Source organism: Micromonospora sp. NPDC049645 (genome assembly GCF_040675155.1).
Lineage (GTDB): Bacteria > Actinomycetota > Actinomycetes > Mycobacteriales > Micromonosporaceae > Micromonospora.
This window is the reverse complement of record NZ_JBFAOI010000005.1, coordinates 286839-343793: the sequence shown is the minus strand read 5'-3', so window position 1 is coordinate 343793 and position 56955 is coordinate 286839. Positions and strand designations below refer to the sequence as shown.

Genomic DNA, 56955 nt, shown 5'->3' with positions numbered 1-56955 from the left:
CGGAGTTGGCCGACCAGGTGGACCGGGGCTGCCCGATGGTGCTCGGCGGTCCGCTGCCGCACGTGATGGCCGCCAAGGCGGTCGCGCTCGCCGAGGCCCGCCGGCCCGACTTCGCCGACTACGCCCAGCGGATCGTGGACAACGCGCAGGCGCTCGCCGAGGGGCTGCTGCGCCGCGGCGCGACGCTGGTCACCGGCGGCACCGACAACCACCTGGTGCTGATCGACGTGTCCGGCTACGGGCTCACCGGCCGGCAGGCCGAGCAGGCCCTCCTGGACTCCGGCATCGTCACCAACCGCAACTCGGTCCCGCAGGACCCGAACGGCGCCTGGTACACGTCCGGCATCCGGATCGGCACCCCGGCGCTGACCACCCGGGGCCTGGGCACCGCCGAGATGGACCAGACCGCGGAGCTGATCCACACCGTGCTGGCCCAGACCACCGCCGGCGCCAACGCCGACGGCACCCCGTCGAAGGCGAAGTACACCCTCGACGCCGACCTGGCCGACAAGGTCGCCCGCCAGGCCACCGACCTGCTGGCCACGCACCCGCTCTACCCGGCGGTCGACCTGAGCTGACTCAGCGACCCGCGTCGATCATGGAGTGGTGGTGCCCGAGTCCGGGTGAGTGGCGGCTTTTGTCCACCACCACAACTCCATGATCGACGCGGGCCGGGGTGGCGGCCCCGGGGGTCAGGACATGGGGCGCTTCAGGTGGTAGCGGTGGACCTCGGTGCTGCCCTGGACGTTGTTGACGTCCTCGGCGGCGGAGACCAGCTCCCACCCCTCGCGGCCGGCCCGGTTGAGGTGCGCGATGGCCGTGTCGCCGTAGGCGGTGATGTCCTTACGTGACCCGTCCGGCGCGTACCAGACGAACGAGACGTGAAAATTGCGGCCCTGTCCCTGATAGCGGCGGACGAGCAGGGCGTACTCCCAGGCAACCATGCGGCCTATTATGACCGTCCAACCAGGACGGCGGCAGGCGGGTCGTCGCGCATTGCCATCCGATGAACGCGGTGTGTCAACCCGTCCGGCCCGTCAACCGGTCGGTGATCAGCGCCGCGAGGCGATCCAACCCGACGTCGATCTGCTCCGGCGTCACCGCGCTGACCGACAACCGCAAGGCGCGGACCGGCGCGGTGTCGTCGTAGAAGTGCGCCATCGGCGTCCACAGCACCCCGTAGTCGCGCGCCGAACGGTCCAGCAACGCGTCGTCGACCGGGAACGGCACGGTCACCACCACGAAGAACCCACCGGCCGGCACCGTCCAGCGCACCGCCGCCGGCCGGTCCGGCCGATCGGGGAAGCGCCGGGTCAGGCCGGTCACCAGGTGGCGCATGTTCCGGGCGTACGCGGCGCGCTCCCGGCCGTTCGCGGCCACCAGGCTGCATCCGTGCTCCAGCAGCCGGCCGCCGATCACCGCCTGCGCGATCGGGGACGTGTTCACCGTGACCATGCTCTTGATCATGGCGAGGTGGTCGGCGAACGGGCCGATCTGACCGTCCGCGCCGGCCACCCGCTGGTCGGCGACCACGTACCCGACCCGCGCGCCGGGGAGCACGGTCTTGGCGAACGAGCCGAGGTAGATCACCCGCCGTTCGGTGTCCAGTGCCTTGAGGGTGGGCGGACGCGGCCCGTCGTCCAGGTGGAACAGGCCGTACGGGTTGTCCTCCAGCAGCAGCAGATCCTCCTCGGCGGCCACCTCCAACAGCCGTCGCCGGTGGGCGGTGTCGATGCTGACCCCGGAGGGGTTCGCGAAGTCCGGCATCAGGTAGCAGCCGCGCGGTCGCAGCCCCGCCGCCCGCGCCCGGCGTACCTGGAGCGTCAGGTCGGCCAGATCGACTCCGGACGACCCACCGGCGACCGGCCACACCGGCAGGTCCACCAGCCGGGCCGCCCCGGTCAGCCCGACGTAGGTCGGGGCCACCGCGAGCAGCACGTCCGTCGGCCCGGCCCGCAACGCCCGCAGCACCAGGAACATCGCCTCCTGGCAGCCGACCGTCACCACCACGGCCTCCGGGTCGACGGTGATCTGCTCGTCGACCGCGAGGTTGCGGGCGATCAGGTGATGCACGATGCCCTTGGTGCGGCCGTACTGCAGCAGCAGCCGCCGGGCCTGCTCGGGTGGGTGCCCCAGGTCGTCGACGAGGTGCCGGTGGAAGGTGTCCAGGTGCCGGTGCACCGCCGCGAGGTCGAAGAACTCCTCGTACGGCCGGCCGGCCGCGAGAGACACCGCCGCCGGGTAGCGCTCGGACACCTCGTTGAGGAAGTTCATCGAGGTCAGCGCCGGATCGCCCAGCGCGGGATGCAGGTCGGCGACGGTCAGGTCGACCGGTTCGGCGGCGGTCACCACTCAACCCACCCCGAGGGTGCGCAGCCGACCGGCCGCCCCGGTGTCCGCGCAGCCGGCCAGGGTGAGCGCGTCGGTCAGTTCGGCGGCGAGCAGCGCCAACGCGTCCCGGGCGGCCGACTCGCCACCGACGGCCAGCGCCCAGAGCAGCGGCCGGCCGACCAGCACCCCGGCCGCGCCCAACGCCAGCGCCCGCAGCACGTCGGTGCCGCCCCGGATGCCGCTGTCCAGCAGCACCTGGCAACCGTCCCCGACCGCGTCGACGACCTCCGGCAACATGGTGACGCTCGCCGGCGATCCGTCCAACTGCCGCCCGCCGTGGTTGGAGACGACCACCGCGTCCGCGCCGACCCGGACCGCCTCGACCGCGTCACGCGGGTCCAGTAGCCCCTTGACCACCAGCGGCAGGTCGACCTGCTCGCGCAGCCACGCCAGGTCCGCCCAGCGCAGCGCCGGCGCGAACGACGCGGCGGTGTGCGCGGCGATCGCGGACACCCCGGGGGCACCGGAGTGCGCCAGCGCGTCGCGACCCTCGGAGAGGTTCGCGGCGACCACCTCGGCCGGCAGCCGGAACGCGTTGCGCAGGTCCCGGGGACGTCGACCGAGCACCGGAACGTCCACGGTGACCACCAACGCCCGGCAGCCGGCCGCGACGACCCGGTCCAGCAGGTCGCGGACGAGACCCCGGTCACGCAGCCAGTACAGCTGGAACCAGACGTCCGCTCCCGCGCCGGTCACCTGCTCGATGGGCGTGCTGCCCAGCGTGCTCGCCAGGTACGGGATACCGGCCGCGCCGGCCGCCGCCGCCAGGCCCCGTTCCCCGTCCGGGTGCACCAGCCGCTGGTACGCCATCGGCGCCACGCCGACCGGCATGGCGTACGAACGGCCGAGCAGCCGGGTGCCGAGGTCGACGGTGTCCACCCCGCGCAGCACCCGGGGCAGCACCGCGACCCGGTCCAACGCGTGCCGGTTCGCGGCGAGGGTCACCTCGGACGCGCTGCCACCGGCCAGGTAGTCCCACACGTCCGGCGGCAGCACGGCCCGGGCCCGCTCGGCGTAGTCGGCGAGCGACACGGCCGGCGGGCCGGTCAGCACCCGCTCACCCATCGCCCACCGCCGGGCCGGTCGCCGCGGCAGCCCCGTCGGAACCGGCGGGCCGGACCGGCAGTCCGAACCGCTCGCGCAGGAACGCCGCCGCGCTCCCCTGCGCCCGTCGCCCGTCGGTGAAGAGCCCCGGCATGGCGAAGAAGCCGTGGATCATGCCCGGGTAGTGCTCCAGCCGGGTGGGCACACCGGCCTCGCGCAGCCGTTCGGCGTACCGCTGCCCCTCGGCGCACAGCGGGTCCAGCTCGGCGGTGACCACCAGCGCCGGCGGCAACCCGGACAGGTCGTCGGCGAGCAGTGGCGAGGCCAGCGGATCGCGGGCGTGCGCCGGGTCGGGCAAATAGTGCGCCCGGTACCACGCGACCGAGCGGCGGTTGAACAGCGTCGGGTCATCGTCGCCGGTCGGGTCGTTCGGCGCGCCGCTCTGGTCGGTGTTCGGGTAGACCAGCAGCTGCGCGGTGAGCGGTGGCCCGTCGGTGCGGCAGAGCAGGGTGACCGCCGCGGCGAGGTTCCCGCCGGCGCTGTCGCCGCCCACCGCCAACCGGGCCGGGTCCACGCCCAGCTCGTCGGCGTGCCGGGCGATCCACGAGGCGGCGGCGTGACAGTCGCGCACCGCCGCCGGAAAGGGATGCTCCGGGGCGAGTCGGTAGCCGACGGTGATCACCTGACAGGGCACGGCGTTGGCCAGCCGCCGGCAGATGCCGTCGGCCGTGTCGATGCTGCCGAGCGTCCAGCCGCCGCCGAAGAGGTACAGCAGGGTGGGCAGCGGACCCGACCCGGCCGGCCGGTACACCCGCAGCGGCAGGTCCCCGGCGGGGCCGGGGATGCGCTCGTCGCGTACCTCGGTCACCGGCTCGACCGCGCCGGTGCCGGCGCGGATCGCGGCCAGGTCCGCGGCGCGCGCCTCGCCGAGGGTCTGCGCGTACAGCGGTGGGGTGCCGGCTGCGGCACGGGCCGCCCGGTACGCCGCCACCTCCGGGTGCACTGCCATGTCGCTCCTATCCGCCGGTGCTGACCAGCAGCTTGTCGATGCCGCGCAGGAACAGGCTGCCGCTGTACGTCGGCGTCTCGGTGACCGCCAGTGCGGGGAACCGGGCGAACAGTCGGGGCAGCGCGAGGCGTCCCTCCAACCGCGACACCGCCGCGCCGAGGCAGAAGTGCAGGCCCGCCCCGAAGGCCAGCGACGCGGGACCGGAACGGGTCGGGTCGAAGGTGTCCGGGGCCGGGAAGCGGGCCGGGTCCCGGTTGGCCGCCCCGATCATGATCAGCACGTTGGCGTCCTTGGCGACCGGCACGCCGTCCAGCGCCGTGTCGGCCGGCGCGGCGCGGGCCAGGAAGTGCACCGGGCTCGCCAGGCGCAGCACCTCGTCGACGCAGCCGGTGGCCAGCGTCGCGTCGGTGGGCAGCGCCGCGACCGTCTCCGGGTGGGCCAACAGCAGCGGCAGCCCGTTGCTGAACATGTAGACGGTGGTGACGAAGCTGGCGTTGAACAGCACGATCAGGTTGCTGATCAACTCCTCCTCGGTCAGCTCCACCTCCCCGGAGTCGAGCGCCTCGACCAACCCGCTGAGCAGGTCGTCGCCGGGCACCCGGCGGCGGTGCCCCAGCAACTCCCGGTAGAAGACCCCCAGGTCCCGCGCGGCGGCGTTGGCCGCGGCGAGCCGCTGTGGGGTCTTCCCCGCCACGTCCAGGAACTCGTCGATCCGCTCCACGCACTCGCGGTACCAGGGCAACTCGCCGGCCGGAATGCCGATGAACTCCGCCATCACCAGGGCCGGGATCGGGTACGCGAAGTCGGCCACGAAGTCGACGACGCCATCCCCGGCGTCGGCCATCCGGTCCAGCAACTCGTCGACCACCCGCAGGATCACCGGTTCCAGCGCGCCGAGGCGGCGCGGCGTGAAGGTGCGGGAGAAGACGTGCCGCATCCGGGTGTGATCGGGCGGATTGATGAACATCATCGAGGTCTGGAAGGTACGCAGGATCTCCTGCTCCTCCCACCCCGGGGGCGGCTGCTTCGTCCACTCCGCAGCGCGCAGCAACCCGTCGACGAGGTCGTAGCCGACCGCGACCGCGGCCACCGTCGGGTGTTCGGGACGCGCCGGCACCGCGCTGACCGGGCCGAGCCGGTGCAACTGCGCGTACCACGGGTACGGGTCCTGCCTGCCCTGTTCGCTGTACAGGCCGGTGAGTATCTCCTCCACGTCCACGGCCAACTCCTCCCCGCCGATGTCGGTGGCCGGGGACGACGGGGTCACCCGCCGCCCCCGACCGGTGTCACAGGTCGAGCAGTCGCAGCGGCACCGCGTCGGCCAGTGCCTGGTTGCCGGCGTCGTTCGGGTGGATGTGGTCACCCGAGTCGTACGCGGGCAGCAGTTGGCTGGGCCGGGCCGGGTCGCGCAGGACCCGGTCGAAGTCGAGCAGCCCGTCGAACTCCCGGCTGCCGCGCAGGTACGCGTTCACCGCCTGGCGGGTGGCCTCCTTCTGCGGCGTCCACACGCCCGGCGCGCCGTGCCCCTCGTACGGCGTCAGCGTCGCCACCAGGCTGGTCAGCCCGCGCTGCTGGAGCTGCTGGTTGATCTGCCGCAGGGTGGCGATGATCGCGTCGGGCGAGTCGTTCGACATCCAGATGTCGTTGATGCCCAGGTGGGTGACGACGGTACGCACCCCGGTCTGGCCGAAGACGTCCTCGTTGAGTCGGGCCGCCGCGTTCGGGCCGAGCTGGTAGTAGCCGGGGTAGTTGCCGTCGCCCGGCTCGGTGCCCTCGTGGTTGAGCCGGTTGCCGGCCAGGCTCAGGTTGAGCACACCCGGGGTGTGCTTGTCCGGCCGGTCGGCGAGCAGCCGGTCGGAGAGCAGGTCGGGCCAGCGCCGGTTGGCGTTGACGGTGCTGCCGTTGCCGTCCCCGATGGAGTCGCTGAGCACGACCAGCGCGCCGGGGCTGCCCCTGCGCTGCACGTCGATGCCGGACAGGAAGAACCAGCAGCAGGTGGGACGGGTGGTGAACCCGGCGCCCCCGGTAGCTCCGGTCAGGTCCCCCGCGCCGATGAAGTTGGCCTGCTGGGACTGCCCGTGGAACGTGGTCGGGCCGGTCGGCGTCGGGAAGTGCACGGTGAGCACCAGGTCACTGTCGTCCGCCACCGGGAAGGCCAACGGGTCGCTGAGCAGTTCGGCGCCCCGGTTCATGGTCGCCGAGGCGGCACCGGTGAAGGTCAGCGGGCGCACCGACGCCGCGTCGATGTCGGACAAATCGTCCGGGGTGGCGGTGTTGGGTCGGGCGACGGTGGCGCGACCGACCTTGACCGCCTGCTCGCCGTACAGGTTGCTCAGGCGTACCCGCAGCGCCGGGCCGCCCACCGAGACGTGCACGATCATCCGGACGCTCTGGTCGTTGAGGCCGGTGTTGGTCAACCCGACCGAGTTGCCCCGGGTGACCGCGGTGGCCCAACTGCCCGCCCACTCGACGCGGTCGGGCCGGCTGGCGGCGGTCGCGGACGGGCCGGCGCTGGCGACGACGGCGGGTGCGCCGACGACCAACAGCGCGGTCGCGGCGGCGATGACATGCCATCTCTTCGGGGTTGCCGTTGCCATGGAACCTCCATCGTGTGGCAGCCCAGGGCCGTCCGCTGACGGCGCCCGCCTGGACGATGGTCCAGAAACCTAGCCGCCGCCGCTGACGGGCGTCAATCAACCTGATCGACGCCATCAAATGTCCGGCGGGCCGCTCGGATCGCCCGTCGGCACGGTTCCTACCAGCCGTTTCGCGCCTAGGCTTCCAGGCGGCGGCGGTGCGGTCGCCCGTGCGCGCCACCCGTCGCGTCGTTCCCGGGGGCTGCCCGGGGACCGCCGATTTCTCGGATGGGGGCTGCCGGATGACTGACGGACCCGGGCACACGACCTACGTGCACAGGGTGTTGGACCTGTTCGCCGAATTCGGCGACCGGGAGGCGCTGGTCGGCGGCGGCCGGCGACTGACCTACACCGAGGCCGCCGCTCAGGTCCACGGGATGGCCGCGACGCTGACCCGGCACGGCGTACGGCCCGGGTCGGCGGTGCTGGTGACCGTCGCGAACGCGGTGGAGGGCCCGCTGCTCCAGCTCGCCCTGCATCTGCTCGGCTGCCGGACGATGTGGGTGGCCCCGGTCACCGCACGCCGGGAGGTCGACGAGTTCATCCGGTTGGCCCGCCCCGACGCTCTCGTCTACGACGCCCGCGACCCGGCCAGCCTGGGCCCGGAGTTGGCCGCCGCGCTGCCCGGCACGCCGGTGTGCTGCCTGGGCGCGGGCGGCGCCGGCCCCGACCTCACCGCCGACGCCCAGGCGACGGGGCTGCCCGCGACCGAGCTGCCGGCGCCCGAGCTGCCCGCGCCCGAGTCGTTCCTGCAGACCAGTGGCACCACTGGCAGCCCGAAGCTGGTGCACCACCGGGAGAGCTTCTACGCCCAGATCCTCACCCTGGCCGCCGAGTTCCGGGCCGCCGGGTTCCCGCTGCTGCGGCATCTGTCGCACTCGCCGATGTGGCTGGCCAGCGGCCAGATCACCACCCTGTTCAACCTGTTCACCGGCGGGGTGCTGTTCCTGCGCGACGACTGGGACCCGGTGGCCTTCGTCGGCACCGTGCAGCGGGAGCGAATCAACTCGACCTTCGTCACCCCGCCGATGCTGTACGAGGTGTTGGACCATCCGGCGCTCGTCGGCGCGGACTTCTCCGCCATGTTCATGTTCAACGTGGGCGCCGGGCCCGCCGCGCCCGCCCGGCTGCGCCAGGCCATCGCGCGGTTCGGCCCGGTGCTGCGCATCGTGTACGGCCTCAGCGAGGCGGTCGTGATCACCGCGCTGCCCGGATTGACCGACGATCCGGAGCACCCGCAGCGGCTGCGGTCCTGCGGCCGACCGTACGGGGACGTGCGCATCGAGATCCGCGACGACGACGGCGCGGTGGTGCCGACGGGCCGCGACGGCACGGTGTGGGTGCGCACCCGACTGAGCTTCGCCGGCTACCACGGCCAGCCGGAGCTGACCGCGCAGACGCTCGTGGACGGTTGGGTGCGGACCCGCGACATCGGTCACCTCGACGACGAGGGCTACCTCTACCTCGTCGACCGGGCTGACGACGCGATCCTCACGCAACGGCGGAGCTGGCCGATCTTCTGCCGTCCCATCGAGGACGTGCTGGCCGGGCATCCGCAGGTACGGTCCGCCGCCGTGATCGGCGTACCCGACGAGACGGACGGCGAGGTCCCGTACGCGTACGTGGTGCCGGCCCCGGGCGCGACGGTCACCGGTGTGGAGCTGATCGACCTGGTGACCGCCGAACTCAACGAGATGTGGGCGCCGGCCGCTGTGGAGTTCCTCGACCGGCTCCCGGTGAACCGGTCGATGAAGGTGGACAAGCGGGCGCTGCGCGAACGGTACGCGACCCGTCGGGCGGCGGCGGTCGGGGCGTGACCCCCCGCCGGCAACTGGTCGTCCTGGTCGGCGCGGACCTGATCTCCAACCTGGGCACCCGCATCTCGGTGGTGACCATCCCCTGGCTGGTGCTGGTCACCACCGGCAGCCCCACCAAGATGGGCCTGGTCGCGTTCGCGGAGACCCTGCCGTACCTGCTGTCCAGCGCGTTGGGCACGCCGTGGGCGGACCGGATCGGCCTGCGCCGGACCTCGATCCTCTGCGACCTGGGCAGCGCGGTGGCGATGGTCGTCGTCGCGTTGACGCCCTGGTTGGGCTTCGCCCCGCTGGTGGCGCTGGTCGCGGTGGCCGGCGCGCTGCGCGGCATCGGGGACCGGGTGAAGCACGTGATGTTCCGCCCGGCCGCGGAGGCCGCCGGGGTGCCGCTGATCCGGCTGACCTCCGCGTACGACGGGTTGAGCCGGGTGGTGACCCTGTTCGGCGCCGCCGTGGGCGGTGTGTTGATCGCCGCGTTCGGGGTGACCGAGGCGATCCTCATCGACGCCGCCAGCTTCGGGGTCTGCGCGCTGCTGATCGGCGTCCTGGTCCGCGCGCCGGCCGCCGCGACACCGCCCGGCCCGCCGGAGAGTTACCTGCGCGCGCTGCGCGGCGGCTTCGGCTACCTGGGCCGGGACCGGCCGCTGCTCGGCATGCTGGTCGTCATCTCGGCGCTGAACATGGTGGCCAACGCCAGCGTGGCCGTCTACATCCCGGTCTGGGTCGCCCGGGAGCTGCCCGGCCCGAGCGGTCTCGGCCTGGTCCTGGCGGCGTTCTCGGCGGGCGCACTGCTGGGCAACCTGGCGTTCACCGCGCTCGGGCCCCGGCTACCGCGACGGTTGACGTTCCTCCTCGGCGCGCTGGTCGCCGGCACGCCCCGGCTGGTGGCGCTGGCGATCAGCGACGAGCTGCCGGTGGTGCTGGTGGTGACGTTCCTGTCCGGAATCGGCATCGCGGCGGTCAACCCGCTGCTCGGGGTGGCGCTCTACGAGCGGGTGCCACCGGAGTTGCAGACCCGGGTGATCGGCATCGCCGGTTCGTTGGCCTTCGTCGGGTTGCCGGTCGGCGCGCTGCTCGGCGGCTGGTCGGTGGACGCCCTCGGGCTCACCCCGGCCCTGCTGACCATGGCGGCGGCGTGCCTGGCGGTCACCGCGTACCCGCTGCTGAGCAGGGCATCGGGCCCGGAGACACCGGCGAGACCCACCCCCGTCGCCGCCCCGTAAAGCCGTTGCGGGCCTGGCCCGGCTGCGGCAGGCTCGGACCAATGGAAGCGCAGCCCACGCCGGGCGTACCCGAGACCGACCCCGCCGTGGCCGAGCGGATCGACACGACCCTGGTCCGCCGCCTGGTGGCCGAGCAGTTCCCCCGGTGGGCGGATCTGCCGGTCCGGCCGGTCGAGGTCGATGGCTGGGACAACCGCACCTTCCGCCTGGGCGAGACGATGAGCGTGCGGCTGCCCAGCGGCGAGGGGTACGCCCTCCAGGTCGCCAAGGAGCAGCGCTGGTTGCCGGTGCTCGGACCACGACTGCCGGTGGAGATCCCCGTGCCGCTGGCGTGCGGGCAGCCCGGCGCCGGTTACCCGTACCCGTGGTCGATCTACCGGTGGATCGACGGGCGGATCGCCCAGTCCGAGCGGATCGACGACCTGACCCGGTTCGCCACCGACCTCGCCGCCTTCCTGCGCGCGCTGCGCGACGTGGACGCCACCGACGGCCCTGCGCCCGGCCCGCACAGCGCCTGGCGCGGCGGCCCCCTGTCCACGTACGACGGCGAGACCCGGCGGGCGATCGTGGCACACCGCGATCAGGTGCCCGTCGACACGGTGACCCGCATGTGGCAGGCCGCCCTCGACGCCACGTGGGCCGGGCCGGCGGTCTGGTTCCACGGCGACGTCGCCCACGGCAACCTCCTCGTCCGCGGCGGCAGGCTGGCCGCCGTCATCGACTTCGGCTGCTCCGGCGTGGGTGACCCCGCCTGCGACACGGTGATCGCCTGGACGTTGCTGCACGGTCCGAGCCGGTCCGCCTTCCGCGAGGCCCTCGGCCTGGACGACGCCACCTGGGCCCGGGGTCGGGGGTGGGCGCTGTGGAAGTCGCTGATCACCCTGGGCGACCAGGACCCGGCCAAGGCCGCCGGAGCCCGACAGGTCCTCGACGAACTGCTCGCCGAGCAGAGCGTGGCCCCCTGATCCCGTGCCGGCCGAGGCCGGTCACCGGTCGGCTGGAGCCGCCGTGACGAGCTCGGATCGGCAGCGGGGGCAGCGCAGCCGCGCCCGCGCCCGGGGCACCCGCAGCCGCTGACCGCAGCCGCACCGCACCACCGGAGCCGACGCCCGCAGGTACTCGTCCCGGTCCCGCCGTGGCCACCGGCCGTGGCAGCGGGCGCACCACTTCGGTGGGTAGCTGTGGTAGTGGGCCAGGCCGAACGCGCCCGCGACCATCAGCGCGGCGGGGAGCAGCGGGCCGAGCAGCGCGAGCAGCGCGGGTAGCACTCCGCCGAGGCCGGCGCTCACCAACACGACGACCACCGCGACCACCACCACCGGCACACTGAGCAGGGTGAACCCGAAGCCCCAGGCGAAGGCCAGCACGGCCGGCAGGAACATCCACATGCCGCCGGGCGCCCACCGGCGGACCCCGTACCCACCGCAGCGTGGGCAGTTCGGCGAGGCGCGGTGCGGCACGGACCGCAGCGCCTTCGGCGCCAGCCACTGGACCAGGAGCTTGAGGATCTCCTCGACCAGCTTCGACGCGAGGGCCTGGAGGAACGAACCGAGCACGGCAGCCACCTCCCTCGCCGAGGGCCCCGGCTCCCACCGGGTCGGCCCACCGTCCATCGTGCGCGGTCCACGCCACCGTCCTGGCCCAGCGCGCCGGCGTCACCGTGCCGAGGGACGCCAATCCGACACTGGTCGCGTTGTTCGTCGGACGTTCGGCTGCTGGCCGCGTGGGCGTCGGCGGGGACGTCTACCGTCGGCCGTCGTCACCGCACCTGGAGGCCGCCGCGTATGACGTCGTCACCCACCCGTCGCCCCACCGCCGAGGTCACCGCCGTACGTCGGATCGGCGACCGGGCGCCGCACAGCGCCTTCACCGACCTCGTCCGGTACGCCGGGCAGTGGTTCTGCGCCTTCCGGGAGGCCCGGACCCACCTCAGCGACGACGGCGCGCTCCGGGTGCTGACGTCGACCGACGGTCGGTCGTGGATCTCGGCGGCCGTCATCCGGCACACCGGCGTCGACCTGCGCGACCCGCGCTTCGTCGCGCGACCCGACGGGCGGCTGCAACTGCTCGCGGCGGCGGCCGTCGGCGAGGCGACCAAGACGTTCCAGACGGTGACCTGGCTCTCCACCGACGGGCACGCCTGGGGCAATCCCACCCCGGTTGGTGAGCCGGGCGTTTGGGTGTGGCGGGCCGCCTGGCACGACGACGCGATGTACGGCGTCGGCTACGCCACCCGGGAGCCGAGGTTCGCGCGGCTCTACCGCAGCACCGACGGGCTCGACCTGCGACCGTGGGTGCCGACGCTGTTCGAGGACGGGTACCCCAACGAGTCCGGTCTGGTCTTCACCCCGGACGGCACCGCCCTCTGCCTGCTGCGGCGCGACACGGCCACCGCGAGCGCGCAGCTCGGCAGGGCCGCGCCGCCGTACCGGGAGTGGACCTGGACCGACCTGGGTGTCCAGGTGGGCGGGCCGACGCTGCTGCGGCTGCCCGACGGGCGGCTGCTGGCAGGGGTGCGCCGGCACGACGGCGCGGTCCGTACCGCGATCTGTGTGGTCGACCCGGACCGGGGCGAGTTGACCGAGCTGGCCGCGCTGCCCTCCGGTGGCGACACCAGCTACCCCGGCCTGGTCTGGCACGACGACCTGCTGTGGGTGAGTTACTACTCGTCGCACGAGGGACAGACCTGTGTCTACCTGGCCGAGGTCACCCTGACCGGGCTGAGCCTGGCCGGGCGGCCCGACGGTCGGCTAGCGTGCCGGGATGCCATCGACGCTCGCCGAATCGACGGACCCGTACTGCCTGCGCCCCGGGGAGGCCGCCGACCTGCTGCGCGGGCACCCGTGGCGGCGGTTCGTGGCACTGGGCGACAGTGTCGTGGAGGGCATGTGCGAGCCGACACCGGGCTACCCCGACGTGCAGTGGGCGGACCGGATCGCCGCCGAGCTGACGGCCGTCCGCCCCGAGCTGGCGTACTCGAATCTGGGTCGACGCGGGCTGCGCGCGCACCAGGTGCGGGCCACCCAGCTCGCCCCGGCGCTGGCCTTCCGACCGGACCTGGCGCTGGTGGTCTGCGGCGGCAACGACGCGTTCCATCCGGCGTACGACGCGGACGCGGTGGACGCCGACCTGACCGCGATGATCACGGCGCTGCGCGACGCGGGCGCCGACGTGATCACCGTGGGCATGTTCGACGTTTCGCACAGCCCGGCGGTCCCCGAGCATCTCCGGGCCGGCCTGGGTGAACGGATGCGCCGCCTGTCCGCCCACACGGCAGGGCTGGCCGAACGTCTCGGCACGGTCCACGTGCACCTGACCGACCACCCGCTGACGGCCGACCCGACCCTCTACAGCACCGACGGCCGCCACGGCAGCGCCCGCAGCGACGCCATAGCAACAGCCGAAACCCTCCGCGCCCTCTCCCCCCACCGCACCCGCTGACCCGCCCCACCCCGTCCCACCCCACCCCGTTGATCATGATTATCGCCACGACACGCCGCCGTGGAGGGCAACAACTTCACGATCAACGGGGTGGGGTGGGGTTAGTTGGGGTCAGTCGGTGAGGAGGATTCCGGTCAGCAGGACGCCGTGGGCCAGGTTGAGGACCCCGTCGCAGCCGGGGTAGCCGACCCTCGCCAGGCCGCCGGAGGCGTGGCGGCCGAACAGGTACGGGGCCAGCGAGTACGGGACGTCGGCGGTGACCGTCTCACCGGTCTCGATCTGGACGAAGTCCATCGACACCCGGTCGGTCGGCAGGTACTCCTGCAGGATCGCGCCGCCCTGGTCGACGGCGGCGCGGAGGCCGTCGGTCCAGTCCGCCGCACTCAACTCCGGGCCGAGCAGCACACCGTGCCCGGCGGAGCCGTCGGCCGGTTTCGCCACCAGCGCCGCCTGCTCGGCGATGGCCCGGTCGAGCACCGCGACGGTCAACGGCACCGTGTACGGCACGTGCCGGCGGATCAGCGCCTGGTCGTCGGCGGGCAGCCCGTCCACGTCCTCCCACAGCCAGGCGAACGTGGTCTTGTTGCCGAGCAGCCAGGCCGCCGCCGACACGAACATCGGCAGGGTGCCGGCCGCGAGGGCCAGGGCCACCGCGTCCAGGCCGGCGGTCGGGGTGACCCGGTTCGGCACGAACAGCCGGAACAGCGCGTCGACCGGCGCGCCGGCGACGACCAGTCGGTTGTCGCCGTCCAGGCTGGCGGTGGAGACCGGGGCGATGACCAGGTCGATACCGAAGTCCCGGGCCCGCACGGCGAGCGGGTCGAGGATCCGGATGAACGTCTGCGGGTCGTCGAGGCCCGGGTAGTCGGCGTCGAAGTCCATCAGCAACGCCACCCGGGCGCCCTCGGGCAGCCGCAACTCCGTCCGGATCGCCACGAACCGCTGGTCGAGCAGGGACGGCGCGGCCCGCACCGCCAGGTCGTCGAGGATGCCGCGCTCCCGGTAGAGGTGCGCGAACCTCTGGATGACGGTGTCCGCGTCGAACCCGCCGCCCAGGCTGCTGTCGATGTTGTACTCGACGAACTTCGGCACCCCCTCCGAAAAGATCACATCGGGCCGGTACGCGGCCAGCAGCGCCTCGGTCAGCGGCTCCGACTCGTCCAGCAGGCGGGTCTCCCCCGCCGGCACACCGAGCAGCCGGCGCAGCTCGCCGGCGGTGCCGGCCCGACGGCGACAGGCGTCGAGGATGAGTTGGGCGAGCCGGTCGCAGACCTCGTTGAGCTCCCGCCAGGCGTCGGCGGTGAGCACCGGGGGGCGGGCCAGTCGCCACTGCTTGTTGTAGGTGGCCCGACCGTGGAAGACCTGCTCCCACGCCGCCGCCCCACTGGCCACCATGGCCCGACGCGACGGCTCCGGCAGGTCGGTCCAGGCCCGGTCGGCCGCCGGCCACGGGTAGTTCGGGTCGATCATGATCCGTCCTTCATGGTCAGGTGGATGGCGGTGACGAGCTGGTCCCGGCCGGGCTGGACGGCCCGGTCCAGTGCCGGGGCGAACGGCAACACCGCCCCGTCCGGTCGGGTGACCCGGCGCGGCGGGGCGAGCAGCGGCACCCGCTCCAGCACCGAGGCGATGATCTCGGCGGCCATCCCGCAGGAGCGGTTCGCGTCGTCGAACACCACCAGGCGTCCGGTGCGGGCCACCGACTCGGTGAGACCGTCGATGTCGAACGGGTACAGGGTGCGCGGGTCGAACACCTCCACCGAGACCTGGCCGGCCAGCTCCTCGGCGACCGCGAGCGCGTCGTGCACCAGGTGTCCGATCGCCACCACCGTCACGTCGTCGCCGAAGCGGTGGATCCGGCCCCGGCCCAGCGGCACCGGTGCCAGGTCGTCGACGTCGTCACGCACGTCCATCGCAGCGGCCGGCGCGAACACCACCACCGGGTCGTCGTGCCGGATCGCGGTGACCAGCAGCCCGTACGCGTCCGCCGGGGTTGCCGGCACGACGGTCACCACGCCGACGTGGGCGAAGAGGCTGTACGGGTGGTCGGAGTGCTGCCCGGCCCACCCGGTACGCGAGCCGGAGCCGGGCACCAGGTAGGTGACGGGAACGCCGCACTGCCCGCCGGTCATCAACGGGAACTTGTGCGCGTGGTTGACGATCTGCTCGAAGACCAGAAACAGCAGCGACGGGATCTGGAACTCGATCACCGGCCGCAGCCCGGCCAGCGCCGCCCCGGTGGCGAAGCTGGTGAACGCCTGCTCCGACAGCGGGGTGTCGCGAACCCGTTCGGCCCCGAACCGCTTGGCCAGCCCGGTGGTCACCAACGACGCCCCGACCTGGATGTCCTCGCCGAGCAGGAACACCGCCTCGTCGCGGGCCAACTCGTCGGCGAGCGCCCGGGTCAACGCCCGCCGGTACGACAGTCGAGGCACCTCACCCACCTCCGGCTCGGGCGGTCAGGCCGCTGGCGTACAGGTAGGTCAGCGCGTCGGCCGGGTCGGGTTCGGGGCTACCCAGGGCGAACCGCACCGCCGCGTCGAGAGTCGCCTCGACCTCGGCGTCCACGGCTGCCCGGTCGGCGTCGCTGAGCCGTGCACCCTGGATGTCCACCGGGTCCCGGGCCCGGCCCCGGGCCACCTCGTCCGGCGGCCGGTAGTCGAGGCGTACCGCGTGTTCGAAGGTGTGGTGGGCGTCGAAGCGGTAGGTGCGGGCCTCGACCAGCTCCGGGCCCCCGCCGGCGCGCATCCGGTCGACGGCGGCGGACGCGGCGACGCGTACCGTCTCCGGGTCCTGGCCGTCGACCTGAGCGGCCGGGATGCCGAACGCGGCGGCCCGGCCGGCGATGCTGCCGGCCACCGCGCCGGCGACCGGCATGGTGGTGGCGTAGCCGTTGTTCTCGCAGACGAACAGCACCGGCACCCGCCAGAGCGCGGCCAGGTTGAACGCCTCCAACAGCATCCCCTCGTTGACCGCGCCGTCGCCGAAGAAGCTCACCCCGACGGTGTCGCGGCCCCGGCGGCGGTGTGCCCAGACCGCCCCGGTGATGATCGCCCCGGACGCCCCGACGATCGCGTTGGCGCCGAGCACACCGATGCTCAGGTCGGCGGCGTGCATCGAACCGCCCCGCCCGGCGTTGAGGCCGGTGACCCGGCCGCACAGCTCGGCCAGCATCCGGGCCGGGTCGGCCCCGCGAGCCAGCACGTGCCCGTGCCCGCGGTGGGTGCCGGCGAGCACGTCGTCGGCACCCAGCGCGGCGCAGACGCCGGCGGCGATCCCCTCCTGACCGAGGTACGGGTGGATGCCGCCGACGATCTGCCCGCCGTGGACCAGCTCCACCGCCCGTTCCTCGAACCGGCGGATCAGCCGGACCGTGCGGTAGAGCCGGACCGGGTCGGCGTCGGTCACGCGGGCCCCTTGATGGCGGCCAGGATGTCGTCCCACAGTCGGGCCCGGGCGGCGAGGGCCGTGTTGACCGTGTCGGCGCACTCCTGCCACCTGGTGTCGTCGTCGCCGCACAGGTCCGCGAGCATCTGCATGGCCATCGGGGTGTGCTGTTCGCCGTCGACCTCGATGTGCCGCTCCAGGTAGTCGACGAAGGTGTGCAGCCGGTTGCTGACCTCGTTGACCGAGACGACCTGGGTGAACATGTCCGGGATCAGGTCCTCCCGGCCGAACGCGAAGGCCGCCGCCTGGCAGTGCACCGGGGTGGACTCGATGATCTGCCAGGTGGTCGCGGCGAACCTCGCCGACGCGGCGGGTACCCCTGCCTCGGCGAGCGCCTCGGTGACCGGACGGCCGGCGCGCAGCAGGTCGACGAGGGCGTTCACCGCGCTGGTGTCCGCGCCGGCCTCGGCCATGCCCCGCACGTACAACTCGAAGTGGCTGATGTAGCCGCCGCCCAGCTCGTCGCTCTCCTCCACCATGACGATGTCGTTGATCAGGCGGCGGCTGCCGGTCGGACCGGTCGGGATCCACGGCACGCTGACGCAGGTCAACTGCCGTTGCAGCGACTTCAGCAGCGACATGAAGTCCCAGACCGCGAAGACGTGGTGCTCCATGAAGGTGACCAACGCCTGGTGGTTGTCCAGGTTGGCGTAGAGCGGGTGCTTGACCACGGCGTCGCGCCGGTCGGTCACCGCCCGCTCCAACCGCTCGATGCCCGGGTGCGTCTTACCCCAGTCGTACCGTGACATGTCAGCCTCCCTGCTGGGCGCGGTGGCGCCAGATGACCGGGCAGTAGTCGGGGTCCGCGTAGTCCGGCCGCCCGTCGTGGGTGCGGCGGACCAGCACGTCGTGGTTGTACGCGGCGAGCGTGCCGTCGGAGAGCGGATACTCCCGCCAGGCGTTGTCGCCGTCCTGGAGGTGCAGCGAGATCGCCTGACGCGGCCGACCGCTGACGTTGGGGCCACTGCCGTGGTAGGTGCGGCAGTGGTGGAAGCTCACGTGCCCCTTGGGGATCACCATCGGGATCTTGCGGATCTCCGCGCCGTTGTACGCGGCGTTCTCGGCCAGCATCTCCTCCAGCTGGCTGCGGTCCCGGTCGGCGAAGTGCCGCACCACCGTGTCGTCCGCCCCGATCTCCCTCCACCGGTGCGAACCGTCGACCATGGTGATGGTGCCCATCTCCTCCCCGCAGTCGTGGAAGGGGATGAACGCGGTGAGCATCCTCTCCGACGACGAGGACGCCCAGTAGTGCTTGTCGAAGTGCCAGGGCACGATGTTGCTCGGCTCGCCGGAGATCGCCGGCTTGTAGATCAGCGTGGACTGGAAGACCCGGATCTCGTCGGCCCCGGCCAGCCGCGCGGCGACCGCACCGATCAGCGGCTTGCGCAGGATCGCGCCGAGCCCGTCGTGTTCGTGGTGGACGTAGTCGTTGTGCCGCTGCACCGGCCCCTTCGACGGGTCCCAGTAGGCCAACTTCGGCGGTCGCACCGGCAGCCGGCGGTCCCGCTCCCCGTCGTAGTAGCGCCGCGCGGCGGCGGCGAGGGCGTCCACCTCGTCGTCGGTGAACACCTTCCCGGACAGGTACCAGCCGTGCTCGGCGTAGTGCCGTACGTCGTCGTCGGACGGCAGCAGCGCCCGCTCCTCGGCGGTCAGCGTGGGTTCGTACTCGGTCGACGTCATCGGACCTCCTCGGTTCGCGACTGCGGGGCTCGCAAACCCGGCTCACTCCTCGCGCTCACCGGGCCTGCCTGGTTCGCGACTGCGGGGCTCGCAAACCCGGCTCACTCCTCGCGCTCACGCACCCACCCCCTGGGGGGTGGCCGCCACGGCGGCCAACTCCCGTTCCTTGGCCTCGTAGAGCGCCTTGATGTTGCCGCTGCCGAAACCCCGCGCCCCGCGCCGCTCGATCAGCTCCAGGAAGAGCGTGCGGCGCACGTGCATCGACTCGGCGAAGATCTGCAACAGCTGACCGTCGTGGTCGGAGTCGACGAGCACGCCCAGCTCACGCAGCCGCTCCAGCGGAGCGTCCACCGGACCGACCCGCGCCTCCAGCGCGTCGTAGTAGCTGGCGGGGGTGCCGGCGAAACGCACACCACGCCGGCCCAGCGCCTCCACGGCGGCGACGATGTCGTCGGTGCGCAACCCCAGGTGCTGCACCCCCCCACCGGCGTGCTGGTCGAGGAACGCGTCGATCTGCCCCGGCCGCCGAGCGCGGTCCGGCTCCAGCAGCACCACGGTGACCCGCCCGGACGGGCTCTGCACCACCTTGGAGTTCATCCCCTGCCCGTCGACCTCGATGTGCTCCTCGAAGATCTGCGCGAAGTCGAACAGCGCCTCGAAGTGCCGGACCGTGTCGTCGAGCTGACCGGGCGGCACGCACACCGCCAGGTGGTCGATCTCGGCGAGCACCGGCGGATGGCCGTCCTTCGTGGACGCCGTCGGGGTGATGGCGCCCGGCAGGAACTCGCCCCGGTCACCCCGGCGCTGCACCAGCCGGTGCCGCACGTCGGCGAAGCCGTCCACCTCGGCGAACACCACCTCGGCGTCCACGCCGGCGCGGGTGGTCGGCGGCGTCACCCCGGTCGCGCCCCGGCCCACCAATTCGGCGTACGCGGCCGACACGTCGTCGACCTCGACCGCGACGACCGCGATGCCGTCGCCGTGGCGCCGCACGTACCGTGCCGCCGGATGCTCCTCGCTCAACCCGGAGGTGAGCAGCAACCGGATGTCGCCGTGGCAGAGCAGCAGTGAACGCTGCCCCGCCAGCCCGGTCTCCGGGCCGCCCTGGCCGCAGACCTCGAAGCCGACGGCGGTACTGAAGTAGAAGGCCGCCTGTCGGGCGTCCCCCACGTAGAGTTCGATGTGGTCGATACCACGGATGTCCATGTCCCTGAAACCCCTTCCCACCCGGTTCCCCCCGTGCTGCCGTCCGGACGCCCCCGTCCGGGATGCCGCGGCGATCACCTCCTCGGCTCGGCGACGCGCGCCAGCAGCAAGCTCACGTTCTGGCCGCCGAACCCGAAGGAGTTGGTCACCGCGTACTCCGGGTCGGCCTTGCGGGGCGTGCCACGGATGTGGTCCGCCGGGCAGGCCGGGTCCGGGTCGTCGAGGTGGTACGTCGGCGGCAGGAGCCCCCGACCGAGCGCCAACGCGGTGGCCGCCGCCTCCAGCACCCCGGAGGCGCCGAGCAGGTGCCCGGTGAGGGCCTTGGTGGAGCTGACCGGCACCCCGCCGACACCGAAGACGTCCGCGAGGGCGGTGGTCTCCGCGATGTCACCGAGCTTCGTGGCGGTGCCGTGCGCGTTGACGTAGCCGACCGCCGCCGCCGGCACGCCGGCGCTGCGCAGGGCGTGGCGGATGCAGGCCGCCGCGCCGGCGCCGTCGGGGCGGGGGGCGGTCGGGTGGTACGCGTCCGTCGTGACTCCGTGGCCGGCCACCTCGGCGTACCCGGCGACGCCGCGCGCCGCGGCGTGCTCGGCGCGTTCGAGCACCAGCAGTGCGGCGCCCTCGGACAGCACGAAACCGCTGCGGGAGGTGTCGAACGGCCGACTCGCCCGACCCGGGTCGGTGCCGGCCCGCGCCAGCGCCCGCGCGTTGCCGAAGGTGTCGGCGAAGGTCGGGAACAGCGGTGCCTCGCTGGCCCCGCAGAGCACCACGTCGACTTCGCCGGTCGCGATGAGCCGGACCCCGTCGGCGATCGCCTGGGCGCCGGAGGCGCAGGCGGTGCCGACCGCCGAGCTGTAGCCGCGGATGCCGTGCGCGATGGCGATGCGCGCCGCCGGCATGTTCGGCAGGATCCCGGTGAGCAGGTACGGGCTGATCGCCGCCCGGCCCCGGGCCGCCCGGGCCAGCACCTGCGACTCCAGGGTGGCCATCCCCCCGACACCACCGACGATCACGCCGATCCGGTCGGGTGCGACGTCGCGGCCCACCTCGATGCCGGCGTCGGCGAGCGCGTCGGCGGCGGCGAGCAGCGCGAGCACGACGATCCGGTCCAGCACCCGGGTCTCCGGGCCGGACGCGACGGTACGCGGGTCGATGTCGGGCAGCAGGCCGGCGACGTCCAGCGACACCCGCGCCGGGTGCCCCTCGGGTGGGCGGGTCAGCCCGGACCGGCCGGTGGTCAGCGCGTCGAAGGTTTCCTCGACGCCCCGCCCGACCGGGGTGAACAGACCCATGCCCGTGATGAGGGCGGTCACGCCGCCGCTCCGCTTCGCTCCGTGGCGACGCCGAGCCGCCTGGTTCGCCCGTTCCGCTCGCTCATGAACTGGCCTCGGTCAGGTAGCGCTCGCGCAGGACCACCTTGCGGACCTTGCCGGTCACGGTGACCGGGATGTCGGCGGAGCGCACCGGCACGACCCGGCGCAGCGTGGCGCCGACGTCCGGGCCCAGCGCGGCACGGACCCGCTCGGTGCGGTCCTCGGCCTCGTCGGCACCGGCGGTCAACTCCAGCAGCACGTCGGTGACCACCCCGCCGGCCTCGGCGACGATCACCACTGTGCAGTCGGTGACGTCCGGGCAGGCGGCGAGGATCCGCTCCTCGGACAGCGCGGTGTAGAAGCGTCGCCCGTCACCGGCGTCGACCGAGTCGACGGCCCGGTCCAGGTGGTAGTAGCGGCCGTCGGCGTCGGCCCGGACCAGGTCGCCGGTGAGGTACCAGCCACGCTGGCGGAAACGGTAGGTGGTGACCGAGTCGTTCCAGTAGCCCCGGAACAGCGACGGCGAGTCGATGCCGAGGAAGCCCACCTCGCCGACCGGCACCGGCGCGCCGTCGGCGTCGAGCACCGCGACCTTGGTGAACCGGTACGGGCGGCCGATGCAGCGGCCGTACCGGTCGGTGTCGGCGCGATGGGTGATGTGGAACATCGAATGCCCCATCTCGCTGGAACCCAGCCCGTCGATGAAGACCGAGCCGGGCACCTTCGCCACCCCGTCGCGGGTGACGGTGTCGTGCCAACCGACGGCGACGAGGCGACGGATGTGCGGCTCGTGCGAGGCGTCGCCGGTGTTGAACCACAGCCGCACCGAGTCCAGGTCGTATCCGGACAGGTCAAAGCGGGCCAGTTCCGCCCAGGTGACGGAGAAACCGAACACCCCGTCCGGACGCCAGCGTTGGATCGCGTCCAGCACCCGCTCGCCGCCCTGCTCGGACAGCAGGAACATCTGCGCGCGGTTGCCCAGCGCCTGGTTGACCATCAGCACCGTGGCGGTGTGCGGGGCGGGCAGCGCGTTGAGGATCCGGGTGGTGCCCTGCGCCTGCGGCATGGTGAGCAGGTGCCGGGTGGCGGCGAACAGGCTGGCGTGCGAGTGCAGCACCGCCTTCGGCACCCCGGTCGTCCCGGAGGTGTGGGTGATCACGATCGGGTCGTCCGGGTGGTGCCGGTGGTGCGCCGGCGCCGCGGTCGGGTCACCCGTGCCGGCCTGCGCGGGGGTGCCGAGCAGCGGTACGCCCAGCTCGTGGCCCGCCAGCAGCGCGGTGTGCGCGTCGTCGGCGAGGACACCGACACCGCGCAGGCGGCGGATGTACTCGGCGGCGATCTCCGGACGGAGTTTGCCGTTCATCAGCGCCGGGATCGCCCCGAGCCGGGCCAGCGCCAGGTAGCTGAGCACCATGTCGGCGGCGGCGGTGGCCCAGACGGCGACCGGGTCGCGGGGGCGTACCCCCTGCTCGTGCAGCCAGGCGGCTCGGGCGGCGACCCGCTCGTCGAGTTGTCCCAGCGTCAGTGGCGTCTCGGCGGGGTGCCCGTCGACGGCAGTGTCGAAGGTCAACCCGGGCCCGCCCGGGTCGGCGCCGTGCGCCAGCACCCGGGCCAGGACGTTGCCCGCCCCCAGCTCGGTGTCGGCGGCCAGGGCGCCGCGCCATCCCCTTGTCCTCATGGTCGTGCTCCTCCCCCCAGCAGCACCGCGACCGCCTCGGTCGGCCTGTCGGGTGCCTGTTCGATCAAAATCAGCAACACCTCGTCGGCGTCGCCGTCGTCGCGCAGCAGGTCGGCCTCGGCGACCCCGTCGGCGTACGGGTCACCGGTCGGGCTGAGGCAGACCACCGGTCCGCGCAGCCCCCAGCGCGCCGCGACGTACCCGGCGACGCTGTTGGGCACGGACTGGAAGAAGAACAGCGGGCCGACCCGCCCGCCGGTCTCGACGCTCGCCCGGACGTACTGGGCGCTGGCGAGGTCACCGCTGGCGCTGACCAGCACGATTCCCGTCCGCACCCCGGCGGGTACCCCCGTCGACCCGTACCGCCGCAGGAGACACCGCTGCGCCACGGCCACCACCACCGGCGCGAAGTCCGAGTGCACGAACCCCGGCACCCCCGGCGCCGCGCCTCCAGGCCACGCAGCCCTCGCCCTCTCCGCCGTCGATCTTGCGGTTTCGGTCGTCGATTCGAGTGGTTGGTCGGGTTCGTCGGGGCAGAAAGTGCAAGATCGCGGGGAGTTGGGGGCGGTCATCCGACGCCGACCAGCAGAGCGGTGTTGGCACCGCCGAAGGCGGCGTTCAGGGTCAGCGCGTGGGTTGCCGTCGTCCTCTGCGGACGGTCCTTGACCACGTTCAGTGGGCAGGACTCGTCAGGGGCCAGCCAGCCGGCGTTGACCGGCAGCTCACCCCGGCGCAGCGCGAGCGCGGTGACCACGAGTTCGAGCAGCCCGGACGCCTCCAGCGCGTGCCCGTGCACCGACTTCGTGGAGCTGACCGGGACACGGCTCGCGTACGCGCCGAGGGCCCGGCCCAGTGCGGCCGCCTCGGCGGCGTCGCTCTGCGCGGTACCGGTGGCGTTGGCGTTGACGTAGCCGACGGCCTGTGGCGGCAGCCCGGCCCGACGCAGCGCGCCGTCCACCGCGCGGGCCAGCCCGGTGCCGCCGGGTTCCGGCTGGCAGGGATGGTACGCGTCGCCGGCCCGCCCCCACCCGGCCACGGTCGCCACCGGATCGACACCCCGTCGTCGGACGGTGCTCGACTCCAGGACCACCGCGGCCACGCCGTCGCCCAGCAGCAACCCCCGGCGGCCTGCGCTGAACGGGCGGACCGCCCCGTCGAGGGCGAGGGCGCGACCGGCGTCGAAGAGCGCGAACTGGTCCGGCTCCACCAGATACCCGGCCGCGACCACCACCCGCCCCAGGTCACCCCGGGTGATCCGGGCGGCGGCGTCGGCCACCGCCGTGCTCGCCGACACGCAGGCGCTGGTGTAGACCCGGGTACGACCCGACAGGCCACATCGGGCGGCGAGCTGACCGGCGAGCGCGGTCGGGGCCGGGCCCGCACCGGGGGCCGGGCCGCCGTGCACGGCGAGCAGCAGGGCGCACTCCGTACGCCGGGCGCGGTCCAGGCCGGCCGCCCGGCAGGCCGCGTCGATCGCGGCGGCCAACTCGTCGGTGAGCGTACCGACGTCGGGCAGGGTGGCCGCCACGGTGACCCGGCGGGCGGCGGTGTCGAACCGGCGCACCGGGCCGAATGCCGGCACACCGGCCAGCACGCCGCCGAGCTGCGCGTCGGCACCCCGCCCCAGGGCGCTGACGGCGTGTACGCCGGTGAGCTGGGCGACGCGCGCCTCAGCCATCTGCGGCGGCGGTCAGTGACGCCCGGAAAACCACCAGGGCGTCGTCGACGGTACGGATGCCTGCCAGTTCGTCGTCGGTGAGGTCGAGCCGACGCTCGTAGCGCTGCTCGACGAGATGCACCAGCCAGGCGAGCTCCATCGAGCCGATCCGGTCGGGCACCTCGGCCGCGGGTTTCGCGGTGAGTTCGGCGAGCATGGTCAGCAGGTCAGCTCGCCCCAGATCGGGCTGACCGCCCATCAGGATCTGTCGCTTGTCGCCTCGGCGACGCGATTGGCGACCATCGTGGTGAACTCGCCGACCGTCATCAGGGCCAGCTGCTCCGACTCGTCGTCGGCGAACGTCAGACCGTAGCGGTCCTCGACCCGGACGGACAGGTCGGCCAGGGCCAGCGACTCCAGGTCGATGCCGGAGGGGCCCAGGGTGGTGTCGTCGTCGAGCCCTTCGACGTCGTAGTTCATGTCGGCGAGCTGCTCGACGACGAAGGCGCGGACCTCGGCTCTCATGGATACCCTCTCTGCGTGGGTCAGCTGACGGCGTCCGGTCGGGACACCGTGCACGTGTGGGTCGACCGGGACACCGGCGGTCAGCCGGATCCGGCCGTGGTGCTGCTGCGACGGGCCGGCGCTCTGCTGCTCGGGCGCGCGGAGACCGCTGTGGTGCTGACGCACGACCGCGACGGACGGCCGTCCGTCCGGGTCGACGAGGTCGAGGTGGCGGTCAGCGTCAGCCGTACCGCCGGGCTGGTGGTGGTCGCCGCCCGACGGGCCGGGGCGGTCGGGGTGGACGTGGAACGGGTCCGGCAGTTGCCGGCGCTCGCGCTGGCCCGCCGCTGGTTCCCGCCCGCCGAGCTGGCCTGGTTGGCCGACCGGCCCGAAGCGGCCCGGGTGGTGGACTTCCTGCGGCTGTGGACCGCGAAGGAGTCGGTCGGTAAGGCGCTCGGGTTGGGGCTGCGCGACGGAGGGCTGCGCCGGCCGATGCCGCCGCCGGGGCTGCCGTTGCGACCGCTGCCCGGTGCCGAGACCCTGCGGGTCGGCCACCCGCCGCTGGGCGGCGGCCTCGTCCTGGCGGTCGCCGCGCGGGCGGGCGGGCCGGTCGACGTCGAGGTGGTGCAGCGGGCCGGTCACGGCGTGACCGCCGAACGCAGCGCGTCGGTCGAGCGGACCAGCTTGCCGGTGGTGGTGCGGGGCAGCTGATCGAGCAGGTGCAGCACCCGGGGCCGCTTGTAGCCGGCCAACCGCTCGGCGAGGAGCTTGTCCAGTGTCTCCTCCGACAGCGGGCCGTCGGGTTGGACGTACGCGGTGATGCCGTCGTCCCAGACCACCACCGCCGCGGCCACCTCGGGCAGCTCGGCGACGGTGGCCTCCACCTCGGTCAGGTCGACCTTCATGCCGCCCACCGAGACTTGTGAGTCGAGTCGACCGCGCACCGTGACCAGGCCGGTGTCCTCGTCGACGGTGCCGGCGTCGCGGGTGTGCAGCCAACCGTCCGCCCAGCGGGTCGGGTCGCTCAGTCCGACGTACGGCGACGCCGGGCAGGAGACCCACAGCTCACCGCCGGACTCCCGGACCTCGATGCCCGGCGCCGGGGCGATCGACGGTCGGTGCGCCCCGTGCAGGTCGGTGCCGATCACCCCGACCTCGGTCATCCCGTACATGTTGCCCAGTGGCACTGCGTACCGGTCGGTGAACGCTCGGGCCACGGCGGCCGACACGAGTTCGCCACCGGTGGTCATCCGCCGCAGCTGCGGCAGCGGACCGGCCGGTCGGGTGGAGGCGAGCAGTCCGATGTGGAACGGGACGCCCAGCACGGTGGCGGGCGACTCGTCGGCGCTGATCGCGGCCAGCACGGCGTCGCCGCTGAGCCGCTGCGGCGGGACCAGCTCGACCCCGGCGTGCAACCCGTAGAGCAGACCGCCGACCAGGCCGAGTACGTGCACCATCGACGGCAGCAGGATGATCCGCTCGCCGGGCAGCGCCACCCCGTCGATCCGGGTGTAGCGGTGCACCTCGGCGACCAGGTCGGCGGCGGTACGGCCGATCACCTTGGACGGGCCGGTGGAGCCGGAGCTGAGCTGGATCACAACGTGGCCGCTGACCGCCGGCCGGTCGGCGTACCGGGTGACGCCCTCGGTGACGTCGACGAAGACCTTCAACGCGCCACCACCGGTATGCAGCGGCGCGACCACCACCTGCGGGGTCAACCGGAGCAGCGCCCGCTCGACCTCGTGGTCGGTGAGCCGGTGGTCGAGCAGGATCGCCTGCCCTCCGGCGCGCCAGGTGGCCAACAGGTTCACCACGTACGCCAGGGAGGGCGGCAGCCGCAGCGCGGCGGCGCCACCGCGGCGCAGTCCGGCGGCGGTGAGGCGGTCCTGCGCGGCGGTGACCAGCCGGTGCAGGGTGGCCCGGTCGACGGGCTCCGGCAGGCGGAGACAAACGTCGGTGGGGTGACCGGCGAACAGGAATTCGTCCACCCATCCGGGGTCTGTCGCCGTAGGATCTTCTGCCGCCACTGCCGTTCACCGCCCAGCATGAAAGAGGGCGAATCCGCCCATCACGTACGCTTGTCGGGGTGCTGCGGGGAACCATACGACGCGCACATGACCATTGCTAGATGCGAATGGATGGATCAAAAGCAGCGGCCAGCCGGATTGCCGACAGCCCGTTCGGCGGACAGGATCGGGCGGCCGATCAGGCAGAGCGTCACCGAGCCATGACGCCTCGTACAACCGTCGCGCGGCCCCAGCCGGACGGCCGATGGCGTCCCGGTCACCGGGTGAGCCCGACGAGCGTGGCCAGTCGCGCCACGCTCGCAGCTACCAGGCCGCTGTGGGCGGTTTCGGCGATGACGGTACGGGCGGCAGGCCGGCAGCGGCCCTCGTCAGGTGCGATGGCGGCGGCGTCGGCCAGGGTGCGCGCTAGCTCGGTTTGATGCTGGCCAGTTGGACGAGCAGTTGAACCAGCCGGTATGCCTCGGCGACGTCGGCGGCATGGAAGGCGACCGTCCGGCCACCGTCGACGCGGGTCACACCTGGCACCAGGGTCGCGAGGTCGACCATGTAGGGGCCGTAGAGGTCGACCTCGACATCCAACGGCCCGGCCATCTTCGCCGGGGATATCGAGGCGCGCCGGGCGATGGCCTCGGCGGCAGCGTGGCGCAGCCGCTCCCGTGCCTCCTGCGGATGTAGGGCCACCGCGGCGGCCTGCCCCAGGGTCTGCTTGACCGCGACGGTGAGCCCCGAGGGCACCAGCGCACTGAACTCCGCGCAGGCGGAGTCGTCCCCGCTCAGCAGTACGACGGGCGCGTCGAGGTGTCCCGCCATGGCCACGTTGAGGCCGATCTCGCCCAGCGACCGTCCGGCCACCCGCACGTCGAGGATGGCGTCACTCATCGTGTGCGCCAGCACAGCGGGCCCGGCACCGGCCCGAGCGTGATAGCCGACGAGCAGAACGGCATCCGTGTGCTCGTCCAGCCCGGCGAGCATTCCCAGCGGGCGGGGTCGGCCGCGCACCAGGTGCGCACGGCGGTCGAGGTCCTCCGGCAGGATGTTCCGAAACGATCCGTGTGCGTCGGCGACCCACACCACCGCATCGGGTTCGGCGTCGAAAACACCGGCGACCGCGGCGTTTGCCTCGGCCGTCAGCAACGCCCGACCGCGCTCGTAGTCGTACCGGCCCGGGTTCGTCTCGGTGGGGTGGACGATCCCCGAGGTGCCTTCCATGTCCACTGAGATCAGAACCCTCACGGCTCCAGAACCTACGCGCTCCTGAGAGTTTGTCGACCCTGTGCCGCCGCGCCGATCTTGCACTTTCGGCAGTTGAAACGCCCGACTTGCCCCCTATGCCGCGACAGAAACTGCAAGATCGCGGAGAGAGGGCTGTCGATCATGAAGTTGTGGTGCCTGATTTCGTCCTGATAGGAGACATTTTGTCGCCCACCACAACTCCATGATCGACGGGGTGGAAGCAGCGGGCGATCCTGACGCCGTCAGGTCAGCGCCGGTGTCTGGGCGTGGATGTGGAAGCGCAGCGAACGGGCGTCGGTGAAGCACTCCCGCATCGGGCGCACCAGTTCGCGGTGCTCCGGGCTGCGCTCCCAGTCCTCGAAGGCGGCCAGGCTGGCCCACTCACTGGTGATCAACCACTGTTCCGGGTCGGTCGACGACCGGCACACCTGGTCGACGAGGTGCCCCGGCACCCCACCGGCGACCAGGTGCCGCACCTGCTCGTACGCGGCGAGGAACTGCTCGGTGCGCGGCACCGGCACCCGCACCAGAAAAACCACCCGGGCCCGCTGCTCGTTCATGACGCCTCTCCCCTCATCGGCGCTGCCCCGCGCAGGACCAGCGCGCTGTTGAACCCGTCGAAGCCCCGCGCACAGACCAACGCGAGCCGGCTGCGCGGTCGGCGGTGCTCGCGCAGGAAGTCCAGCTCGCAACCCTCGGCCACCTGATCCGGTCCCGCCGACGCGGGCAACGTGTCGTGCGCGAAGGCGAGCAGGGCGGTGGCCACGTCCAACGCCGAGCCGCCCTGGTACGCCCGGCCGGTCAGCGGTTTCTGCGTGGTCACCGGGGGCGGCCGGTCGGCGAACACGGCCCGCAACGCCTCGGCCTCGCTGCGGTCGTAACGGGCCACCCCCAGCGCGTCGGGCAGCACCACGTCGATCCCGGCCGCCGCGACGCCCGCCCGGTCCAGGGCCAGCCGCATCGCCCGCGCGTACTGGGCCGGGTCACCGGCGCTGTCCTCGGTGGTGTGCGCGGCGTCGTGGGTGGAACCCCACCCACTCACCTCGCCGTAGACCCGGGCGCCCCGGGCCAGGGCGTGCCCCAACTCCTCGACCACGAACACCGCTCCGCCCTCGGCCGGCAGGTAGCCGCTGGCTGTCGCGTCGAACGGCCGGTACGCCCGCTCCGGGTCGGCGACGTCGCTGAGCAACCCCGAGCGCAGCTGGCAGGCGAGCGCGTACGGGCTCAACGGGCACTCGGTGGCCCCGGCGATCACCACCGGCGTGCCCCGGCGCACCGCGCGGGCGGCGTGCGCCAGGCTGTCCAACCCGCCGGCCGACTCCGCGACCAGCACCCCGCTCGGGCCCTTGAACTGGTGGTGGATGGAGAGCTGCCCGACACTGGCCGCGTAGAACCAGGCGATCGACTGGTACGCCCCCACCGTGCGCGACGAGCCGCCCCACAGGCGTTGCAGCTCCCGCTGACCGAACAGGTTGCCCCCGGACGAGCTGGCCAGGGTCATCGCGTAGCCGTACGGGTCGGGAGCCCGCTCGGGCAGGCCGGCGTCGGCCAACGCCAGCCGGGTGGCCGCGAAGCCGAGGTGGGTCCACCTGTCGGTCTGCACCAACTGCCGACTGTCCGCGTACGAGTCGGCGGTGAAGCCGGACACCTCCCCGCCGAAGCGGGTCGGATAGCCGGACGGGTCGAACAACGTGATCGGCCCGGTCCGGCGGGTGCCGTCGAGGACCGTGCGCCAGTGCGCGTCCGCGCCGATGCCGCTCGGCGCGACCACCCCGATGCCGGTCACCACGGCGCGAGCGACCGCGGCGCTCACGCCAGCACTCCGCTTCGCTGCGCGCCGCCGCGAGACGCCACGCAGGTGTGCCCGATGGCTCGCTCGCTACGCCCGCTCACGCCGGCACCGCGCCGAGCATCCGGCGGAAGACCATCGCCGACTGGAACCCACCGAACCCGCTGCCCACCGAGAGGGCCACGTCCACCGGGACCTCCCGCGCCTCGTTGGGTACGTAGTCCAGGTCGCACTCCGGATCCCGGGTGCTCCAGTTCGCCGTCGGCGGCACCACACCGAACTCGATGGCCAGGGCGCACGCGGCCATCTCGATCGACCCGATCGCCCCGAGCGAGTGCCCGACCATCGACTTGATCGAGCTGATCGGCACCCGGTACGCGGCCTGGCCCAACGCCCGCTTGAACGCGGCGGTCTCGTGCCGGTCGTTCTGCCGGGTGCCCGAGCCGTGCGCGCTGATGTAGGAGACCTGCTCGGGCAGGATCCGGCCCTGCCGGAGCGCGTCGGTGACGGCCAGGCCCATCTCCAGACCGTCCGGACGCAGCCCGGTCATGTGGTAGCCGTTGCTGCGGCTGGCGTAGCCGGCCACCTCGCAGTAGATGTGCGCCCCACGCCGCCGGGCGTGCCCGGCCTCCTCCAGCACCAGCACCGCCGCGCCCTCGGCCAGCACGAACCCGTGCCGGTCGGCGTCGAACGGGCGGGAGGCGTGCGCAGGGTCGTCGTTGTCCGGGCTGGTCGCCTTGATCGCGTCGAACGACGCGACCGTGACCGGCGAGATCGGCGAGTCGGACGCGCCGGCCAGCATCACGTCCGCCTCACCGTCGACGATCATCTGGTGGGCGTACCCGATGGCGTCGATGCCGGAGGTACAGCCGGTGGAGACGACCTGCGCCGGGCCGTGCCACCCGTGCCGGCACGCCACGTCCGCCGCGAGGCTGCTGGGCACCAGCGCCTGATAGAGGTACGGGCCACCGCGTGCCCCGTCGACCAGCCAGCGCCGGCCGTGCTCGCTCACCGTGACGTACTCCTGCTCCAACGCCATCGTGCCGCCCACCGCCGTGCCCAACACCACCCCGGCCCGGTCCCGCTCGGCGTCGGTGAGCACCAACTGGGCGTCGGCGACCGCCTCGGCGGAGCAGGCCAGCGCGAACTGCACGTACCGGTCGGCCCGCCGCAGCTCGGCCTCGGTGAGCCCCGCCGCGACCGGATCGAAGTCGCACTCCGCCGCGATCTGCGACCGGAACGCCGACGGGTCGAAGAAACTGATCCGCCGGGTGGCGGTCCTGCCCTCGGTGATGGTCTTCCAGAAGCGGTCCCGGCTGGCGCCACCCGGGGCGACCACCCCAATCCCGGTCACCACCGTGCGGCGCCCGGTCATCGCGCCACCCCTGTTCGCGAATGCGGGGCTCGCAAACCCGGCTCACTCCTCGCGCTCATGACGCCACCGACAATTCGCGACTGCGGGGCTCGCAAACCCGGCTCACTCCTCGCGCTCATGAGGTGCCCCGCTGTTCGACCAGCTCGGTGTCGACGTGCCCCAACTCGGGCCGGGGGGCGAGCGGACCCAGATGGAAGACCACCTCGGCCGGTTCGACGCCGGTGTTGCGCAGGCGGTGCCGGACGTTGACCGGTACGAACAGCCCCTCGCCGGTGGCCAGGAGCGTCGGCTGGTCGTCCAGGTCGACGGTGATCGTGCCCCGCACGAGGTACAGGAACTCCTCGCTGTACGGGTGGTAGTGCTCGGCGATCCGTTCGCCGGGCGCGAGCGCGGCCACCCCGAGGAAGCCTGAGGTGCTGCCGACGGTGCGGGGACCGAGCAGCACCCGCAGCTCACCGCCGCGACGGCGGTCGGCGGGTACGTCCCGGGCGGCGATCGGGCGGGTGCTCAGGTCACTCATCGTCGGCCTCCGTCGGCTCGTGGCTGGTCGTCGGGCCGCCCTGGTCGGCGCGCTGCCAGGCGATCCGCTCCACCCGGTCCTTGATCACGGCGAGTTGGATGACGCTGTTGGTGTTGATCCGCTCGGTCATCGCGGCGTTGTCGACCGGCGCGGTCGGTTTCATCGCGAAGTCCTGCGTCCAGGTCATCCGGGTGCCACCGGCCTCCTCGGTGTAGCGCCAGTGGATCCGCATGTACTCGAACGGCCCCGTCTCCACCCGGTGCGCCCGCACCTGCCGGCTCACCGGGTCGGCGGTGCGCTCGCTGACCCAGCTCCAGGTCACCCCGTTCTCGTCCGGGTGCATGGTGAGCCGGAACCGCACCGTGTGCCCCTCGCGGTGCAGGATGTCCACCACGGCGTACTCGGTGAACAGTTCGGTCCAGTTCGCCACGTCGTTGGTGACCTCCCAGACCAGCCCCAGCGGCGCGTCGATGACCACGCTGTTCTCGGTGTGTCCGGGCGGGTCGGTGCGGCGGGCGACCAGGTCGGCCACCGCAGGGATGCTCAACTGCGCGGCCTGCTCGGGGATGCTCACCTGCCAGCGGTCGGCGACGACCGCGGAGAGTTCCAGCAGGGCGAGCGAGTCCATTCCCAACTCCTCCAGCGACGCGGCGGGCGCCCGGGCCGCGGCGTCGGCGTCCAGTCCGCAGTGCGCCACCAGGATGTCGGTGATCTCGGCGGTCATCGGGCGACCATCAGTGACGGTCATCGGGTCCTCCTGTGGGTTGCGTCGGGCTCCGCGGCGGGCGCGGTGCGCGGTGCGGGGGTGGGCGTCGCCGGCCGCGCGGGCGCGGCGAGCAGACGGTCGACCAGGCCGGTGGTGTAGCGGCCCTTGCGGAAGGCCGCGTCGTCGAGCACCCGTCGGACGAACGGAATGGTGGTCCGCACGCCGGGACCGGCGACGTCGAACTCGTCCAGGGCACGTTCCAGCCGGTTGAGGGCCAGCTCCCGGTCCGGCGCCCAGACGATCACCTTCGCGAGCAGCGAGTCGTACCAGGGGCCGACCAGGTAACCGGCGCTGGCGTGGGTGTCCACCCGGGTGAACGGGCCGCCGGGCGGGGTGAAACGGTCCAGCCGGCCGGGAGTGGGGGCGAAGTTCCGCTCCGGATCCTCGGTGTTCACGCGGCACTCCACCGCGACGCCGTGCAGTCGGATCTCCTCCTGCCGCCAGCGCAGCGGCACCCCGGCGGCGATGTGCAGCTGCTCGTGCACCAGGTCGATCCCGGTGACCATCTCGGTGACCGGATGCTCCACCTGGATCCGGCAGTTGATCTCCAGGAAGTGGAACTTCTCCTCGGCGTCGACCAGGAACTCCAACGTGCCGGCGCCGACGAAACCGACCTGGAGCGCACCCCGCAGGGCCGTCTCGGCGATGGTGTCGAGGACGGTGGCGGGCAGCGCCGGGGCGGGCGCCTCCTCGACCAGCTTCTGGTGCCGGCGCTGCACCGAGCAGTCCCGGGTGCCCAGGTGCACCCCGTTTCCGTGCGCGTCGCAGAGCACCTGCACCTCGACGTGTCGCGCCTCGGTGAGGTAGCGCTCGACGTACACCCGGTCGTCGCCGAAGGCGGCCTGCGCGGCGGCCCGGGTTCGGGCGTACGCCCGGCGCAGCTCTCCCGGGGTGCGCACCACTGTCATTCCCCGGCCCCCACCTCCGGCGGCGGCCTTCACGATCACCGGGTAGCCGACGGTCTCGGCCACCTCGGCCGCCGCCGCGGCGGTCGGCACCGGCGCGACGCTGCCCGGTGACAGCGGCAGGCCGGCGCGGCTCATCAGTGCCCGGGCCGAGGACTTGTCGGCCAGCGCGGCCATCACGGTCGGCGGCGGGCCGATGAAGGTCAGCCCGTTGTCGGCGCAGATCTCGGCGAAGTCGGCGTCCTCGGAGAGGAACCCGTAGCCGGGGTGCACCGCCTGCGCCCCCACCTGCCGGGCCGCCTCCACGATGGCGGCGGCGTTGAGGTAGCTGCGCCGACTCGACGCGGGTCCGATCCGGACGGCCTGGTCGGCGAGGCGGACCACCGCCGAGTCGGCGTCCGCGGCGGAGTAGACGACCGCCGTTCGCACGCCAAGCTCCTTGCAGGCGCGTAGCACCCGCAACGCGATCTCACCCCGGTTGGCGATCAGCACGGTCTCGAACATGGTCAACCACCCCGCGCCGTCACGCCGGGTCCAGCTCGACGAGCGGCTGGTCGTACTCGACCGGCTGGCCGTCCTCGACGAGGATCGCGGCCACCCGCCCGGCGCGGTCGGCGGTCACCTCGTTCATCAGCTTCATCGCCTCGACGATGGCTACCGGCTGGCCCGGGCGGACCAGGTCGCCCACCGCGACGAACGGCCGCGCGCCGGGCTCCGGCGCCCGGTAGAAGGTGCCGACGATCGGCGCCCGCACCGCGACGCGCCCCGGCACCGGCGGCCGGATCACCGCCGGCGGTGTGTCGGACGCCGCCACGCCCGCCGACGCGGCCAACCCCGGCGACGCCGCCACGCCCGCCGACGCGGCCACGCCCGGCGACGCGGCCACGCCCGGCGGGGGCGGCGCATCGGGCCGGGTGGGGTCGTCGGGGTGCCACTCGACCTCCAGCACGGCCGGGCCGCTGCGCAGCCGGATCCGACGGACCGGCCCGGCCAGCTCGGCGATCAGGTGCTGCGCCTGCCGGCGCAGCCCGGCCAGCGCCTCCTCGCCGCCCACCCCGACGTCGTCGGACGCCTGCACGGTCGTCACCGCCGCGTCCCCGGCGGTCATCGCTGGACCGCCTTGACGCCCGCCCGGGTGGCGCCGAAGCGCCGGAAGCGTTGCCGGCGCAGCCGGACCAGCATGGCGGGGGGCACCTCCAGCAGCGGCAGCAGGTTGGCCAGGAGGGCGGCGCGCAACCGGTGGGCGGTCTCGGCCGGGTCGTCGTGCGCGGCGGTCGGCGGCTCCGACACCACCTCGTCGACCACGCCGAGTCGGCACAGGTCGGGCGCGGTCAGCCGCAACGCGCGGGCGGCCTGCGGCGCCGCCGACCGGTCCGGCCAGAGGATCGCCGCGCACCCCTCGGGGCTGATCACCGAGTAGACGGCGTTCTCCAGCATCAGCACCCGGTCGGCAACCGCCAGCGCCAACGCTCCGCCGCTGCCGCCCTCTCCGGTGATCACCGCGAGCACGGGGGTGGGCAGCACGGTGAGGGTGAGGATGTTCTCGGCGATCGCGGCAGCCTGGCCCTGCTCCTCGGCGCTCACCCCGGGGTCGGCGCCGGGAGTGTCCACGAGGGTGACCACGGGCAACCCGAGCCGGGCGGCGAGGCGCATCAGCCGCAGCGCCTTGCGGTGCCCGGCCGGGCTGGCCATGCCGAAGTTGCGGGCGACCAGCTCGGCGGTGGTGTGCCCCTTCTGGTGGCCGATGACCATCACGTGCCGGCCGGCCAGCCGCGCGACCCCACCCACGATGGCCGGGCAATCCGCGCCGAGCCGGTCGCCGTGCAGCTCCACGAACCCGTCGAAGACCGAGTCGAGGTAGTCCAGTGTGGTGGGTCGGCCGGGGTGCCGCGCCATCCGGACGGTGTCCCACGCGTCGCGTACCGCCGGGGTGTCGCCCGCGCCCGGGACGGACGCCGCGGCGGCGTCCGTGTGTGCCAGGGTCGCAGGGTCGTCGGTGAGGCGCTCGCGGCGCGGCGTCGGCTCCTGCCGGGGTACGGGCGGACGCGCCGGACGACCGGCGCGGGTCGCGGCGAGCAGCGCCGCCAGCCGTCCGCGCAGCGAGCGGCGCTGCACCACCATGTCGACCTGCCCGTGTCGGAGCAGGAAGTCGGCCGTCTGGAAGCCCTCCGGCAGGGCCCGGCCGGTGATCTGGCGGATCACCCGGGGGCCGGCGAAGCCCATCCGCGCGCCGCTCTCGGCGAGCACCAGGTCGGTGTTGGTGGCGAACGAGGCGGCCACCCCGCCGTAGGTCGGGTCGGTGAGGACGCTCACCGTGAGCAGCCCCGCCTCGCGCAGCGCGGCGATGGCCTGGCTGACGGTGGCCATCTGCATCAGCGACAACGCGCCCTCCTGCATCCGTGCGCCACCGGAGGCGGTGATCAGGATGAGTGGGGTGCGGTCGTCCAGCGCCCGTTCGGCCGCCCGGGTGATCAGCTCGCCCACCGCGCAGCCCAGGCTGCCGCCGAGGAAGCGGAAGTCCATCACCGCCAACGCGACCGGGTGGCCGCCGATGGTGGCCGTGGCGCAGACGACCGCCTCGGACAGGCCGGTGCTGGCCCGCGCGCCGGTGAGCCGGTACGGGTACGGCAGCACGTCGACGAACTCGATCGGATCGGTCTGCGGCAGCCGGTCGGGCAGGGGGCGCAACGAACCCGGATCGACGAGTTGGCGCAGGCGCTCCGGCGCGCCGAGTCGGGCATGCTCCCCGCACTCGGGGCAGACGTCGAGGTTGCGGCGCAACCGTTTGCGGTAGAGCAGGCTGGCGCAGCCCGCGCATCGGGACCAGAGCTGCTCCTCGCGTGGCGCGGTGGCCGTCACGGCCGCCGCCCGGTGCCCGGGGCGTCGAACCGGTAGAAGCACCGTGCCATCGCGTCACGCGGCGAACGCCAGGTCGACAGGTACGGCGAGACGTACGGGCGGAGCCGGTCGCTGACCCGGATGAACTCCGGGTGGTCGCGAGCGGCCTCCACCGCGCCCTCCGCCGGCTGCGCGGTCTCGAGCAGGTGCACATAGAGGTCGTGCAGTCGGTACAGCGAGCGGTGCCGGACGCCGACCAGGCGCGGCAGCTCCGTCGCGTCCGACTCGGCGAAGATCTCGGCGACCCGCTCCTCGGCGGTCGGATCCACCTTCGCGACGATCAGCGATCGGTCCATACTGGGCCTCCCCCCACGGCGTCCGGCCGGCGACGGGTGGCCCCCGGACGCACTGGACGACTGCCGCCACGATGCGCCGATCCTCGTCACCACGGCGTCACCGTGCCGGACCGGTCAAGGACGCCTGACGGTGACGCTGCGTTGACGCAACCTGTGTATCAGCTATGCGTCCGGTGTACGTCACCCGGCAATGTTTCAGCAGTTCAGAACCGATCTCAGGTTGACTGTCGGCAATAGAAGGTGCACGCAAACGTTGACTGAACGTGACTGCGATTGATAATCTTCACCATGGTCCGCCCGGCGGCCTCGGGGGCAGGGCCGCGCCCGGCCGCGCCGTGATCGGTGGGGTCGACAGTGGCGTCACGGGCAACCTGTCCAAGACACAGCAGACAGTCGGGACGAGCGTTCCGCAGGGGGTGCCGCCGTGGCCGCTGAGCCGTCCGTGCCGACCGCCGGCGATCCGCCCGAGGAGGGCGTCTCACTCCACCTGCTCGGTGGCTTCCGACTGCTCCGCGACGCCGTGCCGGTCGTGGTGCCGCGCGGGCTGCAACGCGTGATCGCGCTGATCGGGCTGCGCCCCGGCGCCACCCGCAGCCAGCTCGCCGGGCTGCTCTGGCCCGACGCCTCCGAGGAGCGGGCGCTCTCCTCACTACGCACCGCCCTGTGGCGGCTGCGCCAGGACCCGTGCTGCCCGATGACCGTGGCCAGCGACACGGTACGTCTCGGCCCGACGGTCCGGCTCGACGTCGACGACCTGGTCGGCACCGCGGCCCGGGTCCGCGACGGTGACGACCCTCGCACCGCGGCCGGGGCGCTCGCCGCCGGACGGCACGACCTCCTCCCCGGCTGGTACGACGACTGGGTCCTACTGGACCGGGAGCGCCTGCGCCAACTACGCCTGCACATGCTCGAACAGGTGGCTGGGCACCACCTGGCCGCGGGACGCCACGGCGAGGCCCTCGAAGCCGCCCTGGAGGCGATGGCCGCCGAGCCGTTACGGGAGACGCCACACCGGCTGGTGGTCCGCATCCACCTGGCCGAGGGCAACGCCTTCGAAGCCGTGCACGCCTTCTACGTCTACCGGGACCTGCTGCGCCGCGAGCTTCGGCTGGAGCCGAGCCCCGCCATGAGCGCCCTGCTCGACGACACCCTCGCCCCGATCCGCCAGGCCAGTCGCGAGGCCCACACCAACCGCCCGTCACCGGCCGGTCGGCGTACGTGACGGTGACGTGACAGGCCCTGCGGCACGGTGAGCGCACGAGCACGTGGCACCGGCCCCGGGGGTCGGGCACGCCACCGGCGGAAGGGGCCCCATGAGTCGTCTACTGATCGTCAGCCGGATCATCCCGGGAGCGGAAGGGCGAGTCGCGCAGATATTCGCCGAATCCGACGCCACCGAACTGCCCGGCCTGACCGGCGTCACGCACCGATCCCTGTACTGCCTGCACGACCTGTGCGTCCACCTGATGGAAACCTCGGACGTCGACCCGGACGCGCTCGCGGCGGCCCGCAACCACCCGCTCTTCCAGCAGGTCAACGAGCGGCTCTCCGCGCACACGTCGCCGTACCTGCCGACCTGGCGCTCTCCCCGGGACGCGATCGCCGGCTGCTTCTACCGGTGGGACAGCACCGACGCGCCCACGGCGCGCCCAACCGGCACCGACGCGCCCGCGCCGCGTCCGGCCGGCACCGAGGCACCCGCCGCGCACCCGGCCGGCTGAGATGTCCGCCGCGGCACCGCACGTCCTGATCATCGGCGCGGGCACGGGCGGGTTGTGCCTGGCACACGGCCTGCGCCGCGCCGGGATCAGCGTCGCCGTCTACGAACGGCATCGCGACCGCGCCGAGGGGCTGCTCGGCTACCGGGTCGGCATCGGCCCGACCGGTAGCCGGGCGCTGCGGGAGTGCCTGCCTCCGGAGTTGTTCGCCACCTTCCTGGCCACCTGCGCCCGACCGCCGCACTACTTCAACGTGGTCACCCAGGGGCTGCGGCAGACCGCGTCGTTCGCGCTCCGGCCGACCGCCGACCCGGTACGCACCGAACACTCGGTGGCCCGGATGGTGCTGCGCCAGGTCCTGTTGACCGGCCTGGAGGACGTGGTGCACTTCGACAGGACCTTCATCCGGTACGAGCAGCGCGACGACGGCACCGTCACCGCGCACTTCGCCAACGGCACCAGCGCCACCGGCGACCTGTTGGTGGCCGCGGACGGCACCCATTCCGCCGTACGACGCCAGTACCTGCCGCACGCCGTCACCCGCGACGCCGGGACGATCAACATCGCGACCCGGATTCCGCTGACCCCGCACACCCGCGGCCTCATTCCGGAGCGGGTCCAGCAGGGCATCTCGCTGATCTTCGGTGTCGGCGGGATGATGGGGGTGCTGCACGTGATGGAGTTCAAGTGGGACACCGAGCGGAAGGTCAAGCCGGGCGTCAACGCCACCGACGCCGCGCTGCTGCGCGACTGGCCGGGTCTGGCGCACGACACCACCACCGACAACATCAACCTGATCATCTGGAGCGCGGCCCGCCGGTTCCCGGCCGACATCATGCAGCGCCGTGGCGACGACCTGGTGCGGGTCGCCCTGGAGCTCACCTCGAACTGGCACCCGCACCTACGCGAGTTGCTCGCCCACGCGGACCCGGCCAGCGCCCTGCCGATCAATGTGTCCACGTCCGAACCGGTGCCACCCTGGAAGAGCAGCACCGTCACCATGCTCGGCGACGCCATCCACACCATGACCCCCGGTCGCGGTGTGGGCGCGAACACGGCGCTGCGCGACGCCCGGCTGCTCTGCGAGCAGCTCACCCGCGCCGCCGCCGGCGACAAGACGCTGCTTCAGGCGGTCGCCGACTACGAGGCCCTGATGGCGCCGTACGGCTTCGCGCGGGTCGCCGAATCGTTGAACCGCAGCGGAACCAGCGGCGACGACCGGATGTACCGGCCGGTGGTGGGCCGACTCGCGCTGCTCGGCGCCCGCGGCTACTTCGGAGTGACCAGCCGGGTACCACGGCTGCGTCGCCGGTTCGTCGACGACTTCCACACCTACGAGGGTGACCGGGACTGAACCGGGCATCGACCCGACCCGGGCTCGGCGTTCTCCGCCGGGCCCGGGTCTCGTCGTACGGGGGCTTCGCGGGGAATCGCGCGACGCTGTGTCACCTGGTCGGCACCCGCTGAGGTGGCCGACCCGCCCGCACCGGCCTCGGTGGATCCTCTCTGTCGTCGGCAACACGCGTGTGCAAAGCTGCGGCGAGTTTTTCTCGTGACTTCTTCAACGAGCTGAGAGGGAGGTTCGCCGTGGCGTGGTCTATCGGACACTCGCTGATAGTGGTACTGGCACTGTTGCTGGGCCTGGCCGCCGGGTGGCTGCTACGCGGCCGGCGGGGCGTGCAGGGCAAGTCGATAGTGGATGGTGACCCCGTCGCCGGCCTGGCCGTGATCTCCACGCCAACACCGGCTGCCACCACCGACGAGGCCCAGCCCACGGCCGCGATCGACCCGGCGCCCACCGCCGTCGCTGACGAGCCGGTGCCGGTCGACACGGTCAGCGCGCCGGCCGCGATAACCAACCCGGACGGCCCCGCACCGGCGCCCGTACCGGCGGACGACGCCCCGAGCGCCGCCGACCCGGCGGACATGGCGCTGACCGAGGAGCCGCCGCCCGCACCGGTCGCCGAGCAGTCCGACGCCGCCGAGCTGCGGTCGGAGCCCGCCACCGAGTCGGCCACCGAGCCGGTCGCCGTCGACGAGCAGCCCGCCCCGACGGCCGTGGTCGCACCCCGCCAGCCCGCGGACGACCTCCCGGCCACCGACACGGTCGACACGACCGCGGCCGGCACCACGGCCGACGAAGCGCCGGTCGCGGCCACCTCGCCCGACGCCGCGCCCATCGACCCGACGCCGGTCGACGACGCTCCGGCCGACGCCGCACCGGCCGGCGATGCGCCGGTGCACGCCGCTCCGGTCACCGCCGCTTCGTCGGATGATGACGCGGAGACCAGGGCCACCGTGCTCGACCCGACGCCGGCAGCGGAGCCGGTGACCACCGAGTCGGTGGACGTCGTGGCCGCCGCCGGGGAGACCGAGCGGCCGGCGGTGGCGACGCCTCCGGTGCGGCCGAGCACCGCCGCGACCCCTGCGGTCCGTACGGCTACCGACACGATCGGCGACGGCGACCCGACCGGCCCGGCCGACGACTTCCGCCGGATCCAGGGGATCGGGCCGAAGATGGCCGCCGCGCTGCAGGACGCCGGTGTGCGCACGTACGGCCAGCTCGGCGAGCTGGACGAGCCGGCGCTGCGCGACCTGATCCGGGCCGCGGGCCTGCGCGCCGCACCCGGGCTGGCCAGCTGGCCGCAGCAGGCGCGCGTGCTCGCCGGGGCCGGCGACGAGATGGCCGCGGTGCTGCCCGACGGCAACCAGGTCTGACGCAGCGTTCGAGCCCCCGGCGGCCGTCCATCGCGACGGCCCGCCGGGGGCTCGGCCGTACCCGCCCGGTTTCGGGAGAACCGGGTGTCCACCCGTCCGGACACTCAGACTCGGAGGAACCCGGGTCGATCGACCCGGTTGGGGGACGACCGGCCGAACCCGGGGTGCCGCGGCCGACCGCTCGTTACCGTCCGTGGAGGCGGACCGGACAGGTCCGACGAGTCGACCGGTTCCGCAGGAGTTTCCGTGCACCTCCCCGCGCCGGAGCCCGGGTCGCACCGGGCCAGCCGCCCGCCGGTGCGCGACCCGGAGGCCCCGCGCCGGGTGACCCTCCTCGAACTCTTCTTCGACCTGGTGTACGTGGTCGCGCTGGCGCTCATCTCGCGGACCATGGTCGACCAGCTCGACTGGCACGGGGCCGCCGAGGCACTGATCATGCTGGCGGCAGTCTGGTGGACCTGGACGATCACGACTCTGGTCACCGACCTGTACAACCCGGAACGCACCGAGATCAAGCTACTGATCAGCGCCGTCATGTTCGGCGCGTTGCTGATGACCACGGCGATTCCGGAGGCGTTCAACGACCGGGGGCTCGTGTTCGCCGGCACGTACGTGGCGATCCACCTGGGACGCGGACTGTTCCTGATGCCCGCGGTGCGTCGCGAACCGCAGACCCAGCGTCGAGCGGCCCGCATCTTCCTCTGGTTCGTGGTGTCGGCGATCCCGTGGCTCATCGGTGCGTTCGTCAGCGGAGACGCGCGAATCGTGTGCTGGACCATCGCGCTGGCCATCGACTACATCGGTTTCCGGCTCGCGTACCCCGTGCCGGGTCTCGGCGTGGTGCCGGAGCAGCAGCGCAACGTCACCGCGGAGCATCTCTCCGAGCGCTACCAGCAGTTCTTCATCATCGCGCTCGGCGACGCCATTCTGACGATCGGCACCATGTTCAGCATGGAGCACAACGAGGCCGAGAACATCGGGGCGTTCGCGGTGGCGTTCCTGACCACACTGCTGCTCTGGCGGATCTACGTGCACAAGTCCGGCGAGCTGCTGCCGACCGCCATCAAGGCGGCCCAGTCCCCCAGCAAGTTCCTGTTCAGCGCGCCGTACACCCATTTGTTGATGATTGCCGGCGTGGTGACCACGGCGGCCGGCTTCCACCTGGTGCTCCACGAGCCGATTGGGCGGATCCCGCCGGCCTGGCTGGCGGTGATCTTCGGCGGTCCGGCGCTGTTCCTGGCCGGCCGGTCCGCCTTCGAGTACGAGGTGTTCAGTCGAGTGTCGTGGTCCCGGCCCGCCGGTGTGCTGGCGTTGCTGACCATCGCGCCCGGCGCGCTGTACCTGCCGCCGATGTACGCCTCCCTCAGCGCGCTGCTGGTGCTGGCCGGCGTGGCCTACGCGGACTTTCGGCGCAGCCACGGCAAGCCACCGGAGTACCCCTCCCCTCCGCACTGAACCCACCGTTCACACCAGCGCCCCGGCGTACCCCCGGACCCGCAGTCGTTGCCGCGCTCCGCCGGCCAGGCGCACCTGCAGGCCCAGCGGCGCGGCGGCGCGGCGGACGTCGTCCAGGTGCAGCGATCCGTGTCGGTCCACGGTGAGCACCGGCGGTTCCTCAAGGTCACCCTCCGGCGCGTGGAACGAGAGCAGGGTGACCGAGGTGGTGAGATAGGCCGGGTACGCGGCGCGGGCCGCGGCCTCGTCCCGGTGGACGAGCAGCACCAGGTCGTCGAGATGGGCGAAGTCGGCGGCGAGGGCACCCGCCTTCCAGTGCGCCGGTTCCTCCGCCGATCCGGTGAGATGCCGGGACCGGTTCGCCGAGGTGATGTAGAGGTGGTCCGAGCCAATCTCGGCGAGCGCCCGCTCGAAGAAGGCGTTGGACGGGCAGGTCAGGCCCGGCGCTATCACCTGGGTGGTCCGCAACCCCTGGTCGACCTGGGTGAGGTGTTCGGGGAGCCGTTCCGCCGCCGGCCCACGGAAGCCGAACGGCCCGGCTCCGTAGAGGGCGTCCATCAGGGCCCGCACCCGACCGACCGGCAACCGCGGGGAGATCCGCGTCCAGTCGAACATCCCCGGGATCCGGCCGATCGCGGTGGTGATGCTGCCGATCTGGTGAACCGGCCGGCCCTTGGCCAGGTTGGCCCGGCGGACGGTGGCCGGGTCGGGACGCGTGACGATGACGTAGAAGTTGGCGAACGCCGCCGCGACGATCGCGCCGCCGGCCAGCGCGCGGGCCGCGACCGCGACGTCCTCGGGGCAATCGATGTACAGGGGCGGTGTCGGGGCGTCCATGAGTCCTCCTCGGCGGGCCGTGAGGCAGTTCTACGTCCACTGACCCGTGCCACGGTGAGGTCGGTCGCCGATCCGATAGCCGACAGGCGATACCCGAGGCGGGCGGCGGATGCCCGGGCGGTACGCAACGACGGACCGCAATCGGCCGGATGGAGGATCCACCGGGGGCCCTAGCACGCCACCGTTAGCCGCGCGACCCGATTGGGTACAACGCCTGCACCTCAGATCCACCACATACCTCAGGAGGCAGCGATGCGCGGCACCTCGATTCTCGGAGTCATCGTCGTGATCTGGTTGGTGATCGGCGCGATCGCCGGTGGCCAGCGCGGTTATTACAGCGGCGACGACACCAACTGCGCCGAGGCCGGCACCATCCTGGTCACCATCGTGGCCGGGCCGTTGAACTACATCGGCGCCAACCCCAAGGTCGACTGCAAGCTGCCCGAGCCCTCCAGGTAGGACATGCGCCCGCCGGCCCGTGCCCCTGACACAGGGGCACGGGCCGGCGCGCTTCGTGTGGGGCCGATCAGGTGTGGTAGACGACCAGGGCGCAGCGGCCGCTGCCGTCCTCGGGCTGGGCGAAGCCCAGGCAGACCCAGACCTCCGTCCAGCGGTACTGGGTGCCGCCGTTGGACTCCCAGCTCAGCGAGGCGCCCTGGGAGGTGGAGGTGTCGTCGACGGCGATCGCACCGGTGTACCGCGTCGCCCAGTAGACGTACGCGCGGGCGGCGTACCCGTCGGCCTTACGGTCCTTGACGTAGTTGTAGTCGTACCAGTCGATCCAGGCGTGGCCGGTGCTGTCGATGCAGATGCCGGCCGCCGCGGTGGCTCCCGCCCCGCCGGTCGGGCTGGCCACCGTGGCTTCGCCGTGCTTGCAGGAAACCGCTGCCTGGGCTGGTGTCGCGGCAGCGAGGGCCACACCGCCCCCGAGCACGGCCGCCACGACCACGGCGGCGGCACGGCGAAACAGTCTGTTGGTCATCGGTCACTCCCCTGTCGGCTCTGCCGCGACCTGTCCGGGCGCCGGCACTGATCGGTATCCGTCGGGTCCGGTCGGGGGTCGACCACCGCGAGGTGCACACCTCTGAGGTGCCCGCGCTCGCCCCCGTCTGGCCCTTTCGGATGCCAGGAAGTGTCGTGGCCCGACGTTGACCGGAGAAAGGGTTGGGCCCTGTTCCGCACAGGCGCCGGGATGTCCGGGCTGCTCAGCACCGTGTTCGGACCTGTTCGCGGCGGCGGGACGTGGACACCACCACACTCCGTAAGCCATCCTAGGAGGCTGGTTCGCAGGGTGCGGCGCCTTTGTCGGCGGCGTTTGTCGGTGGCGTTTGTCTGTGCCGCAGCCGGGAACCGATCGGGCGTCAGTCGCCGGATGGAGTCGGGAGCGTGGCATGCAGATCGGCTACAAGTTGGCCTCGGAGGGATACGGCCCACAGGAGATCATCCGACAGGCGGTCAAGGCCGAGCAGGCCGGCTTCGACTTCGTCGAGATGAGCGACCACTTCCACCCCTGGCTCGACGCACAGGGCCACTCGTCCTTCACCTGGAGCGTGCTCGGCGCCATCGCGGCCAAGACCACCACCCTGCGCCTGGCCACCGGTGTCACCTGCCCGACCACCCGCTACCACCCGGCGATCATCGCGCAGGCCGCGGCGACCATGGCGCTGATCTCCGACGGCCGGTTCACCCTCGGGGTGGGCGCTGGCGAACGACTCAACGAGCACGTGATCGGGCAGGGCTTCCCCAGTGTGCGAGGGCGACACGAGCGACTACGCGAGGCGCTGGAGATCATCCGGCTGCTCTGGCAGGGCGGCTACCGGTCGTACGAGGGACGGCACCTGCAACTGGAGGACGCCCGGATCTTCGATCTGCCGGACACCCCGCCCGTGATCGCGGTGGCGGCCAGCGGCGAGGCGTCGGCGCGGCTCGCCGCCGAGTTGGGCGACGGCCTGTTCGCCACCGAACCGGAACCGTCGATCGTCGAGCACTACCGACGCGCGCGGGGTTCGGGCCCGCGCTACGCGGAGGTGCCGCTGGCCTGGGCCACCGACGAGCAGCAGGCGGTGCAGGCGGTGTTGCAGACGAGCCGGTGGTTGGTCACCGGCTGGAAGGTGATGAGCGAGCTGCCGAACCCGGTCAACTTCGACGCGGCCAGCGCGTACGTCGAGGAGAAGCACATCCGGCAGCTCTTCGCCGTCGGCCCCGACCCGGAGCCGCACGTCGCCAAGGTCCGGTCGTACGTCGAGGCCGGCTTCGACCACATCGTCCTGCAGAACGCCGGCCCCGACCCGGACGGCTTCCTCGACTTCTTCGCCGGCGACCTCTCCGACCGCGTACGCGCGGTGGGTTGACGCCAACCCGGACGACGGCGGGACCGCGGCCGACCAGCGCAGGCACGGGCGAGCCGCCCCGATCGTTCATCGGGGCGGCTCGCCTGCGCGCTCGGGATGGGTACGCGGTCGACGCTCAGCGGAAGCAGTGCGCGATCGGCACCTGGCTGCCCTCGCAGTTGGTCGGCTCGTTCTCGACGACCACACTCTCGTCGTCGATCTTGACCTGGGCGTGCATGCCGAAGATGCCGCCGGGCTTCACCGTCGACGCGTTGCGGGTGACCTTGCTGGTGTAGATCGCCACCGAGCCCGCGTTGGCGTAGATGCCGCCACCCTGGGACGCCGCGCCGACGGCCTCGTTACGGGTCACGTCGCTGCCGCGTACCAGCAGGTTCGCCTTCTCGGCGTAGATGCCGGCACCGATGCCGTGGGTGGTGTTGCCCTCGACCACGCTGTCGTCGATCGGCGTCAGGCCCTTCACGGTCGAGATGCCGCCGCCGTTGAGGGTGGACGTGTTGCCGCGGATGGTCATCGTGCGCATCACCAGCACCGCGTCGGAGTTGGCGGCACCACCGCCGACCTGCGCGGTGTTGTTCAACAGCTCGGTGTCGGAGACCTTCGTCCGGGCCGAGAAGCTGGCCAGCCCACCACCCTGGGCGGCGCTGTTCTGGCTGAAGGAGACGCTCTCCACGTCCGCGGCGCCACGGTAGTTGCCGAGTCCGCCGCCGTACGCGTTGGCGCTGTTGCGGTGAAACTCGGAGCGCTTCAGCGTCAGTACGCCACCGTTGAGCAGGCCCCCGCCCTTGCCCGCGGCGCCGGAGGCGCTGTTGCCGACGAACGTGGAGTCGGTGACCACCATGTTGCCGTCGTTGAAGATTCCTCCGCCGCCACCCTCGGGCGACAGCGACGTGCTCTGCGAGACGGTGACCCGTTCCACCACGGCGGTGGCGCCGTGCACCACGTGCACGCTGCCGCCCTCGATGGCCGAGCGGCCGTTGTGCAGTTCCACGTCCCGCAGGGTCAACTCGCCGCCGTCGCGGACGGTGAAGAAGCGGAACGGGGCGGCCTGGGCGTCCCGGGCGATGGTGGCGCCCGCGCCGTCGATCGTGATGGCCTGGTAGATCACCGGCAGGCCGGCGGTGTCGTCGGCCGGGTTGTGCGGCGGCGCGTCGGCGTCGCCGGGAGTCTCCGCGGCGTCGGCCGCTTCCCGGGCGTCGCGGATTCCGCCGTCGTACTGGTCCGTCTCGTGGAACGCCTCGGTGAGGGTGTAGCGGCACTTGGGCGCGAGCCGCAGTTCGCCGCCGCCCTCGGCGTTGGCCGCGACCAACGCCGCCACCAGCTTCGCGGCGTCGCACGGCACCGACACCACGGCCCGCTTGCCGGTGCCCGGGCGGGCCTGCTCGGCGCCGTCCTGGCCCTGCTGCGGCGCCCGGCGGTCGCCATCGCGTCGGTCGTCGTCGGCCGCCGGGGTCAGCCGGGCCAGACCTGGGAGGGTGAGAGCCCGGTCGGCGGCGGCAGCCGCCCCGGCCGCTCCCACGACCAGGCTCCCCGCGAGCAGACCGCTGGCTAAGAACCATCGGGACCGCCGTCTGGGTCGGGTCGCGCGGTCTCCCTCTCGGTACGTGGACATCAACGGTGCCTACCTTCCTGCCTACCTGACGCGACCGCGCGCCGATCCGGGCGCGGGGGCTCGACGTGCTCGCCGACCACCAAACGTCACGATAGGTCCGCAATACGGACAGGAAGGTGTGAACGTGAATAGTGCCCTCTTTCATCTTCAAAAGCCGTCAGACCCGCATCGACGTCACCCGCCGACGTGGATGCCGGGCCGACGCAGCGGGTCCCGTTCGGTCCGGCGGATGATCTCCCGCACCACCGGCGGGGTGTCTCCCCTGCCCAGGATGAGATAGCGGGCCAGGTGTGCGATCGGGCTCCCCTCCGACCACTCGAAATGCGCGTGCGGCCGAACCCCGGTGGCGTCGCGCAGGGCCAGCAGGATGGCAGCGATCGCGTTGGGCGCGGCCGGACTGTTGGCCCGCAGCACCCGGAAGCCGCCCACCTCGATCCCGTGCACGCGCAGCACCTGACTGAACTCCGACGGGTCCACCACCTCGATCTCCAGGAACAACACGTCCGCGGCCCCGGGCACCGGATTCATCCCGCGCTGCGCCCGCTCCTTGAGCGTGTACTCCTTCACCGACCCCGTCTGTCGCTTGTTCGCGATCAGGTGCAGCTGCCCGTCGTGCGCCAGCGACTCGGTGATGAACCGACGGGCCGGCTCGTCGAACTCGATCCGCTCGGCGCGCAGCTCGGTGGTCCGGGTGACCCGGGAGACCAACGAGACCGCGATGATGCCGAGGATGAACAGGGCGGAGATGGTGATTCCGTCCGGTTGTTCGATCACGTTCTCCAGCAGCGCGTACAGCAGCACCAGCGTCAACACGGTGAAGCCGATCGCCGAGGCACGCCGGTGGCGACGGATCGCGGAGATCGTCACCGCCACCGCGCCGGAGACCATCATCGCCAGGATCCCGGTGGCGTACGCCCCGGCCTGGGCGTTGACGTCGGCCCGGAAGGCGATCGTGATGGCGACGCTGACGACGGTGTAGACGATCACCACCGGGCGCACCGCCCGCGCCCACTCCGGCGCCATCCCGTACGAGGGCAGGTAGCGGGGCACGATGTTGATCAGCCCGGCCATCGCCGAGGCGCCGGCGAACCAGAGAATGAGCACGCTGCTGACGTCGTAGACGGTGCCGAACACCTCACCCAGGTAGGTGTGCGCCAGGAACGCCAGCGCGCGCCCGTTCGCGGCGCCGCCCGGCCGGAACTCCTCCTTCGGGATGAGCGCCGTGGTCACGAAGGTCGTCGAGATCAGGTACACCGACATGATCAGCGCGGCGGTGGTGAGCAGTCGACGCGTGTTGCGGATCCGGGCGGCGAGGCGGGCCTGCTTGTCCGGGCCGTCGGCCGCGACCAGGGGCATCATGCTGACCCCGGTCTCGAAACCGGACAGACCCAGCACCAGCAGCGGGAACGCCAACACGGCGGTGAGCAGCACGTGAGCCGGTCCGCCGCCGGTCGCGGTCAGCGCGGCCGTCCAGTCCGACACGATGCGCGGGTCGCCGGCGATCCGGGCGATCGCGACCACGACGATCACCGCGTTGAGCACCAGGAAGACCGCGACCAGCGGGATGGCCACGACCACCGCCTCCCGGAAGCCGAGCAGGAAGACCCCGCCGAGGACGAGCAGCAACACCACCGTGACCACGACCGGCACCAGCGGCCCGTGCAGGCTGTCCGGCAGGTACGGGTTCTCCAGCAGGTGCACGGTGGCGTCGGCCGAGGAGAGCGTGATGGTGATGATCCAGGAGGTGGCCACGAAACCGAGCAGCACGAGGACGAAGACCTTGCCCCGCCAGAACGGCAACAGCCGCTCCAGCATCGCCACCGAACCCTGACCGTGCGGGCTCTCCTGCGCCACCCGCCGGTACATCGGCAGCATGCCGAACAGGGTGAGCACGACGATCAACAGGGTCGCCAGCGGGGAGAGCGCACCGGCCGCCACCACCGCGATGCCCGGCAGGTACGACAGCGTGGAGAAGTAGTCCACGCCGGTCAGGCACATCACCTGCCACCAGGCGTGCCGGCGGTTCTGCCCCTCGGTCGCCTCGGGACCGGGCGGCTGCACCCGGTGTTGGAAGAGCCACCGGCGCAGCCGGCTGGCCGGCGGCGCCGACCGGGCCGGGGTGGGCACCCGTTCGGGCACCACGATCCCCTGCCGGCCGCCCCGGTGCGGGCGAGCCGGATCGCGGGCCGCCCGCAGTGCCGGGTCCGGCCCGGTCGGCGCGTGGCGGCGTCCGCCCCAACGTCGTGGTTTCTGCCGGTGCTCGTCACCCATCGCCAGTCCCACCCTCACAGGTCCTGATCCGACGGTAGGCGGTCCCCGGGCACCCGGTCGGCGGAACCGGGCACCTGTTCGACCTGCTCAGGGCAGGTCCGCGACGGCGAGCAGACGGGCCAGCGCGGGCGGGTCGGCGACGGTCACGGTGGCCGCCGGGTGCCCCGGCCGACCCCCGGGCACCAGCGCCGGCACCGGTACGCCGAAGCGCAGGCAGATCCCGCCAGCCGCGCTGCTGCCGAAGGTCGCACCGCCGTCGGCGAGTGACAGGCGCGGACCGATGGCCCGCCACCAGTGGTACGGCCCGCTCAGCTCGACCGCGGTGACGTTGTCCCGGTCGGTCCGCAGCCGCCACGGCCCGTACCGGATCAGCAGAGTCCGTTCGGTGAGGGCGACCCAGGCGGTCGCCGGACGGACTCCCAGCAGCGCCAGCAACGGGCGGAAGACCGGATCGAAGCGGAACGGGAAGCGCGTGGCGACGTCGGTCATCGGGCACCGGGCCGAGCGGTGGGTCGTGGCACCGGACCACCCGGCCGCAGCGGGCCGGGCCGCGCGGGGCGGGGGCGGGCGGCGGGCCGACGCCGGGCCAGGACGGTCATGGCGCGGGCGTACCCGATCCGAGCCCGCCGACACCCCCGGATCCGCACCCCGTCGGCGTGACCCCCGTGCGGCGCTCCCCCACCGCCGGCCGGCACCCCCCGGGCCGGCCGACGGTGGCAGACGGTCGACACCCCCCGGGCCGACCGGCTGTCCCCCTGCCTGACCGACCCGACCTCGGGCGGCCACGCGGGGTGGAACTGGTGGGACGCGCCCCCGCGCTCCGCCGCCCCCCACGGGGCGGAGCGCGGGGACCCCCCGTCCCGGCTACTGCAGGAACGCCCCGAGGGGCGAGAGCAGCAGCCGGCCGAGCGCCGCGGCGTTGTCGTCCAACCGCGTGCGCTCACACTCTCGGGCGTCCGGATCGTGCCGGCACCGCCAGATCTTCTGCGCGTTGCGCCAGGCGACATCGCGCGTGTACTCGACCAGTTCCCCCTGGTACCAGTCGTCGATGTCACCGTTGAGCATGTCGATGAGCAGCTGCCACCGCTCCAGATAGCCACGGCGCAGGCCAGGGATCTTGTCCGCGAAGATGTTGTTGATCTCGAGGTAGTCGTGGTGCTGGTCGCTGCCGTCGACCGGCTCGGACTCCAGGTGGTCGAACGTGGTCACCAGTGCGAACGGCAGGTCGAAGTTGATGTGCGCGTTGACCCCGGCCGCCGCCGAGGGCAACGGGCGGGCGTCCGGTCCCCGCATCCGCTCGAAGAGGCACGACCACGCCCTCGGGGTGCCCGGGCTGGAGTCGGTCCACAACCGCATGGCGTCGAAATACCGGGCGGCGAACTCGACGTCGAGCCGGGAGAGGAAGACCGGGTCGACGAAGCGGTCGTCGTACAGCCCGTCCAGCACGCTGCTGGTGATGGTCAGGTAGAGCCTGTTGAAGTCGGCGAGCGGGCAACTCTCCTCCAACGGAGGCAGCCGAACCAGCATGTCCTGGAGTTTGGTCAGATGATCGACCACGGCCGGCACGTCCGCAGGATGGTCGGCGAGCAGGTCGACGATGTCCCGCTGCACGGGTCCCCAGACGGGTTCGGTCATCTCTCCTCCATGGTGGTCGGCGGCATCCCCCGTGCCGTCGTCGACGCGGCCCAGCCTTCCAGCCGACACCCGTACGCCGGATCAGTAGAACGACGTATCCCGGCGCGCGCACGCGCCGGGATACGAAGTGGTGGCTCTCAGCCCCGTTGGTTGCGCAACTGGATGGCGCTGGCCTGCACGCGGGTCCGGACCTGGAGCTTGTCGAAGATGTGCGACACGTGCACACCGATGGTCCGCTCGCTGATGAACAGCCGTTGCCCGATCTCCTTGTTGGTCAACCCCTCCGCGACCAGGGCAAGGACTTCCCGCTCCCGTGCGGTGAGTGCCGCCAACTCGTCGTCGGACGCCTCGGCCGGCACGCTCCGGGTGCCGCCGGTGGTGGTGTCACGCTCGTCCAGCGACACCCGGGCCCGCCCGGCCAACTCGCGGATCTCCGAGGTCAGCGGCACCGCGCCCAACCCCTGCGCCACCTGGTACGCCTCCCGCAACAGCTTGCCGGCGGTGGCCACCCGGCTGCGGCGAGCCAGCAGCGCCTCCGCCTGCCGCAGCCGTGAGTAGGCCGCCGGATACGGGTGATTACGGCGGTCCCACTCGGCGGCCGACACGGCCCACAACTCCGGGTCGCTGCCGTCGAGACGGCTCACCTCGGCGGCGCACAGGGCCAGGAAGCCCTCCACCACCGAGCGCACCGGTCGGGCGGCGCCGGCGCTCTTGCGCGCCACCCGCTCGGCCACGTCCCGCAGCCGGCGCACCGCCGTCGGGTCCACCTCGATGGTACGGCTGGCGTGCGCCTCCGCCTCGGCCCGCAGGCCGTGCCAGACCAACGCGGACAGGATCATCACGTCGTCGGAGCGGCTCTCGGTGAGGCCGCGCTGCACCGCCAACCGCGCCACGTCGTGCCGGCCCTCCCACATGGCCAGCCCGGAGCGCAGGGTGAGCAGCGGGATCACGTGTCGCGCCCCGCCGCCGGCGAGCAGGGTCGCCACCGCGTCGAGGTCGCGACCGGCGGCCTCGATGTCGCCGTAGCCCACCGAGAGGCGGCACCGGGCGAGCAGCAGCTCCACGGCGTCCGCGCCGGACGGTCGGTGCCGCAGGGCCGCGGCCACCACCTTCTCCGCCTCGGCCCACTGGCCCACCCGGAACAACCCGTTGATGGCGATGGCCAGCAGTCGGGTGCCCCAGGTGCGGCCCAGCCCCAGCTCGGTCACCCGTTCGGCGCCCCGGCGGGCCACCACCACGCCCTCCTCGAGGATGTTCAGTGGCCCGGTGAGCAGCTCCGCCAGGTGCAGGTACGCGCACGCCACGTCCTCGGGCTGACCGGCGCGCTCGGCGGTGTCGAGGGCGTCGCGCATGACCGCCAGACCGGCGTCCGGGTCCTCCAGACAGGCGTCGCTGAAACCCAGCGCCGAGCTGGCCAGCACGACCTCGGTCGCCGAGCCCTCCACGTTCTCGGCGAGCGCCAGCGCCTCTCGGGCCCGCTCGCCGGCGTCGGCGTACCGGCCGAGGTGCAGCAGCAGCTCGGCCAGGCGGGCGGCGGCCGTCGCCCGGTCCCGGGCGGAGCAGTCCTCGGCCTTCAGCGCCCGCTGGTATTCCTCCTCGGCCAGCGCGGAGCGACCGGCGGCGGCCAGGTAACGGGCGCGGCGGATGTGCAGCGCGCAGCTCGGCTCGCCACCACGCAGGGCGGCCAACTCCTCCAGCAGGGCCAACGCGCGGGCGTGCTCCCCACAGTGGTGGGCCGCCTCGGCGGCGTTCTCCAGCAACTCGACCCGGTCCACCGTCAGCGGGCCCGGGTCGGCGGCCAACTGCAACGCCGCCGACCAGTGCCGGTGCGCCTCGGCGTAACCGTGCAACCGTTCGGCCTCCTGCGCGGCGGCCACCGCCGCCGGCAGGGCCCGCGCCGGCTCGCCGGCCAGTCGCCAGTGGTGCGCCAGCCGGGCCTGGTGCAGCTCACCCGGGGCCGCGGTCAACGCCTCGGCGTAGCGGCGGTGCAGCCCGGAGCGTTCGGCCGGCAGCAGCTCGTGCGCCAGCACCTCGGCGACGAGGCGGTGCCGCAGCCGGTAGCCGTCGTCGGCGCCGACCAGCAGCCGGTGCGCCACCGCCGCGCGGGCCGCGGCGATCAGCTCGTCCTCCGGCATCCGCAGCACCTGGGCCAGCAGCCAGTGCTGCACCGGCTCCACGCCCGCGGCAACCGCGTGCACCACGGCGTGCGCGTGCTGGGGCAGCGCGTCGACCCGGTCGAGGAAGATCTCCCGCAGCGTCTCGGACAGGCCGTCGCGGCCGTCGCGCACATCGCGCGCCAGCTCCTCGATGACGAACGGGTTGCCACCGCTGCGCTGCCACACCTGCTCGGCCGCGTCCGCGCCCAACGCCCGACCGACCACCGCGGCGGCGAGTTTCTCGGTGTCGGCCCGGCCCAGCGGCGCCAGGTCGAGCACCCGCACCGTGCGGAGCCGACGCAGCTCGGTGAGCACCCGGCGCAGCGGGTGCGCGCCCTGCAACGACTCGGCACGCACCGCGGCCAGCACCGACAGTTGCAGGTCGCCCAGGCCGGCGAGCAGGTAGAGCAGAAGCTGCCGGGTGCTGCGGTCGACCCACTGGAGGTCGTCGAGGATCAGCACCAGCGGGCGGCCCTCGGCGATCAGGTGCAGACCGCGCGAGACCCGCTCCAGCAACGCGCCCGCGCCGTCCGGGCCGGCGGTCTCGTCGGCGAACATCTGCAACAGCCCCCGCACGGCCGAGGAGGTGCGGGTGTGCGTGGCGGACACCTCGGTGTCGAAGCGGCGCAGCGCCTGCAACAACGGGTGCAGCGGGGAGGCGTCGCCGATGTCCAGGCAGCTGCCGGTGAGCACCACGGCGCCCTGTTCCCGCAGGCGGTCGCCGATCTCGCCCAACAGCCGGGTCTTTCCCACACCGCTCTCACCGGTCAGGAAGACCGCCGCGGTCTGCCCGTGCGCGGCGTCACCGAGCAACGCGGACCGAACCGTCTGCACCAGCTCGGCCCGGCCCACGAGCGGTGCGGTGTCCACATCGCTGACCATGCCACGCAGCCTAATCACAGGGCCCCACACCGTTCTACGGCCATCTGCCGCTTGTGGTACTCCTCGCGTCGACTTTGCGACTAAAGGTTGCAGGTGGCCGACATACGTCGTTCTGCAGATCCCCCGTCGGCCCAGGAATGCCAATCTCCGGAGGTGATCAGGCAACAGCGGGGAGAAAGGCCGGTGCGATACCCATGACCACCAGCAACGTCATCGACGCGCAACGGACCGTGACCCCGCTGTGGCCGGTACCCCAGGAGAGGCGCGTCGTCACCGTCCTCTTCGCAGACATCGTCGGATCCACGGCCCTGGTGGACCGGCTCGACCCCGAGGACGTCCGGGAGTTGCAGCGGGCCTACTTCGACACCGTCGCCGGTGTGCTGCACCGCTGGCAGGGGGTGGTGGAGAAGTACGTCGGCGACGCCGTGATGGCGCTCTTCGGCGCCCGGCACTCCGACGGTTTCGACGCGTACCGGGCGGTGCGCGCCGGGCTGGAGATCCAGGCCGCGCTGGACCGCCGGCCCATGGTCGCCGACATCAGGCTGCGCGTCCGGGTCGGTGTCGCCACCGGCGAGGTCGTGGTCGACCTGGACGACGTCGTCACCGGCGGGCACGGCGTGGCCAGCGGCGCGGTGATCACCACCGCGGCCCGCCTGCAGGAGTACGCCCCACCCGGCGCGGTCGCACTCTGCGCGGCCACCGCCCGCGCGACCGCCGGCCTGATCACCCAGCGTCAGCTGACGCCGGTGCCGGTCGCCGGCCGGGTGCCGCCGGTGCCGGTCTGGCACGCCGTCGGCCCGGTACGCCCCGGCGCCGACCGGCACGACGGCCCGTTGATCGGTCGACGCCGCGAGCTGGCCACGATCCGGGACCAGCTGAGCTGGGCCATCCGGGAGCGACGACCCCGCTGGATCTCCCTGGTCGGCCCCACCGGCAGTGGCCGCAGCCGCTTGCTGCACGAGCTGACCCGTGGGCTGACCACGGTGGATGGTGTGCCGGTGCGCTGGTCGGTGGCGACCTGCCAGCCGTACCCCGATCAAGTGTTGGCGCCGGTCGCGGAGCTGCTCCGCGGCCTCACCGGGATCCGGCACGGCGACGGACCGGCGGCGGCCCACGACCGACTCGTCGCCGCGCTGACGCCGCTGTTTCCGCCGACCCGGGTGGCCACCGCGGTCCCGGCGTTGCAGCGGATGCTGGCCACCCCGGACGACTCGGCGGCGGCGCTGGCCGGCGCGGCGATCTGCCGGGAGGTCCTGCTGCGGCTGGCCGCCGACGGGCCGGTGATCGTGGCCGTCGACGACGTGGACCGGGCCGCGCCGGTGGTGAGCCGTTTCCTGCGCGCGCTGTTCGGCGCGGCGACCGAGCGCGGGTTGCCGCTGGCCCTGCTCACCCTGCACCAACCGCAGTGGGACGACACCCGGCCGGGCCCGGCCCGACGGTTGACGATCCGACCGCTGGCCACGGTGCAGTCCGGGCGACTGCTGCGCGCCCTGCTCACCCGGGCCGGGCAGCCGGTGGCCCTGGTCGACCGGTTGCTGCCGCTGGTGGGGGGCCGCCCCGGGCACGCGCAGGCGTACGTCACATCGGTGGTCGACGGCGCCGATCCGGTGGCGCTCCCGCTGCCCGAGGCGGTACGCCGGACCGTCGGCGCGGAACTGGACCACCTCGACGGTGAACGGCGGGCGGTGTTGATGGCCGCCGGCACCCTCGGTGGCCTGATCTCCGGCGCGGCCGTGGACCGCGCCCTCGGCTGGACGCCCGGCCGGTCCGCGCCCGCCCTGCGCGGGCTGGTCGCCGCCGGGCTCCTACTCCCCCACCGTGTCGACGGGTACGCGTTCGCCGCGCCCGCGCTGCGCCAGGTCGCCGCCGAACGGTTGCCCCGCGCGCTGCGGGCCGTCTTCCAGGGCCGGGCCGCCAACGTCCCGCACCTCGACCCCGTGCGCCGGGACGCCACCCCGCCCGAGCAGGGTACGGGCGCCGGCGCGGTCAACGGCTCGGCGGCGAGGAGCGCGGAGATCGTGCGCCTCGACACCGTCGGCGCCCGGGCCGGCCGGCTGGACGCCGTCTTCGCGGCGCTGACCCCGGTCGGGCCGGACGGTGCCACCGCCCCGGCCGCGCTGAGGCGACGTAACCCCGCCCCGACGATGGCCGCCCGTCCAGCCGCGTCGAGTCCCGGCGGCAACCATGCGGCGGGCTCACCCCGGCTCCGAGCGGTCGCCGCGGCGGGCGACGTACCGCCGACGCCGCCCCCGGCGGCGGCCGGGCCTCCCCGTGGTGCGGGCGGCAACGCGCCCCGGGGCGTCGGACGGTCCGCCGCGTCGATCCTCGCCACGCCCGCCATTTCCGCCGGACGCTGGGCGCTCACCGACGTCGACACCCCGCCCGGCACGGTGCGGGCGATACCCCGCCCGTCGGTGATCCCCCGACCGGACGGCCTGGCCGCCTCCGCCTGACTACCCGTCAGCGGCTGT

At 73.0% G+C, this 56955-nt stretch carries 52 protein-coding genes and 1 pseudogene (2 of these 53 running past the window's edge); 14 read left to right on the top strand and 39 right to left on the bottom strand.

The window, feature by feature from the left end; translation table 11 throughout:
* Window positions 1–578, top strand: partial view of a glycine hydroxymethyltransferase gene (locus tag AB0J33_RS15195; RefSeq protein ID WP_363613796.1) — the 3' portion only. It extends 859 nt beyond the left edge of the window; 578 of the gene's 1437 nt are visible here — the last part of the coding sequence; its start codon lies beyond the left edge, outside the window; it ends in the stop codon at window positions 576–578.
* 114 nt (window positions 579–692) lie between these two features.
* Here AB0J33_RS15195 and AB0J33_RS15190 read toward each other — a convergent pair whose 3' ends face one another.
* From AB0J33_RS15190 to AB0J33_RS15165, 6 genes are all read right to left on the bottom strand, one after another.
* A complete protein-coding gene (locus tag AB0J33_RS15190; protein ID WP_363613931.1) occupies window positions 693–953 on the bottom strand; it encodes a hypothetical protein in 261 nt (86 codons plus the stop codon).
* A 67-nt stretch (window positions 954–1020) separates the two neighbouring features.
* The gene (locus AB0J33_RS15185; RefSeq protein WP_363613794.1) at window positions 1021–2349 is read right to left on the bottom strand and encodes a PLP-dependent aminotransferase family protein; all 1329 of its coding nucleotides are present in this window, start codon (window positions 2347–2349) and stop codon (window positions 1021–1023) included.
* Between the two features lie 3 nt (window positions 2350–2352).
* Window positions 2353–3456: an alpha-hydroxy acid oxidase gene (locus tag AB0J33_RS15180; protein ID WP_363613792.1), complete on the bottom strand. Its 1104-nt coding sequence runs from the start codon at window positions 3454–3456 to the stop codon at window positions 2353–2355.
* Complete coding sequence (locus AB0J33_RS15175; protein WP_363613790.1) at window positions 3449–4444, bottom strand: alpha/beta hydrolase; 996 nt, start codon at window positions 4442–4444, stop codon at window positions 3449–3451. Before AB0J33_RS15175 ends, AB0J33_RS15180 begins: the two co-directional genes overlap by 8 nt.
* Before the next feature lie 7 nt (window positions 4445–4451).
* Window positions 4452–5663, bottom strand: a complete 1212-nt coding sequence (locus tag AB0J33_RS15170) for a cytochrome P450 (protein ID WP_363613929.1) — start codon at window positions 5661–5663, stop codon at window positions 4452–4454.
* Window positions 5664–5730: 67 nt separating this feature from the next.
* Window positions 5731–7008, bottom strand: a complete 1278-nt coding sequence (locus AB0J33_RS15165) for an SGNH/GDSL hydrolase family protein (protein WP_363613927.1) — start codon at window positions 7006–7008, stop codon at window positions 5731–5733.
* 314 nt (window positions 7009–7322) lie between these two features.
* On the opposite strand from AB0J33_RS15165, the gene AB0J33_RS15160 reads away from it, so the two are divergent.
* The 3 genes from AB0J33_RS15160 to AB0J33_RS15150 are packed head-to-tail and all read left to right on the top strand — an operon-like array spanning window position 7323 to window position 11082.
* On the top strand, window positions 7323–8897 hold the full coding sequence (locus AB0J33_RS15160) for an AMP-binding protein (protein WP_363613788.1): 1575 nt from the start codon (window positions 7323–7325) through the stop codon (window positions 8895–8897).
* On the top strand, window positions 8894–10117 hold the full coding sequence (locus AB0J33_RS15155) for an MFS transporter (RefSeq protein WP_363613786.1): 1224 nt from the start codon (window positions 8894–8896) through the stop codon (window positions 10115–10117). The genes AB0J33_RS15160 and AB0J33_RS15155 overlap by 4 nt, the downstream gene beginning before the upstream one ends.
* Before the next feature lie 41 nt (window positions 10118–10158).
* The gene (locus AB0J33_RS15150) at window positions 10159–11082 is read left to right on the top strand and encodes an aminoglycoside phosphotransferase family protein (protein ID WP_363613784.1); all 924 of its coding nucleotides are present in this window, start codon (window positions 10159–10161) and stop codon (window positions 11080–11082) included.
* A 21-nt stretch (window positions 11083–11103) separates the two neighbouring features.
* Here the strand turns inward: AB0J33_RS15150 and AB0J33_RS15145 are convergent, their stop codons facing one another.
* Window positions 11104–11673, bottom strand: a complete 570-nt coding sequence (locus AB0J33_RS15145; RefSeq protein ID WP_363613782.1) for a hypothetical protein — start codon at window positions 11671–11673, stop codon at window positions 11104–11106.
* Between the two features lie 203 nt (window positions 11674–11876).
* On the bottom strand, window positions 11877–12116 hold the full coding sequence (locus AB0J33_RS15140; protein WP_363613780.1) for a hypothetical protein: 240 nt from the start codon (window positions 12114–12116) through the stop codon (window positions 11877–11879).
* Window positions 12117–12880: 764 nt separating this feature from the next.
* Here AB0J33_RS15140 and AB0J33_RS15135 point away from each other — a divergent pair.
* A complete protein-coding gene (locus AB0J33_RS15135) occupies window positions 12881–13558 on the top strand; it encodes an SGNH/GDSL hydrolase family protein (RefSeq protein WP_363613778.1) in 678 nt (225 codons plus the stop codon).
* Between the two features lie 111 nt (window positions 13559–13669).
* On the opposite strand, the gene AB0J33_RS15130 is transcribed toward AB0J33_RS15135, so the two are convergent.
* The 12 genes from AB0J33_RS15130 to AB0J33_RS15075 all read right to left on the bottom strand — a co-directional run bounded on the left by AB0J33_RS15130 (window position 13670) and on the right by AB0J33_RS15075 (window position 25064).
* On the bottom strand, window positions 13670–15028 hold the full coding sequence (locus AB0J33_RS15130; RefSeq protein WP_363613776.1) for a hypothetical protein: 1359 nt from the start codon (window positions 15026–15028) through the stop codon (window positions 13670–13672).
* On the bottom strand, window positions 15025–15993 hold the full coding sequence (locus tag AB0J33_RS15125) for a transketolase C-terminal domain-containing protein (RefSeq protein ID WP_363613774.1): 969 nt from the start codon (window positions 15991–15993) through the stop codon (window positions 15025–15027). Before AB0J33_RS15125 ends, AB0J33_RS15130 begins: the two co-directional genes overlap by 4 nt.
* 1 nt (window position 15994) lies before the next feature.
* Window positions 15995–16966 (bottom strand): thiamine pyrophosphate-dependent dehydrogenase E1 component subunit alpha, encoded by a 972-nt coding sequence (locus tag AB0J33_RS15120; RefSeq protein WP_363613772.1) that lies wholly within the window; start codon window positions 16964–16966, stop codon window positions 15995–15997.
* A complete protein-coding gene (locus AB0J33_RS15115; RefSeq protein WP_363613770.1) occupies window positions 16963–17754 on the bottom strand; it encodes a DUF3050 domain-containing protein in 792 nt (263 codons plus the stop codon). Before AB0J33_RS15115 ends, AB0J33_RS15120 begins: the two co-directional genes overlap by 4 nt.
* Before the next feature lies 1 nt (window position 17755).
* Window positions 17756–18685 (bottom strand): phytanoyl-CoA dioxygenase family protein, encoded by a 930-nt coding sequence (locus AB0J33_RS15110; protein WP_363613768.1) that lies wholly within the window; start codon window positions 18683–18685, stop codon window positions 17756–17758.
* Window positions 18686–18799: 114 nt separating this feature from the next.
* Window positions 18800–19891: a 4-hydroxyphenylpyruvate dioxygenase gene (gene hppD, locus AB0J33_RS15105; RefSeq protein ID WP_363613766.1), complete on the bottom strand. Its 1092-nt coding sequence runs from the start codon at window positions 19889–19891 to the stop codon at window positions 18800–18802.
* A gap of 74 nt (window positions 19892–19965) precedes the next feature.
* Window positions 19966–21204: a beta-ketoacyl-[acyl-carrier-protein] synthase family protein gene (locus AB0J33_RS15100; RefSeq protein WP_363613764.1), complete on the bottom strand. Its 1239-nt coding sequence runs from the start codon at window positions 21202–21204 to the stop codon at window positions 19966–19968.
* A 61-nt stretch (window positions 21205–21265) separates the two neighbouring features.
* Complete coding sequence (locus AB0J33_RS15095; RefSeq protein ID WP_363613762.1) at window positions 21266–22882, bottom strand: class I adenylate-forming enzyme family protein; 1617 nt, start codon at window positions 22880–22882, stop codon at window positions 21266–21268.
* A complete protein-coding gene (locus AB0J33_RS15090; RefSeq protein WP_363613760.1) occupies window positions 22879–23304 on the bottom strand; it encodes a beta-ketoacyl synthase chain length factor in 426 nt (141 codons plus the stop codon). Before AB0J33_RS15090 ends, AB0J33_RS15095 begins: the two co-directional genes overlap by 4 nt.
* 146 nt (window positions 23305–23450) lie before the next feature.
* On the bottom strand, window positions 23451–24560 hold the full coding sequence (locus tag AB0J33_RS15085) for a beta-ketoacyl synthase N-terminal-like domain-containing protein (protein WP_363613758.1): 1110 nt from the start codon (window positions 24558–24560) through the stop codon (window positions 23451–23453).
* On the bottom strand, window positions 24553–24798 hold the full coding sequence (locus AB0J33_RS15080; RefSeq protein WP_363613756.1) for an acyl carrier protein: 246 nt from the start codon (window positions 24796–24798) through the stop codon (window positions 24553–24555). The genes AB0J33_RS15085 and AB0J33_RS15080 overlap by 8 nt, the downstream gene beginning before the upstream one ends.
* On the bottom strand, window positions 24798–25064 hold the full coding sequence (locus AB0J33_RS15075; protein ID WP_363613754.1) for an acyl carrier protein: 267 nt from the start codon (window positions 25062–25064) through the stop codon (window positions 24798–24800). Before AB0J33_RS15075 ends, AB0J33_RS15080 begins: the two co-directional genes overlap by 1 nt.
* Window positions 25065–25079: 15 nt before the next feature.
* Here AB0J33_RS15075 and AB0J33_RS15070 point away from each other — a divergent pair, with 15 nt between their 5' ends.
* A complete protein-coding gene (locus tag AB0J33_RS15070; protein WP_363613752.1) occupies window positions 25080–25754 on the top strand; it encodes a 4'-phosphopantetheinyl transferase superfamily protein in 675 nt (224 codons plus the stop codon).
* On the opposite strand, the gene AB0J33_RS15065 is transcribed toward AB0J33_RS15070, so the two are convergent.
* From AB0J33_RS15065 to AB0J33_RS15015, 11 genes are all read right to left on the bottom strand, one after another.
* Window positions 25682–27070: a class I adenylate-forming enzyme family protein gene (locus tag AB0J33_RS15065; protein ID WP_363613750.1), complete on the bottom strand. Its 1389-nt coding sequence runs from the start codon at window positions 27068–27070 to the stop codon at window positions 25682–25684. The genes AB0J33_RS15070 and AB0J33_RS15065 overlap by 73 nt on opposite strands.
* 405 nt (window positions 27071–27475) lie before the next feature.
* Window positions 27476–28303, bottom strand: coding sequence for a M55 family metallopeptidase (locus AB0J33_RS15060; protein ID WP_363613748.1), 828 nt, complete (start codon window positions 28301–28303; stop codon window positions 27476–27478).
* 242 nt (window positions 28304–28545) lie between these two features.
* The gene (locus AB0J33_RS15055) at window positions 28546–28863 is read right to left on the bottom strand and encodes an antibiotic biosynthesis monooxygenase family protein (protein ID WP_363613746.1); all 318 of its coding nucleotides are present in this window, start codon (window positions 28861–28863) and stop codon (window positions 28546–28548) included.
* On the bottom strand, window positions 28860–30116 hold the full coding sequence (locus tag AB0J33_RS15050; RefSeq protein WP_363613744.1) for a beta-ketoacyl synthase N-terminal-like domain-containing protein: 1257 nt from the start codon (window positions 30114–30116) through the stop codon (window positions 28860–28862). The genes AB0J33_RS15055 and AB0J33_RS15050 overlap by 4 nt, the downstream gene beginning before the upstream one ends.
* A gap of 76 nt (window positions 30117–30192) precedes the next feature.
* Window positions 30193–31467, bottom strand: a complete 1275-nt coding sequence (locus tag AB0J33_RS15045; RefSeq protein WP_363613742.1) for a beta-ketoacyl-[acyl-carrier-protein] synthase family protein — start codon at window positions 31465–31467, stop codon at window positions 30193–30195.
* 115 nt (window positions 31468–31582) lie between these two features.
* Window positions 31583–31987, bottom strand: coding sequence for a cupin domain-containing protein (locus tag AB0J33_RS15040; protein WP_363613740.1), 405 nt, complete (start codon window positions 31985–31987; stop codon window positions 31583–31585).
* The gene (locus AB0J33_RS15035; RefSeq protein ID WP_363613738.1) at window positions 31980–32735 is read right to left on the bottom strand and encodes an SRPBCC family protein; all 756 of its coding nucleotides are present in this window, start codon (window positions 32733–32735) and stop codon (window positions 31980–31982) included. The genes AB0J33_RS15040 and AB0J33_RS15035 overlap by 8 nt, the downstream gene beginning before the upstream one ends.
* Window positions 32732–34162 (bottom strand): acetyl-CoA carboxylase biotin carboxylase subunit, encoded by a 1431-nt coding sequence (locus tag AB0J33_RS15030; protein WP_363613736.1) that lies wholly within the window; start codon window positions 34160–34162, stop codon window positions 32732–32734. Before AB0J33_RS15030 ends, AB0J33_RS15035 begins: the two co-directional genes overlap by 4 nt.
* Before the next feature lie 19 nt (window positions 34163–34181).
* The gene (locus AB0J33_RS15025) at window positions 34182–34766 is read right to left on the bottom strand and encodes a biotin/lipoyl-containing protein (RefSeq protein WP_363613734.1); all 585 of its coding nucleotides are present in this window, start codon (window positions 34764–34766) and stop codon (window positions 34182–34184) included.
* Window positions 34763–36517, bottom strand: coding sequence for an acetyl-CoA carboxylase carboxyltransferase subunit alpha (locus AB0J33_RS15020; protein ID WP_363613732.1), 1755 nt, complete (start codon window positions 36515–36517; stop codon window positions 34763–34765). The genes AB0J33_RS15025 and AB0J33_RS15020 overlap by 4 nt, the downstream gene beginning before the upstream one ends.
* Window positions 36514–36852, bottom strand: coding sequence for a TcmI family type II polyketide cyclase (locus AB0J33_RS15015; RefSeq protein ID WP_363613730.1), 339 nt, complete (start codon window positions 36850–36852; stop codon window positions 36514–36516). The genes AB0J33_RS15020 and AB0J33_RS15015 overlap by 4 nt, the downstream gene beginning before the upstream one ends.
* Before the next feature lie 424 nt (window positions 36853–37276).
* Between AB0J33_RS15015 and AB0J33_RS15010 the strand changes: the two genes are divergently transcribed.
* From AB0J33_RS15010 to AB0J33_RS14990, 5 genes and pseudogenes are all read left to right on the top strand, one after another.
* Window positions 37277–38074, top strand: coding sequence for a BTAD domain-containing putative transcriptional regulator (locus tag AB0J33_RS15010; protein WP_363613728.1), 798 nt, complete (start codon window positions 37277–37279; stop codon window positions 38072–38074).
* 91 nt (window positions 38075–38165) lie between these two features.
* Window positions 38166–38573, top strand: a complete 408-nt coding sequence (locus AB0J33_RS15005) for a TcmI family type II polyketide cyclase (protein ID WP_363613726.1) — start codon at window positions 38166–38168, stop codon at window positions 38571–38573.
* 1 nt (window position 38574) lies between these two features.
* On the top strand, window positions 38575–39924 hold the full coding sequence (locus AB0J33_RS15000; RefSeq protein ID WP_363613724.1) for an NAD(P)/FAD-dependent oxidoreductase: 1350 nt from the start codon (window positions 38575–38577) through the stop codon (window positions 39922–39924).
* Between the two features lie 1109 nt (window positions 39925–41033).
* Window positions 41034–41288: pseudogene (locus AB0J33_RS14995) on the top strand (hypothetical protein); the annotation flags it as partial.
* Between the two features lie 246 nt (window positions 41289–41534).
* Window positions 41535–42743 carry a low temperature requirement protein A gene (locus AB0J33_RS14990; protein WP_363613722.1) on the top strand — a complete coding sequence of 403 codons (1209 nt, stop codon included), beginning with the start codon at window positions 41535–41537 and terminating at the stop codon, window positions 42741–42743.
* Window positions 42744–42752: 9 nt separating this feature from the next.
* Here the strand turns inward: AB0J33_RS14990 and AB0J33_RS14985 are convergent, their stop codons facing one another.
* Entirely contained in the window at window positions 42753–43580 is an 828-nt protein-coding gene (locus AB0J33_RS14985; RefSeq protein WP_363613720.1) for a hypothetical protein, read from the bottom strand.
* A 252-nt stretch (window positions 43581–43832) separates the two neighbouring features.
* On the opposite strand from AB0J33_RS14985, the gene AB0J33_RS14980 reads away from it, so the two are divergent.
* Window positions 43833–44039, top strand: a complete 207-nt coding sequence (locus tag AB0J33_RS14980; protein ID WP_363613718.1) for a hypothetical protein — start codon at window positions 43833–43835, stop codon at window positions 44037–44039.
* Between the two features lie 67 nt (window positions 44040–44106).
* Here AB0J33_RS14980 and AB0J33_RS14975 read toward each other — a convergent pair whose 3' ends face one another.
* Window positions 44107–44562, bottom strand: a complete 456-nt coding sequence (locus AB0J33_RS14975; RefSeq protein ID WP_363613716.1) for a hypothetical protein — start codon at window positions 44560–44562, stop codon at window positions 44107–44109.
* Window positions 44563–44971: 409 nt separating this feature from the next.
* On the opposite strand from AB0J33_RS14975, the gene AB0J33_RS14970 reads away from it, so the two are divergent.
* Window positions 44972–45931: a TIGR03557 family F420-dependent LLM class oxidoreductase gene (locus tag AB0J33_RS14970; protein ID WP_363613714.1), complete on the top strand. Its 960-nt coding sequence runs from the start codon at window positions 44972–44974 to the stop codon at window positions 45929–45931.
* A gap of 115 nt (window positions 45932–46046) precedes the next feature.
* Here AB0J33_RS14970 and AB0J33_RS14965 read toward each other — a convergent pair whose 3' ends face one another.
* From AB0J33_RS14965 to AB0J33_RS14945, 5 genes are all read right to left on the bottom strand, one after another.
* Window positions 46047–47540 (bottom strand): hypothetical protein, encoded by a 1494-nt coding sequence (locus AB0J33_RS14965; RefSeq protein WP_363613712.1) that lies wholly within the window; start codon window positions 47538–47540, stop codon window positions 46047–46049.
* 174 nt (window positions 47541–47714) lie between these two features.
* Window positions 47715–49811 (bottom strand): amino acid transporter, encoded by a 2097-nt coding sequence (locus tag AB0J33_RS14960; RefSeq protein ID WP_363613710.1) that lies wholly within the window; start codon window positions 49809–49811, stop codon window positions 47715–47717.
* Window positions 49812–49898: 87 nt separating this feature from the next.
* Window positions 49899–50300, bottom strand: coding sequence for a hypothetical protein (locus AB0J33_RS14955; protein ID WP_363613708.1), 402 nt, complete (start codon window positions 50298–50300; stop codon window positions 49899–49901).
* 375 nt (window positions 50301–50675) lie between these two features.
* Window positions 50676–51446 carry a DUF5995 family protein gene (locus tag AB0J33_RS14950; RefSeq protein ID WP_363613706.1) on the bottom strand — a complete coding sequence of 257 codons (771 nt, stop codon included), beginning with the start codon at window positions 51444–51446 and terminating at the stop codon, window positions 50676–50678.
* Between the two features lie 137 nt (window positions 51447–51583).
* Complete coding sequence (locus AB0J33_RS14945; protein WP_363613704.1) at window positions 51584–54484, bottom strand: AAA family ATPase; 2901 nt, start codon at window positions 54482–54484, stop codon at window positions 51584–51586.
* Between the two features lie 194 nt (window positions 54485–54678).
* Here AB0J33_RS14945 and AB0J33_RS14940 point away from each other — a divergent pair, with 194 nt between their 5' ends.
* A complete protein-coding gene (locus AB0J33_RS14940) occupies window positions 54679–56937 on the top strand; it encodes an adenylate/guanylate cyclase domain-containing protein (protein WP_363613702.1) in 2259 nt (752 codons plus the stop codon).
* Here AB0J33_RS14940 and AB0J33_RS14935 read toward each other — a convergent pair whose 3' ends face one another.
* Window positions 56938–56955, bottom strand: the final stretch of a protein-coding gene (locus AB0J33_RS14935; RefSeq protein WP_363613700.1) for a YciI family protein. It continues 540 nt past the right edge of the window; 18 of the gene's 558 nt are visible here — the last part of the coding sequence; the start codon falls outside the window, past its right edge; its stop codon occupies window positions 56938–56940. It abuts the gene before it with no gap.

Coding starts and splice junctions, on each gene's coding strand:
- AB0J33_RS15180 (WP_363613792.1), bottom strand. CDS start 3,456: ATGGGTGAGCGGGTGCTGACCGGCCCGCCGGCCGTGTCGCTCGCCGAC.
- AB0J33_RS15175 (WP_363613790.1), bottom strand. CDS start 4,444: ATGGCAGTGCACCCGGAGGTGGCGGCGTACCGGGCGGCCCGTGCCGCA.
- AB0J33_RS15160 (WP_363613788.1), top strand. CDS start 7,323: ATGACTGACGGACCCGGGCACACGACCTACGTGCACAGGGTGTTGGAC.
- AB0J33_RS15150 (WP_363613784.1), top strand. CDS start 10,159: ATGGAAGCGCAGCCCACGCCGGGCGTACCCGAGACCGACCCCGCCGTG.
- AB0J33_RS15140 (WP_363613780.1), bottom strand. CDS start 12,116: ATGACGGCCGCCGAGATCCACGACCGACCGTCGGTCGACGTCAGCACC.
- AB0J33_RS15135 (WP_363613778.1), top strand. CDS start 12,881: ATGCCATCGACGCTCGCCGAATCGACGGACCCGTACTGCCTGCGCCCC.
- AB0J33_RS15130 (WP_363613776.1), bottom strand. CDS start 15,028: ATGATCGACCCGAACTACCCGTGGCCGGCGGCCGACCGGGCCTGGACC.
- AB0J33_RS15115 (WP_363613770.1), bottom strand. CDS start 17,754: ATGTCACGGTACGACTGGGGTAAGACGCACCCGGGCATCGAGCGGTTG.
- AB0J33_RS15110 (WP_363613768.1), bottom strand. CDS start 18,685: ATGACGTCGACCGAGTACGAACCCACGCTGACCGCCGAGGAGCGGGCG.
- hppD (WP_363613766.1), bottom strand. CDS start 19,891: ATGGACATCCGTGGTATCGACCACATCGAACTCTACGTGGGGGACGCC.
- AB0J33_RS15095 (WP_363613762.1), bottom strand. CDS start 22,882: ATGAGGACAAGGGGATGGCGCGGCGCCCTGGCCGCCGACACCGAGCTG.
- AB0J33_RS15085 (WP_363613758.1), bottom strand. CDS start 24,560: ATGGCTGAGGCGCGCGTCGCCCAGCTCACCGGCGTACACGCCGTCAGC.
- AB0J33_RS15080 (WP_363613756.1), bottom strand. CDS start 24,798: ATGGGCGGTCAGCCCGATCTGGGGCGAGCTGACCTGCTGACCATGCTC.
- AB0J33_RS15075 (WP_363613754.1), bottom strand. CDS start 25,064: ATGAGAGCCGAGGTCCGCGCCTTCGTCGTCGAGCAGCTCGCCGACATG.
- AB0J33_RS15055 (WP_363613746.1), bottom strand. CDS start 28,863: ATGAACGAGCAGCGGGCCCGGGTGGTTTTTCTGGTGCGGGTGCCGGTG.
- AB0J33_RS15045 (WP_363613742.1), bottom strand. CDS start 31,467: ATGACCGGGCGCCGCACGGTGGTGACCGGGATTGGGGTGGTCGCCCCG.
- AB0J33_RS15040 (WP_363613740.1), bottom strand. CDS start 31,987: ATGAGTGACCTGAGCACCCGCCCGATCGCCGCCCGGGACGTACCCGCC.
- AB0J33_RS15035 (WP_363613738.1), bottom strand. CDS start 32,735: ATGACCGTCACTGATGGTCGCCCGATGACCGCCGAGATCACCGACATC.
- AB0J33_RS15030 (WP_363613736.1), bottom strand. CDS start 34,162: ATGTTCGAGACCGTGCTGATCGCCAACCGGGGTGAGATCGCGTTGCGG.
- AB0J33_RS15025 (WP_363613734.1), bottom strand. CDS start 34,766: ATGACCGCCGGGGACGCGGCGGTGACGACCGTGCAGGCGTCCGACGAC.
- AB0J33_RS15015 (WP_363613730.1), bottom strand. CDS start 36,852: ATGGACCGATCGCTGATCGTCGCGAAGGTGGATCCGACCGCCGAGGAG.
- AB0J33_RS15005 (WP_363613726.1), top strand. CDS start 38,166: ATGAGTCGTCTACTGATCGTCAGCCGGATCATCCCGGGAGCGGAAGGG.
- AB0J33_RS15000 (WP_363613724.1), top strand. CDS start 38,575: ATGTCCGCCGCGGCACCGCACGTCCTGATCATCGGCGCGGGCACGGGC.
- AB0J33_RS14985 (WP_363613720.1), bottom strand. CDS start 43,580: ATGGACGCCCCGACACCGCCCCTGTACATCGATTGCCCCGAGGACGTC.
- AB0J33_RS14980 (WP_363613718.1), top strand. CDS start 43,833: ATGCGCGGCACCTCGATTCTCGGAGTCATCGTCGTGATCTGGTTGGTG.
- AB0J33_RS14975 (WP_363613716.1), bottom strand. CDS start 44,562: ATGACCAACAGACTGTTTCGCCGTGCCGCCGCCGTGGTCGTGGCGGCC.
- AB0J33_RS14970 (WP_363613714.1), top strand. CDS start 44,972: ATGCAGATCGGCTACAAGTTGGCCTCGGAGGGATACGGCCCACAGGAG.
- AB0J33_RS14965 (WP_363613712.1), bottom strand. CDS start 47,540: ATGTCCACGTACCGAGAGGGAGACCGCGCGACCCGACCCAGACGGCGG.
- AB0J33_RS14960 (WP_363613710.1), bottom strand. CDS start 49,811: ATGGGTGACGAGCACCGGCAGAAACCACGACGTTGGGGCGGACGCCGC.
- AB0J33_RS14955 (WP_363613708.1), bottom strand. CDS start 50,300: ATGACCGACGTCGCCACGCGCTTCCCGTTCCGCTTCGATCCGGTCTTC.
- AB0J33_RS14950 (WP_363613706.1), bottom strand. CDS start 51,446: ATGACCGAACCCGTCTGGGGACCCGTGCAGCGGGACATCGTCGACCTG.
- AB0J33_RS14945 (WP_363613704.1), bottom strand. CDS start 54,484: ATGGTCAGCGATGTGGACACCGCACCGCTCGTGGGCCGGGCCGAGCTG.
- AB0J33_RS14940 (WP_363613702.1), top strand. CDS start 54,679: ATGACCACCAGCAACGTCATCGACGCGCAACGGACCGTGACCCCGCTG.